The 55,164-nt window shown below is 70.9% G+C and carries 56 protein-coding genes and 2 riboswitches (2 of these 58 running past the window's edge); of the genes, 24 read left to right on the forward strand and 32 right to left on the reverse strand.

The features are described from left to right. The 7 genes from typA to QWJ90_RS02050 all read right to left on the reverse strand — a co-directional run. Nucleotides 1-356, reverse strand: the 5' end (the start) of a protein-coding gene (gene typA / locus QWJ90_RS02020) for a translational GTPase TypA (RefSeq protein WP_290105923.1). The gene continues 1,546 nt to the left of window position 1, outside the view; only the first 356 of its 1,902 coding nucleotides appear in the window; its start codon is at nucleotides 354-356; its stop codon lies off the left edge, out of view. Between the two features lie 98 nt (nucleotides 357-454). Beyond that, complete coding sequence (locus QWJ90_RS02025) at nucleotides 455-994, reverse strand: PH domain-containing protein (protein WP_290105924.1); 540 nt, start codon at nucleotides 992-994, stop codon at nucleotides 455-457. Continuing rightward, nucleotides 991-1,578 (reverse strand): PH domain-containing protein, encoded by a 588-nt coding sequence (locus tag QWJ90_RS02030; protein ID WP_290105925.1) that lies wholly within the window; start codon nucleotides 1,576-1,578, stop codon nucleotides 991-993. Before QWJ90_RS02030 ends, QWJ90_RS02025 begins: the two co-directional genes overlap by 4 nt. Beyond that, the gene (locus QWJ90_RS02035; RefSeq protein ID WP_290105926.1) at nucleotides 1,575-3,233 is read right to left on the reverse strand and encodes a dipeptide ABC transporter ATP-binding protein; all 1,659 of its coding nucleotides are present in this window, start codon (nucleotides 3,231-3,233) and stop codon (nucleotides 1,575-1,577) included. The genes QWJ90_RS02030 and QWJ90_RS02035 overlap by 4 nt, the downstream gene beginning before the upstream one ends. Before the next feature lie 20 nt (nucleotides 3,234-3,253). After that, nucleotides 3,254-4,192 (reverse strand): ABC transporter permease, encoded by a 939-nt coding sequence (locus QWJ90_RS02040; protein ID WP_290105927.1) that lies wholly within the window; start codon nucleotides 4,190-4,192, stop codon nucleotides 3,254-3,256. Beyond that, complete coding sequence (locus QWJ90_RS02045) at nucleotides 4,182-5,111, reverse strand: ABC transporter permease (RefSeq protein ID WP_290105928.1); 930 nt, start codon at nucleotides 5,109-5,111, stop codon at nucleotides 4,182-4,184. Before QWJ90_RS02045 ends, QWJ90_RS02040 begins: the two co-directional genes overlap by 11 nt. A 178-nt stretch (nucleotides 5,112-5,289) precedes the next feature. Next, nucleotides 5,290-6,924 (reverse strand): peptide ABC transporter substrate-binding protein, encoded by a 1,635-nt coding sequence (locus QWJ90_RS02050; RefSeq protein WP_290105929.1) that lies wholly within the window; start codon nucleotides 6,922-6,924, stop codon nucleotides 5,290-5,292. 235 nt (nucleotides 6,925-7,159) lie between these two features. Between QWJ90_RS02050 and QWJ90_RS02055 the strand changes: the two genes are divergently transcribed. Together QWJ90_RS02055 and QWJ90_RS02060 are read left to right on the forward strand one after the other, a co-directional pair. Further along, entirely contained in the window at nucleotides 7,160-7,936 is a 777-nt protein-coding gene (locus tag QWJ90_RS02055; RefSeq protein WP_436836674.1) for a CPBP family intramembrane glutamic endopeptidase, read from the forward strand. A 466-nt stretch (nucleotides 7,937-8,402) separates the two neighbouring features. Then, nucleotides 8,403-9,173 (forward strand): hypothetical protein, encoded by a 771-nt coding sequence (locus tag QWJ90_RS02060; protein ID WP_290105931.1) that lies wholly within the window; start codon nucleotides 8,403-8,405, stop codon nucleotides 9,171-9,173. Nucleotides 9,174-9,263: 90 nt separating this feature from the next. Here the strand turns inward: QWJ90_RS02060 and QWJ90_RS02065 are convergent, their stop codons facing one another. Both QWJ90_RS02065 and QWJ90_RS02070 read right to left on the reverse strand, forming a co-directional pair. Next, the gene (locus QWJ90_RS02065; RefSeq protein ID WP_290105932.1) at nucleotides 9,264-9,710 is read right to left on the reverse strand and encodes a GNAT family acetyltransferase; all 447 of its coding nucleotides are present in this window, start codon (nucleotides 9,708-9,710) and stop codon (nucleotides 9,264-9,266) included. Continuing rightward, a complete protein-coding gene (locus QWJ90_RS02070; RefSeq protein ID WP_290105933.1) occupies nucleotides 9,707-10,309 on the reverse strand; it encodes a GNAT family N-acetyltransferase in 603 nt (200 codons plus the stop codon). The genes QWJ90_RS02065 and QWJ90_RS02070 overlap by 4 nt, the downstream gene beginning before the upstream one ends. A 38-nt stretch (nucleotides 10,310-10,347) precedes the next feature. Between QWJ90_RS02070 and QWJ90_RS02075 the strand changes: the two genes are divergently transcribed. After that, nucleotides 10,348-10,827 (forward strand): NUDIX hydrolase, encoded by a 480-nt coding sequence (locus tag QWJ90_RS02075; RefSeq protein WP_290105934.1) that lies wholly within the window; start codon nucleotides 10,348-10,350, stop codon nucleotides 10,825-10,827. Nucleotides 10,828-10,926: 99 nt separating this feature from the next. On the opposite strand, the gene gcvP is transcribed toward QWJ90_RS02075, so the two are convergent. The 4 genes from gcvP to QWJ90_RS02095 form a co-directional block, all read right to left on the reverse strand. Next, nucleotides 10,927-13,758, reverse strand: a complete 2,832-nt coding sequence (gcvP, locus tag QWJ90_RS02080; protein WP_436836684.1) for an aminomethyl-transferring glycine dehydrogenase — start codon at nucleotides 13,756-13,758, stop codon at nucleotides 10,927-10,929. A 65-nt stretch (nucleotides 13,759-13,823) separates the two neighbouring features. Beyond that, nucleotides 13,824-14,204, reverse strand: a complete 381-nt coding sequence (gene gcvH / locus QWJ90_RS02085) for a glycine cleavage system protein GcvH (RefSeq protein WP_290105936.1) — start codon at nucleotides 14,202-14,204, stop codon at nucleotides 13,824-13,826. Next, entirely contained in the window at nucleotides 14,201-15,328 is a 1,128-nt protein-coding gene (gcvT, locus tag QWJ90_RS02090; RefSeq protein ID WP_436836675.1) for a glycine cleavage system aminomethyltransferase GcvT, read from the reverse strand. Before gcvT ends, gcvH begins: the two co-directional genes overlap by 4 nt. A gap of 10 nt (nucleotides 15,329-15,338) precedes the next feature. Beyond that, complete coding sequence (locus QWJ90_RS02095) at nucleotides 15,339-16,766, reverse strand: L-serine ammonia-lyase (RefSeq protein WP_290105937.1); 1,428 nt, start codon at nucleotides 16,764-16,766, stop codon at nucleotides 15,339-15,341. 46 nt (nucleotides 16,767-16,812) lie between these two features. Next, a riboswitch (glycine riboswitch) is annotated at nucleotides 16,813-16,905 on the reverse strand. Then, a riboswitch (glycine riboswitch) is annotated at nucleotides 16,906-16,996 on the reverse strand. Nucleotides 16,997-17,169: 173 nt separating this feature from the next. Here QWJ90_RS02095 and QWJ90_RS02100 point away from each other — a divergent pair. Together QWJ90_RS02100 and QWJ90_RS02105 are read left to right on the forward strand one after the other, a co-directional pair. Then, entirely contained in the window at nucleotides 17,170-17,865 is a 696-nt protein-coding gene (locus QWJ90_RS02100) for an NUDIX hydrolase (protein WP_290105938.1), read from the forward strand. After that, a complete protein-coding gene (locus QWJ90_RS02105) occupies nucleotides 17,862-18,737 on the forward strand; it encodes a glycosyltransferase family 2 protein (protein WP_290105939.1) in 876 nt (291 codons plus the stop codon). The genes QWJ90_RS02100 and QWJ90_RS02105 overlap by 4 nt, the downstream gene beginning before the upstream one ends. Nucleotides 18,738-18,740: 3 nt before the next feature. Here the strand turns inward: QWJ90_RS02105 and QWJ90_RS02110 are convergent, their stop codons facing one another. Next, on the reverse strand, nucleotides 18,741-20,624 hold the full coding sequence (locus QWJ90_RS02110; protein ID WP_436836676.1) for an ABC transporter ATP-binding protein: 1,884 nt from the start codon (nucleotides 20,622-20,624) through the stop codon (nucleotides 18,741-18,743). Nucleotides 20,625-20,748: 124 nt separating this feature from the next. Here QWJ90_RS02110 and QWJ90_RS02115 point away from each other — a divergent pair, with 124 nt between their 5' ends. Continuing rightward, on the forward strand, nucleotides 20,749-22,242 hold the full coding sequence (locus tag QWJ90_RS02115) for an MDR family MFS transporter (RefSeq protein ID WP_290105940.1): 1,494 nt from the start codon (nucleotides 20,749-20,751) through the stop codon (nucleotides 22,240-22,242). Between the two features lie 218 nt (nucleotides 22,243-22,460). On the opposite strand, the gene QWJ90_RS02120 is transcribed toward QWJ90_RS02115, so the two are convergent. Next, nucleotides 22,461-22,607, reverse strand: a complete 147-nt coding sequence (locus tag QWJ90_RS02120; RefSeq protein WP_290105941.1) for a MetS family NSS transporter small subunit — start codon at nucleotides 22,605-22,607, stop codon at nucleotides 22,461-22,463. After that, nucleotides 22,604-24,169 carry a sodium-dependent transporter gene (locus tag QWJ90_RS02125; protein WP_290105942.1) on the reverse strand — a complete coding sequence of 522 codons (1,566 nt, stop codon included), beginning with the start codon at nucleotides 24,167-24,169 and terminating at the stop codon, nucleotides 22,604-22,606. Before QWJ90_RS02125 ends, QWJ90_RS02120 begins: the two co-directional genes overlap by 4 nt. Before the next feature lie 107 nt (nucleotides 24,170-24,276). Here QWJ90_RS02125 and QWJ90_RS02130 point away from each other — a divergent pair, with 107 nt between their 5' ends. Beyond that, entirely contained in the window at nucleotides 24,277-25,281 is a 1,005-nt protein-coding gene (locus QWJ90_RS02130) for a bile acid:sodium symporter family protein (RefSeq protein ID WP_290105943.1), read from the forward strand. A 2-nt stretch (nucleotides 25,282-25,283) separates the two neighbouring features. Here QWJ90_RS02130 and QWJ90_RS02135 read toward each other — a convergent pair whose 3' ends face one another. Further along, a complete protein-coding gene (locus QWJ90_RS02135) occupies nucleotides 25,284-26,798 on the reverse strand; it encodes an MFS transporter (protein ID WP_290105944.1) in 1,515 nt (504 codons plus the stop codon). Between the two features lie 130 nt (nucleotides 26,799-26,928). Between QWJ90_RS02135 and QWJ90_RS02140 the strand changes: the two genes are divergently transcribed. From QWJ90_RS02140 to QWJ90_RS02150, 3 genes are all read left to right on the forward strand, one after another. Then, entirely contained in the window at nucleotides 26,929-28,821 is a 1,893-nt protein-coding gene (locus tag QWJ90_RS02140) for a penicillin-binding transpeptidase domain-containing protein (RefSeq protein ID WP_290105945.1), read from the forward strand. Between the two features lie 331 nt (nucleotides 28,822-29,152). Beyond that, entirely contained in the window at nucleotides 29,153-29,698 is a 546-nt protein-coding gene (locus QWJ90_RS02145) for a dihydrofolate reductase family protein (protein ID WP_290105946.1), read from the forward strand. A 9-nt stretch (nucleotides 29,699-29,707) separates the two neighbouring features. Further along, nucleotides 29,708-30,001 (forward strand): DUF1905 domain-containing protein, encoded by a 294-nt coding sequence (locus QWJ90_RS02150; protein WP_290105947.1) that lies wholly within the window; start codon nucleotides 29,708-29,710, stop codon nucleotides 29,999-30,001. 27 nt (nucleotides 30,002-30,028) lie between these two features. Here the strand turns inward: QWJ90_RS02150 and QWJ90_RS02155 are convergent, their stop codons facing one another. Together QWJ90_RS02155 and QWJ90_RS02160 are read right to left on the reverse strand one after the other, a co-directional pair. Further along, complete coding sequence (locus tag QWJ90_RS02155) at nucleotides 30,029-30,547, reverse strand: GNAT family N-acetyltransferase (RefSeq protein WP_290105948.1); 519 nt, start codon at nucleotides 30,545-30,547, stop codon at nucleotides 30,029-30,031. Between the two features lie 59 nt (nucleotides 30,548-30,606). Beyond that, complete coding sequence (locus QWJ90_RS02160) at nucleotides 30,607-30,777, reverse strand: hypothetical protein (RefSeq protein WP_290105949.1); 171 nt, start codon at nucleotides 30,775-30,777, stop codon at nucleotides 30,607-30,609. 262 nt (nucleotides 30,778-31,039) lie between these two features. On the opposite strand from QWJ90_RS02160, the gene QWJ90_RS02165 reads away from it, so the two are divergent. Further along, a complete protein-coding gene (locus QWJ90_RS02165) occupies nucleotides 31,040-32,140 on the forward strand; it encodes an alkene reductase (protein WP_290105950.1) in 1,101 nt (366 codons plus the stop codon). 25 nt (nucleotides 32,141-32,165) lie between these two features. On the opposite strand, the gene ychF is transcribed toward QWJ90_RS02165, so the two are convergent. Then, nucleotides 32,166-33,239, reverse strand: a complete 1,074-nt coding sequence (gene ychF, locus QWJ90_RS02170) for a redox-regulated ATPase YchF (protein ID WP_290105951.1) — start codon at nucleotides 33,237-33,239, stop codon at nucleotides 32,166-32,168. Nucleotides 33,240-33,369: 130 nt separating this feature from the next. Here ychF and QWJ90_RS02175 point away from each other — a divergent pair, with 130 nt between their 5' ends. Together QWJ90_RS02175 and QWJ90_RS02180 are read left to right on the forward strand one after the other, a co-directional pair. Next, nucleotides 33,370-34,416: an FUSC family protein gene (locus QWJ90_RS02175; RefSeq protein ID WP_290105952.1), complete on the forward strand. Its 1,047-nt coding sequence runs from the start codon at nucleotides 33,370-33,372 to the stop codon at nucleotides 34,414-34,416. Between the two features lie 51 nt (nucleotides 34,417-34,467). After that, complete coding sequence (locus tag QWJ90_RS02180) at nucleotides 34,468-35,046, forward strand: 3'-5' exonuclease (protein WP_290105953.1); 579 nt, start codon at nucleotides 34,468-34,470, stop codon at nucleotides 35,044-35,046. A gap of 9 nt (nucleotides 35,047-35,055) precedes the next feature. Here QWJ90_RS02180 and QWJ90_RS02185 read toward each other — a convergent pair whose 3' ends face one another. Beyond that, nucleotides 35,056-35,274, reverse strand: a complete 219-nt coding sequence (locus tag QWJ90_RS02185) for a UDP-N-acetylmuramyl pentapeptide phosphotransferase (protein WP_290105954.1) — start codon at nucleotides 35,272-35,274, stop codon at nucleotides 35,056-35,058. 151 nt (nucleotides 35,275-35,425) lie between these two features. Continuing rightward, nucleotides 35,426-36,430 (reverse strand): class II fructose-bisphosphatase, encoded by a 1,005-nt coding sequence (gene glpX / locus QWJ90_RS02190; protein ID WP_290105955.1) that lies wholly within the window; start codon nucleotides 36,428-36,430, stop codon nucleotides 35,426-35,428. 179 nt (nucleotides 36,431-36,609) lie between these two features. Here glpX and fbaA point away from each other — a divergent pair, with 179 nt between their 5' ends. Further along, on the forward strand, nucleotides 36,610-37,638 hold the full coding sequence (gene fbaA / locus QWJ90_RS02195) for a class II fructose-bisphosphate aldolase (protein WP_290105956.1): 1,029 nt from the start codon (nucleotides 36,610-36,612) through the stop codon (nucleotides 37,636-37,638). A 67-nt stretch (nucleotides 37,639-37,705) separates the two neighbouring features. Here the strand turns inward: fbaA and QWJ90_RS02200 are convergent, their stop codons facing one another. Together QWJ90_RS02200 and QWJ90_RS02205 are read right to left on the reverse strand one after the other, a co-directional pair. After that, nucleotides 37,706-38,227, reverse strand: coding sequence for a DUF6264 family protein (locus QWJ90_RS02200; RefSeq protein WP_290105957.1), 522 nt, complete (start codon nucleotides 38,225-38,227; stop codon nucleotides 37,706-37,708). Further along, complete coding sequence (locus QWJ90_RS02205; protein WP_290105958.1) at nucleotides 38,224-39,285, reverse strand: 4-hydroxy-3-methylbut-2-enyl diphosphate reductase; 1,062 nt, start codon at nucleotides 39,283-39,285, stop codon at nucleotides 38,224-38,226. The genes QWJ90_RS02200 and QWJ90_RS02205 overlap by 4 nt, the downstream gene beginning before the upstream one ends. A 72-nt stretch (nucleotides 39,286-39,357) precedes the next feature. Between QWJ90_RS02205 and xseA the strand changes: the two genes are divergently transcribed. The 6 genes from xseA (at nucleotide 39,358) to QWJ90_RS02235 (ending at nucleotide 46,043) form a co-directional block, all read left to right on the forward strand. After that, on the forward strand, nucleotides 39,358-40,647 hold the full coding sequence (xseA, locus tag QWJ90_RS02210) for an exodeoxyribonuclease VII large subunit (RefSeq protein WP_290105959.1): 1,290 nt from the start codon (nucleotides 39,358-39,360) through the stop codon (nucleotides 40,645-40,647). Nucleotides 40,648-40,659: 12 nt separating this feature from the next. Continuing rightward, nucleotides 40,660-40,890: an exodeoxyribonuclease VII small subunit gene (locus QWJ90_RS02215; protein WP_290105960.1), complete on the forward strand. Its 231-nt coding sequence runs from the start codon at nucleotides 40,660-40,662 to the stop codon at nucleotides 40,888-40,890. Continuing rightward, nucleotides 40,890-41,543 (forward strand): DUF4245 family protein, encoded by a 654-nt coding sequence (locus QWJ90_RS02220; RefSeq protein ID WP_290105961.1) that lies wholly within the window; start codon nucleotides 40,890-40,892, stop codon nucleotides 41,541-41,543. Before QWJ90_RS02215 ends, QWJ90_RS02220 begins: the two co-directional genes overlap by 1 nt. Then, complete coding sequence (locus QWJ90_RS02225; RefSeq protein ID WP_290105962.1) at nucleotides 41,540-42,190, forward strand: carbonic anhydrase; 651 nt, start codon at nucleotides 41,540-41,542, stop codon at nucleotides 42,188-42,190. Before QWJ90_RS02220 ends, QWJ90_RS02225 begins: the two co-directional genes overlap by 4 nt. Nucleotides 42,191-42,207: 17 nt before the next feature. Beyond that, nucleotides 42,208-43,602 carry a class II fumarate hydratase gene (locus tag QWJ90_RS02230; RefSeq protein WP_290105963.1) on the forward strand — a complete coding sequence of 465 codons (1,395 nt, stop codon included), beginning with the start codon at nucleotides 42,208-42,210 and terminating at the stop codon, nucleotides 43,600-43,602. 179 nt (nucleotides 43,603-43,781) lie between these two features. Beyond that, on the forward strand, nucleotides 43,782-46,043 hold the full coding sequence (locus tag QWJ90_RS02235) for a PhoX family protein (protein WP_290105964.1): 2,262 nt from the start codon (nucleotides 43,782-43,784) through the stop codon (nucleotides 46,041-46,043). Nucleotides 46,044-46,104: 61 nt separating this feature from the next. Here QWJ90_RS02235 and QWJ90_RS14845 read toward each other — a convergent pair whose 3' ends face one another. From QWJ90_RS14845 to QWJ90_RS02255, 5 genes are all read right to left on the reverse strand, one after another. After that, nucleotides 46,105-46,194 carry a CstA-like transporter-associated (seleno)protein gene (locus tag QWJ90_RS14845; protein WP_354670410.1) on the reverse strand — a complete coding sequence of 30 codons (90 nt, stop codon included), beginning with the start codon at nucleotides 46,192-46,194 and terminating at the stop codon, nucleotides 46,105-46,107. An 80-nt stretch (nucleotides 46,195-46,274) separates the two neighbouring features. Then, the gene (locus QWJ90_RS02240; protein WP_290105965.1) at nucleotides 46,275-46,487 is read right to left on the reverse strand and encodes a hypothetical protein; all 213 of its coding nucleotides are present in this window, start codon (nucleotides 46,485-46,487) and stop codon (nucleotides 46,275-46,277) included. A gap of 106 nt (nucleotides 46,488-46,593) precedes the next feature. Next, nucleotides 46,594-47,925, reverse strand: a complete 1,332-nt coding sequence (locus QWJ90_RS02245; RefSeq protein ID WP_290106348.1) for a PhoH family protein — start codon at nucleotides 47,923-47,925, stop codon at nucleotides 46,594-46,596. Between the two features lie 211 nt (nucleotides 47,926-48,136). Next, complete coding sequence (locus QWJ90_RS02250) at nucleotides 48,137-49,264, reverse strand: aminotransferase class V-fold PLP-dependent enzyme (protein WP_290105966.1); 1,128 nt, start codon at nucleotides 49,262-49,264, stop codon at nucleotides 48,137-48,139. 36 nt (nucleotides 49,265-49,300) lie between these two features. Beyond that, entirely contained in the window at nucleotides 49,301-50,152 is an 852-nt protein-coding gene (locus QWJ90_RS02255) for an isoprenyl transferase (protein WP_290105967.1), read from the reverse strand. On the opposite strand from QWJ90_RS02255, the gene trhA reads away from it, so the two are divergent. Continuing rightward, nucleotides 50,151-50,888 (forward strand): PAQR family membrane homeostasis protein TrhA, encoded by a 738-nt coding sequence (gene trhA / locus QWJ90_RS02260; RefSeq protein WP_290105968.1) that lies wholly within the window; start codon nucleotides 50,151-50,153, stop codon nucleotides 50,886-50,888. The two genes, QWJ90_RS02255 and trhA, sit on opposite strands and share 2 nt — an antisense overlap. Here the strand turns inward: trhA and QWJ90_RS02265 are convergent. Next, nucleotides 50,872-51,192, reverse strand: coding sequence for a hypothetical protein (locus QWJ90_RS02265; protein ID WP_290105969.1), 321 nt, complete (start codon nucleotides 51,190-51,192; stop codon nucleotides 50,872-50,874). The two genes, trhA and QWJ90_RS02265, sit on opposite strands and share 17 nt — an antisense overlap. Nucleotides 51,193-51,291: 99 nt before the next feature. Here QWJ90_RS02265 and QWJ90_RS02270 point away from each other — a divergent pair, with 99 nt between their 5' ends. Together QWJ90_RS02270 and greA are read left to right on the forward strand one after the other, a co-directional pair. Beyond that, a complete protein-coding gene (locus QWJ90_RS02270) occupies nucleotides 51,292-51,684 on the forward strand; it encodes a DUF4307 domain-containing protein (protein ID WP_290105970.1) in 393 nt (130 codons plus the stop codon). Between the two features lie 94 nt (nucleotides 51,685-51,778). Beyond that, on the forward strand, nucleotides 51,779-52,267 hold the full coding sequence (gene greA / locus QWJ90_RS02275; RefSeq protein ID WP_290105971.1) for a transcription elongation factor GreA: 489 nt from the start codon (nucleotides 51,779-51,781) through the stop codon (nucleotides 52,265-52,267). A 58-nt stretch (nucleotides 52,268-52,325) separates the two neighbouring features. Here the strand turns inward: greA and ilvA are convergent, their stop codons facing one another. Together ilvA and QWJ90_RS02285 are read right to left on the reverse strand one after the other, a co-directional pair. Continuing rightward, nucleotides 52,326-53,594: a threonine ammonia-lyase gene (gene ilvA, locus QWJ90_RS02280; RefSeq protein WP_290105972.1), complete on the reverse strand. Its 1,269-nt coding sequence runs from the start codon at nucleotides 53,592-53,594 to the stop codon at nucleotides 52,326-52,328. Then, entirely contained in the window at nucleotides 53,591-54,820 is a 1,230-nt protein-coding gene (locus QWJ90_RS02285) for an AI-2E family transporter (protein ID WP_290105973.1), read from the reverse strand. The genes ilvA and QWJ90_RS02285 overlap by 4 nt, the downstream gene beginning before the upstream one ends. Nucleotides 54,821-54,891: 71 nt before the next feature. Between QWJ90_RS02285 and QWJ90_RS02290 the strand changes: the two genes are divergently transcribed. Further along, nucleotides 54,892-55,164, forward strand: partial view of a winged helix-turn-helix domain-containing protein gene (locus tag QWJ90_RS02290; RefSeq protein ID WP_290105974.1) — the 5' portion only. It continues 990 nt past the right edge of the window; 273 of the gene's 1,263 nt are visible here — the first part of the coding sequence; the start codon lies at nucleotides 54,892-54,894; its stop codon lies off the right edge, out of view.

Genomic DNA, 55,164 nt, shown 5'->3' on the forward strand with positions numbered 1-55,164 from the left:
GTCTGCGGCAGCGGGCCCTCCGACGCGTCGACGAGGAGCACGACGCCGTCGACCATGGACAGGCCGCGCTCGACCTCGCCGCCGAAGTCGGCGTGGCCCGGGGTGTCGATGACGTTGATCGTGACCGGCACGTCGGTGTGCAGGCCGTTGTAGGTGATCGCCGTGTTCTTGGCGAGGATCGTGATGCCCTTCTCGCGCTCGAGGTCGTTCGAGTCCATCGCGCGCTCCTCGACGTGAGCGTGCTCTCCGAACGAGCCGGTCTGGCGCAGCATCGCGTCCACGAGGGTGGTCTTGCCGTGGTCGACGTGCGCGACGATCGCGACGTTGCGGAGGTCGGAACGATGGGCGAGCGCCATGAAGGGTCCTTCTGATGTGGGGATTGGCCCCGAAAGCGGGGCGCTCCATCCTATCCCCCGCTTCCGCGACAGCGCTCAGCCTGCTCGAAGGCGCGGCCTCAGAACCCGAAGAGGCCGGTGACGGCGAGCGACCAGAGCGCCCAGGCGACGATCACGGCGAGGAGGACGAGCGACGGCGCATGCCAGCCGCGCCGCACCGGCTCGTCGGACGCGGCCGCGCGCTCGCGGAAGAGCTCGAGCGTGGCCGCCTGGTCGTCGCCCGGCTGCTCGCGGCGGTTGATGTGCAGGTGCCGCGGGGCGGCGCCGAGCGCCGGCAGGACCCGCCCGTCGTCGAGGACGATCTCCAGCTGCCAGCGCATGCGGATGGCCGCGATCCGCGACCAGGGGACGTCGGCCGTGCGCAGGGTGTTGCGCACCCGCAGCCGGTCATCGACGGCCACGACGCTCGGTGCGGCGAGGAAGACGTACACGCCCCAGCAGAGCGCGAGGAGCCAGGGAGCGACGAGGACCGCGTCGAAGGCGCGCCCGCGGACCACGGCGTCACCCAGGAGGTAGAGGGAGAGGGCCGCGGCGACGGCGAACGCCACCCAGCCGGATGGCCGCCGGAACGCGACCCGGTACGCGGACGGGGTGCTCATGGCGTCACCGCCACCGCGACGGCGGCCCACACCACGAGGACGACGAGCGCGATGAGCTGCGGGGCATTCCACGAGGTGCGCACCCTGCCGACGGGTACGGTTCGGTTCGCCGACGCCGCGCCATCCGACACCGCGCCATCGTTCGACACCGCGCCATCCGCCGCCTGCTCGTGCAGCTCGCGCAGGATCTCGGTCTCGCGCTCGGACGGGTGGGGCACCCCGCGGCGGGTCGGCTTGCCCGCCGGGATGGCCCAGGCCTGGATGGCCCGCCCGCTCTCGAGCACGAAGGCCACCTGCCAGCGGAGCGCGATGCTCTCGACGGCGGTCCAGGGGATCTCGGCCGTGCGCAGGGGATTGCGCACGGTCGCGCCGCGCGGGTGGGCGACGACGCTCGGCGCGTACAGGAAGGTCCAGACGAACCACAGCGGCAGCAGGAGCCACGGCGCGATGAGCACCGCCTGCTGTGCACTGCCGCGGATGAGGACGTCGCCGAGCAGGAACGCGACGGCGACGGCCGCGAGGAGGAGCCAGACCAGGCCCGCATTGCCGCGGATGATCCGGCTCCTCTCCCGCGGGTGGGTCATCGGCTGCCGATCTCCATCGTCTGGCCGGGGATGGCCTCGAGGAGCCGACGCGTGTACTCCTGCTTCGGGTCGGCGAAGATCGTGTCCACCGCGCCCTGCTCGACCACGCGCCCCTGCTCCATGACGCAGACGAGGTCGGCGGCCACGCGCACGACCGCCAGGTCGTGCGTGATGAACAGATACGTCAGGCCCAGCTCGCCCTGGAGCTCGGCGAGGAGCTTCAGGATCTGGTCCTGCACGAGGACGTCGAGCGCGGAGACCGCCTCGTCGAGGACGACGATGTCGGGCTTGAGCGCGAGCGCGCGCGCGATCGCCACGCGCTGACGCTGGCCGCCGGACAGCTCGTTCGGGTAGCGCCAGGCCAGCTCGCGCGGGAGCGCGACCTGCTCGAGGAGCTCGAACACCCGCTCGCGGCGCGACGCGGTGTCGCCGACCTTGTGCACGTTCAGCGGCTCGGAGATGAGCGCGCCGATCGAGCGCAGCGGGTCGAGAGACCCGTAGGGGTCCTGGAAGACCGGCTGCATCCGCCCGCGCAGGTCGAACACCTCGCGCGACGACAGCGTCGTCGCGTCGGTGCCGTCGATGAGGATCTGCCCGCTCGTCGCGGGCTCCAGCTGCAGCACCATCTTCGCGACCGTGGACTTGCCGGATCCTGATTCACCCACCAGCGCGAGCGTCTTGCCCTTGGGGATCTGGAAGGAGACCCCGTCCACCGCGCGGAACGGCTCGCTGCGGAACCCGCCGCGGCGGATCTTGTACTCCTTGACGAGGTCGCGCACCTCGACGACGGGCGCCGCGGTGTGCAGCACCTCGGTCGTCGTCGCCACGCCGCGGTCCTCCGCCGTCGCCTGGATGCGCTGCGACGCCAGGCTCGGCGCCGCGGCGACGAGGCGCTGCGTGTAGGGGTGCTGCGGGTTCTGGAGGATCTCGCGGCTGGGCCCCGACTCCACGACTTCGCCCCGGCTCATCACGACGATGGTGTCGGCGCGGTCGGCGGCGAGGCCGAGGTCGTGCGTGATGAAGAGCACCGAGGTGCCCTTCTCGCGCGTGAGCGAGGCGAGGTGGTCGAGGATCACCCGCTGGACGGTGACGTCGAGCGCGCTCGTCGGCTCATCCGCGATGAGCAGCGCCGGGTCGGCCGCGAGGCCGATGCCGATGAGGGCGCGCTGGCGCATGCCGCCGGAGAACTGGTGCGGGAACTGGTGCAGACGCCGCTCGGCGTCGGCGAGGCCCGCCTGCTGCAGCACCTCGATCGCGCGCTTCTCGACCTCCTTGCGCCCGGTGGCCAGCCCGTTCGCGCGGACGGCCTCCTTCACCTGGAAGCCGATCGACCACACCGGGTTGAGGTTCGACATCGGGTCCTGCGGCACGTAGCCGATGCGGCGGCCGCGGATCGACTCCATCTCACGACGGTCCACCTGGGTGAGCTCGACGCCGTCGAGCTGGATCGACCCTGCGGTGACCTCGCCCGTGCCGGGCAGCAGGTCGATGATCGCCGTGGCGGTGGTCGACTTGCCCGAACCGGACTCGCCGACGATGGCGACGGTCTCGCCGCGGTGCACGTCGAGGTCGACGCCGTGGACGACTTCGCGCTGCTTCTTGCCGGTGCCGAACGCCACCTTCAGGCCGCGGATGCGGAGCAGGGGCTCGTTCATGGTGGTGTCCTTCGTTCCGCTCATCGCTGCGCCCTGGCCTTCGGGTCGAGGGCGTCGCGGAGGAGCTCGCCCAGCATGATGAAGGCGAGCACCGCGAGGGTGAGCGCCAGCGAGGGATAGATGAGAGCCATCGGGGCGGTGCGAATGGCCGTCTGCGCCTGGCTGATGTCGGCACCCCACGAGACGGTTCCGCCGCCGAGGCCGACGCCGAGGAACGACAGCGTCGACTCCGCGACGATCGCGCTTCCGAGGCTGATCGTGGCCACGACGATGACCGGCGCGATCGCGTTCGGCAGCACGTGGACCACGAGGGTCTTGAACCGCGAGAGGCCGAGCGAGATCGACGCCATGACGTAGTCCGACTGCTTCACGCGCAGCACCTCGGCGCGGATGATGCGCGCGGTCGAGGCCCAGGAGAAGCCGCCGATGGCGAACGCGAGCGTGAGCTCGTTCCGCTGGGTGGACAGCACCGTCATCACGACGATGGCCGCGACGATGTAGGGGATCGTGAAGAACACGTCGCCGATGCGCGAGAGCAGCGCGTCGACCCATCCGCCGTAGAAGGCCGCGATGGAGCCCATGACGACGCCGATGACCGTGCCGATGATCGTGGCCAGCAGGCCGACGATGAGCGACGTGCGCGTGCCCCAGACCAGGCGCGACCAGATGTCGCAGCCCTGGCGCGTGAAGCCGAGCGGGTGCCCGGCAGTCGGGTCGCCGTTGCTGTTCGCGAGCGTGCAGGCCCCGCCGCTCGGCGCGACGCTCGTGAAGAGCGTGGGCACGACCGCCATCACGATGAAGAGCGCGGCCAGCGCGAGGGACGCCCAGAAGAGCGGGCGACGGCGCAGGTCGCGCCATGCGTCGAGCCACAGGTTGCTCTTCTTGCCGTCGACCCGCACGGCGTCGACGACGACCTCGGACGCCTTCACGGGCGCCACGTAATGCGTACTAGCGGACATAGCGGATCCTCGGGTCGAGCAGACCGTAGAGCAGGTCGATGAGCAGGTTGATGAGCACGTAGACCACCACGAAGATCGTGACGAACGACACCACGGTGGGGGTCTCATGTCGGATGATCGCCTGGTACAGCGTGTTGCCCACGCCGGGGACGTTGAAGATGCCCTCGGTGACCGTGGCGCCGACCATGAGCACGCCGAACTGCGTGGCGGTGTCGGTGACCATCGGGATGAGCGAGTTCCGCAGCACGTGCACGGGGATGACCCGGCCGCGCGAGAGGCCCTTGCTGTAGGCCGTGCGCACCCAGTCCTGACCCAGCGTCTCGATCGTCGACGAGCGCGTCAGACGCATGCTCGTGGCGTAGATGCTGAGCGCCAGCACGATGGCCGGCAGCCACAGGTCGCCCCAGTCGTTGTTCGCGCCCACTGTCGGGCTGAACCAGCCGAGCTTCACGCCGAGGAAGAACTGCGCGATGAACGACAGCACGAAGATCGGAACGGCGACGAAGATCAGCGCCACGACCAGCATCGCGTGATCGAAGATCGTGCCCTTGAGCAGCGCCGAGCCCGCGCCGACCACGATCGCCAGGACGAACGCGATGAGGATGGCCAGCACCGCCAGGCGCAGCGTCACCGGGAACGTGCGGGCGAGGACATCGAGGACGTTCTGACCGGAGAACGTCACGCCGAAGTCGAGGCGGAAGATCCCGCCGAGGTAGTTCAGGTACTGCACGATGAACGGCTGGTCCAGCAGATACTGGGCGCGCAGGCGCTCGAGCACCGCGGGCGGGGGCTGCTTGTCGCCGAACAGCGCCGCGATGGGGTCTCCGGGCATAGCGAAGACCATGAAGTAGATCAGCAGAGTGGCACCCAGGAAAACCGGAATGACCTGCAGGATCCGTCTGAGGATGTAAGTGGCCATCCTCGACCTCCCTCCGGGGGTTCTATCGTCCGTGCGGGCACACAGCGATAAGGCGCCCGCACGACGGCGCCCCAGCCTCTTATCCTCTCCCTCTTTTTCTGGGAGAGGGGTGAACCGGCTGGGACATGGTGCGAGGCGGTGACGTGGTGACGTCACCGCCTCGCGGGGTAAGGGGTGCTTACTCGGCCTTGGTGACCTCGTAGTAGAGCGGCACCGAGTTCCAGCCGAACTCGACGTTGTCGACGGTGTCAGCCCATCCGCCGGTCACGTTCGAGTACCAGAGCGGGATGGCCGGGAGGTCCTGCAGGAGGACCGCCTGCGCCTCGGCGAACAGCTCGTTGGCGGCTTCCGCGTCGGTCTCCGAGATGCCCTCGGCCAGGAGCGAGTCGAACTCCTCGCTCGAGTAGTCGCCGTCGTTGGAGCCGGCGTTCGTGGCGTAGAGCGGGCCCAGGAAGTTGTACAGACCCGGGTAGTCCGCCTGCCATCCGGTGCGGAAGGCCGAGGTGATGGTGCGGTTGGTGACCTCGTCGCGGAGACCCGCGAAGTCGGGGTACGGCTCGCCCACCGCGTCGATGCCCAGCACGCCGGCGATCGAGTTCACGGTCGCGTCGACCCAGGCCTGGTGGCCGCCGTCGGCGTTGTAGGCGATCTTGAACTCGCCCTCCCACGGGCTGATCTCATCGGCCTGCGCCCAGAGCTCGGCCGCCATCTCGGGGTCGTACTCCAGGACCTCGCCGCCCTCGAGCGACTCGCTCCAGCCGTCGATGACGGGCGACGTGAAGTCGCTGGCCGGCGTGCGGGTGCCCTGGAAGATCACGTCGGTGATCTCCTCGCGGTTGATGGCCATCGAGATCGCCTGGCGGCGCAGCTGGCCCTCTTCGCCCTCGAAGTGCTCGAAGTACTGCGGGATCGTGAACGACTGGAAGATCGCGGCGGGCTGGTTCACCCAGTTGTCGCCGAGCTCGTCCTGGTAGGTCTCGAACGCGGAGTCCGGGATCTGGTCGAGGATGTCGAGGTTGCCCGCGAGCAGGTCCTGGTACGCGGCGTCCTGCGTCGCGTAGAAGATGATGGTCAGGCCGCCGTTGACCGCCTCGCGCGGACCGTCGTAGTCCTCGTTCTTGACGAGGTCGATCTGGACGTCGTGCTGCCACGCGCCCTCCTCGGCCAGCTTGTAGGGGCCGTTGCCGATCGGGTTCTCGCCGAACGCGTCCATGTCCTCGAACGCCACGTCCGGGAGCGGGTAGTACGCGGAGTAGCCGAGGCGCTGTGCGAAGTCCGAGGCGGGCTTGTTGAGCGTGATCGTGAACGTGTAGTCGTCGACCTGCTCGAGGCCCGTGAGCTCGGAGTCCTCGTCGTAGCTGAAGCCCTCGATGTCTTCGAAGAAGTAGCTCGAGAGCTGCTGGTTCGAGGCGAGCGCGCCGTAGTTCCACGCCTTGATGAAGTTGTCGGCGGTGACCTCTTCGCCGTTCGTGAACGTCAGGCCCTCGCGGATCTTGACCGTCAGCTGCGTCGGGGAGTCGACCGTGATGTCCTCTGCGACATCGTTGACGACGGCACCGTCGGCCTCGTACGAGATGAGCCCGGCGAAGATGCTGTCGAGGATCTTGCCGCCGCCGACCTCGTTGGTGCTGGTCGGGATGAGCGGATTCTGCGGCTCGTTGCCGTTCGTCGACACGATGGCCGTCGACGCGCCGCTGTCAGAAGCCGTGTCCTCGTCGGTCGAGCCGCCGCCGTCGCTCGCGCAGCCGGCGAGCGCGAGGCTGCCGACGCCGAGGAGCGCGAGACCCGAGAGGGCGATCTTGTTGCGCTTCACTTTGTTCCTCCGATGGAAGGGGATGGGGGTGCCGAGCAGGGGCTCAGAATCCCCTGTCAGCGATGGGTCGAATCTAGGCGGCGCGGCGGTGTGTGCCAAATCCTCTCCAAAACCGTTACAGTCCCTTTACTCAGCGCCTGTTCCGTTTGGCACAATGCATATTTCCGTCATGTTTCGCACGAGTTTCGTGGAGCTACCACAATCAGATGCTCCTTCTCAGCACGCTCCTTGTGCGATGTGCGACGCTCGGGCGGTGACCGCCGTCTGTTCCACATCTGTCGACCGCCGCCGCCTGGGTTGGGAGATCGCGATCGTGCTCGCGCTCTCCCTCGGGCAGTCGGCGCTCTACTCCGTGCTCTCGCTCCTGCGCGCGCTGCTGCGTCCGGAGGCCTTGGCCGATCAGGCGACGGCGCTGAACCCCGCTCGCGCCGAGGAGCCGGCGTGGGACGTCGTCTACCGGCTGCTCGACATCGGGTTCGACCTCTGCCTCGTTGCACTGGTGGTGTACCTCCTGTGGGAGCCGGGCCGCAGCGCGCTGCGCGGCATCGGGCTGGATCTCCGCTCCCTTCCTCGGGATCTCGGCCGTGCGGCCATCCTGCTCGTCGTCATCGGCGTGCCGGGGATCGCGCTCTACGTCGGGGCGCGGCTGCTGGGACTCAACGTGGACGTGCAGGCCTCGTCGGGGATCGACGGGTGGCTCGTGCCCGTGCTCGTGCTGTCCGCTCTGCGCGCGGGGCTCCTCGAGGAGGTGATCCTCGGCGGGTACCTCTTCGACCGGCTCGGGCGCGTCGGATGGCGGCCGTGGACGATCATCCTCGCGGTCGCAGGGCTTCGGGCTGCGTATCACGCGTACCAGGGGTTCGGCGCGATCATCGGGAACTTCGCGATGGGCGTCGTGTTCGGCTGGTGCTACCGCCGCTGGGGGCGCGTGATGCCCCTGGTGCTCGCCCACGCGCTGATCGACGTCTTCGCGTTCGTGGGCTATCCCCTGGTGGCCCCGTTCCTGCCATGAGCCGCTCGGCCGCGTTCCCCGGGCGCGGCCCGGCCCGCGGCGCGCTGCGCGCTGACCCGCGGCGCGCTGACCCGCGGCGTGCTGACCTGCGAGAATCCCGGCATGCGGCGACAATTCACCCGCCGGCCGCATTGTCGCGGTGCGTCTGGATTCTCGCGCGAATGATCGCGAGCGGCGCGGAGGTACGTCTCCTGCACATGCCCGCCGCGGTTGCTGTGGCGTCCACAGATCCGACTGCGGCACCGCACCAGGCCTTGCCTTCCTCGAAGCTGACGGGATGACCGCTGCGTCGCCGCCGATCCGCGGAATCCGCCCCGTGCCGCTTCCCCTCCTGCCCCGCGGGGCCGCCGGCGTCGACATCGACAGAGCGCTCCGGCAAGGCACCCTGGTCAGGGTCACCAGAGGCGTCTGCGCACCGTCCGATCTCTGGCGTGCCCTGAATGCTCGGGACCGGTACCTCGCGACCGTGCACGCCGTCGCGCTGACTCATCCCGGCGCCGTCTTCTGCCTGGAGTCCGCGGCGGCGCTCCTGGGACTGCCGTTGCTCGGACGTCAGCGGGAGGTTCACATCCTCGACGCTCAGGGCACTGCGGCGCGGCGCATCGGCACCGTCCGGGTGCACGTCAGCGCCGTGGCCCGCGACATCGATGACCTCGACGGCATACTCGTCACCACCCCGAGCGAGACCGTTGTCGACCTTGCTCGGCTCCGCCATCCCGCGAGTGCCCTCGCCGCCGCGGACGCGCTCGTGCAGGCATCGCGGTGGGTCGACGGAAGTCCGCTGCTGGAGCGGAATGACGCGCGAGCGGGATCTCGCGGGCGTCGCGCGGCGGTCTGGCCGTTGAAATTCGCGTCGCCGTTGAGCGGAAGCGTTCTCGAGTCGGTCAACCGCGCCTGCGTGCACTGGTTGGGGTACCCGCCGCCCGTGCTGCAAGCGCCGTTCTCGCTTCCGAGCGGCGGTTGCCGCGCCGACATGTTCTGGGAGGAGTTCGGCGTCGTGGGAGAAGCCGATGGTCGAGTGAAGTACGACGGTTCCCTCGGCGATCCCGCGGCCGCGCTCTGGAAGGAGAAGCGCCGAGAGGATGAGCTGCGCCGTCGCGTCCGGACCGTCGTCCGGTGGACCTGGGCGGACCTCAGGTCGCGCGATGTGTTCGACCGGCGCCTGCACGAAGCGGGTATCCCGCGCCTGCGCCAGGTGGAGAGCGCACGACTCGCCACGCTCGTCCGCCTTCTGTAGCCCGCACCGCATGCCGTACCCGCACCATCCGGAGGCGCTCCCCCGCGACAATGCAGCGCGACGGCGACAATGCCGTGGCCGACTGCATTGTCACCGCCGGCGTGGATTCTCGCGAGGTGGAGGGGGCGTGTCGGGGATGAGACGCTTCCCCGCGACCAGGACGCCCTCCCGCTCGTAGCCGAGCAGGTCGTAATAGCCCAGGACCCCGGCGTTGTCAGGCCGCACCATGAGCATGACCTTGGGGCAGCCCAGTGCGATGAGCCGGCGCTCCGCCTCCGCGACGAGCGCTCGTCCGACACCGGCGCGAGCGCTCGCGAGGTAGTAGAGCCACCCCCGATGACCGTCGTAGCCCGCCATCACAGAGCCGACGACCGCGCCGTCGTGCTCAGCGACCAGCAAGAGGTCGGGCCACACCGCACGGGCGCGACGGATGTCCTCGCGCGGGTCGTTCCACGCGCGGATGAGGCCGGCCTCCCGCCACAGCTCGACGACCGCGTCGACGTCCGCAGGGACCAGTGGGCGGATGTCGACGGTCACCCCGCCGCACCCCGCCGAGCCAGGCGCTCCTCGAGCCCCAGGCGCACCGCCGGCCACTCCGGCTCGATGATCGAGAACACCACGGTGTCGCGGACGTGCCCGTCGGGGAAGATCGCGTGGCTGCGGAGCACGCCGTCCTGCTTCGCGCCGAGCCGGGCGATGGCCGCGCGCGACTGGCGGTTGTGCCAGTGCGTGCACAGCTGCACGCAGATGCATCCGAGCACCTCGAACGCCCGCTCGAGGAGCAGCAGCTTGGCGGCCGGGTTGATGCCGGTCCCCTGCGCCGCGGTGCCGAGCCACGTCGATCCGATCTCCAGACGCCGGTGATCCGGCTCGATGTGCAGGTACGTCGTCATCCCGATCGCCTGGCCCGACGCGACGTCGACGACCGCCCACGGCGCCATCCGCCCTGCCTCCTGCTCGGCCAGACGGCGCTGGATCTCCTCGACCATCCGCTCGGGTGCGGGGATGCGCGTGTACCAGGTGCGCCAGAGGTCGTCGGTCGCCACGGCCGCGGCGAGGTCGTCGGAATGCGCCGGCCGCAGCGGCTCCAGCCGCACGATGTCGTTCTCGAGCACGGGGGTCGCAGCGAAGTCCACGCGTCCACGCTATCGGGGCGCGCGCATAGGATCGGGCCATGGCGACCCCCGACTTCATCCTCCGGCTGCGCGAGAAGATCGGAACGGAGCTGCTGTGGCTCACCGGCGTCACCGCGGTCGTCCTGCGCGGGGAGGGCGAGGAGCAGGAGGTCCTCCTCGTCCGCCGCACCGACAACGCGCGCCTCACCCCCGTCACCGGGATCATCGATCCGGGCGAGCAGCCGGCCGCCGCCGCCGCCCGCGAGGTGCTCGAAGAAACCGACGTCATCGCCGAGCCCGAGACCCTCGTCTGGGTGAACACGCTGCCGCCGATGGTCTATCCGAACGGCGACCGCTCGCAGTACCTCGACCTCGTCTTCCGCTTCCGGTACGTCGCCGGCGAGCCGCGCCCCGCCGACGGCGAGAACACCGAGGCGCTGTGGCGCCGCGTGGACGACCTCGACGACGTCGACCCCGAGATGCGCGAGCGCATCCGGATGGCCGTGGCCGGCTCGGACCGCGCCCGCTTCGAGCGCTGACGCCCCTCCTCCGGCGAGACCCCACCCCCGCCGCGAGACCCCACGTGGCAGTGGAGGTCTCGCGGGCGGGATGAGGTCTCGCGGGAGGAAGCGCCGGGGCTATGCGAACGCGTCGATCGGCGGGCAGGCGCAGACGAGATTGCGGTCGCCGTAGGCCTGGTCGATGCGGCGCACCGGCGGCCAGTACTTCGCTTCGCCGACGCCGGCCGGGTAGACGGCCGCCTCCCGCGAGTAGGGATGGTTCCACTCGCCGACGAGCGCGGACGCGGCGGTATGCGGCGCGTTCGCCAGCGGGTTGTCGTCGTGCGGCCACTCCCCCGCCTGCACGCGCTCCGCTTCGCGGCGGATGGCGACCATCGCGTCGACGAAGCGGTCGAGCTCGGCGAGGTCCTCCGACTCCGTCGGCTCGACCATGAGGGTCCCCGCGACGGGGAACGACATGGTCGGCGCGTGGAAGCCGTAGTCGATGAGGCGCTTGGCGACGTCGTCGACGCTCACCCCGGTCTCGGCCTTCAAGGGCCGCAGGTCGAGGATGCACTCGTGCGCGACGCGCCCCTTCTCGCCCGCGTAGAGCACCGGGTAGTGCTCGGCGAGGCGGGCGGCGACGTAGTTCGCCGCGAGGACCGCGGCGTCGGTCGCCTGCGTGAGGCCCTCGAGACCCATCATCCGCACGTACGCCCACGAGATCGGCAGGATGCCGGCTGAGCCGTACGGCGCCGCCGACACGGGGCCGATCCCCTCGGTGTCGCCCTCGCCCTGCGCGAACGCGTGCGACGGCAGGAACGCCGCGAGGTGCGCCTTCGCCGCGACCGGGCCGACGCCCGGCCCGCCGCCGCCGTGCGGAATGGCGAACGTCTTGTGCAGGTTGAGGTGCGAGACGTCGCCGCCGAGGTCGCCGAAGCGGGCGTGACCGAGGAGCGCGTTAAGATTCGCGCCGTCGATGTACACCTGACCGCCGGCCTCGTGCACGGCCGCGGTGATGTCGAGCACGTCGTGCTCGTACACCCCGTGTGTGGACGGGTAGGTGATCATGAGCGCCGACAGCGCATCGGCGTGCGCGGTGATCTTCGCGCGCAGGTCGTCGAGGTCGACGTTGCCCTGCTCGTCGCACGCCACCACGACGACGCGCATGCCGGCGAGCACCGCGGACGCGGCGTTCGTGCCGTGCGCGGACGACGGGATGAGGCACACGTCGCGGCTCTCGTCCCCGCGCGAGCGGTGGTAGCCGCGGATGGCGAGGAGCCCCGCGAGCTCGCCCTGCGAGCCGGCGTTCGGCTGCAGCGAGACCGCGTCGTACCCGGTGAGGTCGGCGAGCCATCCCTCGAGCTGGTCGATGAGCTCGAGGTAGCCGGCGATATCCTCTCGAGGTGCGAACGGATGGATGCGCCCGAACTCCGGCCACGTGATCGATGCCATCGCCGTGGCCGCGTTGAGCTTCATCGTGCAGGATCCGAGCGGGATCATGCCGCGATCGAGCGCGTAGTCCTTGTCGGCGAGCCGCTTGAGGTACCGCATCATGGCGGTCTCCGAGCGATGGCTCGAGAACACCGGGTGCGTGAGGAACGGCTCGGTGCGGCGCAGCTCCTCCGGGATCGACCCGCCAGTGCGGGCGACACGATCCACGCCGCTTTCGCGGCTCCCCCGCACTGGCGAACCGGAAGCGGCATCCGCGTCCGCCACCTCGAACGCCCGGGCGACGGCGGCGAGGTCCGCCTCCGTCGTGGCCTCGCCCACGGAGATTCCGACGGTGTCGGCGTCTGCACGGTGCAGCAGCACGCCGGCGTCGTGCGCGGCGGCGACGACCTCGGCCGCACGACCCGGCACGCGCACGCGCAGCGTGTCGAAGTGCGCACCCCCGACGACGTCCGCTCCCGCGGCCACGAGCGATTCGCGCAGCCGCGCCGTCTTCTCCCGCACGTCCGCGGCGATCGCGCGGAGGCCATCCGACCCATGATAGACGGCGTACATCGCGGCCATCACAGCCAGCAGCACCTGCGCGGTGCAGATGTTGCTCGTCGCCTTCTCACGGCGGATGTGCTGCTCGCGCGTCTGCAGCGCGAGCCGGTAGGCGAGCTGCCCGTCGGCGTCCTTCGAGACGCCGACGAGGCGCCCCGGCAGCTGCCGCTCGAGCCCCTGGCGCACGACCATGTAGCCCGCGTGCGGGCCGCCGAAGCCGAGCGGCACGCCGAAGCGCTGCGTGGAGCCCACGACGATGTCCGCGCCGAGCGAGCCGGGCGAAGCGATGAGCGTGAGCGCGAGGAGGTCCGCGGCGACGACGGCCTGCCCGCCCGCGACGTGCACGGCGTCGATGACGCCCTGCGGGTTCCACACGCGGCCCGAGGCGCCCGGGTACTGCACGAGCGCCCCGAAGACCGACTCGGGCAGCTGCGCGCCGCCGGCGAGGTCCAGCTCGACGAGCTCGACGCCCACGGCCTCCGCGCGCACACGCAGCACCGCCTTCGTCTGCGGCAGCGCGTCGGCGTCCACGACGAACACGTCGGAGCCGCCGCGCACCGCGCGGCGCGCGACGAGCATCCCCTCGACCGCGGCGGTGGCCTCGTCGAGCATGGACGCGTTCGCGACGGGGAGCCCGGCGAGGTCGGCGACCATGGTCTGGAAGTTCAGCAGCGCCTCGAGGCGCCCCTGCGAGATCTCCGGCTGGTACGGCGTGTACGCCGTGTACCAGGACGGGTTCTCCAGCACGTTCCGCTGGATGACCGACGGCGTGAGCGTGTCGCTGTAGCCGAGCCCGATCATGGGCGAGAGCACGCGGTTCCGGCCCGCGAGGTCGCGGAGCTCCGCGAGGGCGGCCGCCTCCGACACGCCCTCCTGCGGGATGGCCGTGCCCGCCGCGCCGAGACCACGGATGACCGCGGGGACGGCGGTCGACATGACGGTGTCACCGGCGCGCACGCCGACGGCGGCGGCCATCCGCTGCTGGTCGTCAGCGCTCGTCCCGATGTGGCGGGCGGCGTACTCTCCGAAGGCGCCGGTGCTCACGCCTCGGCACCCGTGAGAGCGGTGTACGCGGCGCGGTCGAGGAGACCCGCGGGGTCGCCCGAGAGGCGCACCTTCACCAGCCACGCGTCCTCGAACGGCGAGGCGTTGACGGTGTCGGGGTCCGCGTCCACGGCGTCGTTCACCTCGACGACGGTGCCGTCGACGGGCGCGTAGAGCTCCGAGACCGACTTCGTCGACTCGATCTCGCCCATGACCTGGCCGGCGGTCACGGCGGCGCCGACCTGCGGCAGGTCGACGTACACGACGTCGCCCAGCTGGTCGGCTGCGTAGTCGGTGATCCCGATCGTGGCGATGTCGTCGTCGATGCGGATCCACTCGTGCTCGGCGGTGTAGAGCAGCGTGTTGAGATCGGTCATTTCTTCCTCCGGTAGAAGGGCAGGGTGGTCGGGTGGGCGGGGATGCGCGTGCCGCGCACGTCGATGGTCAGGTCGGTCGCAGCGGCCGCGTCGTGCTCGACGTACGCCAGCGCGATCGGATGGCCGAGGGTCGGGCTCAGGGCACCGCTCGTGATCTCGCCGACGAGCGCGTCGCCGCGATAGACGCCGTAGCCCGCGCGTCCCGCGCGGCGGCCATCCATGCTGAGGCCGACGAGCAGCCGCTCGCCCGGGCGCTCGTCAAGCGTGCGAGCCCCCACGAAGTCGCCCTTGTCGGCGGCGACGACGCGGCCGAGGCCGGCCTGCGAGGGGAAGATGTCGCGCGCGAGCTCGTGCCCGTACAGCGGCATGCCCGCCTCGAGGCGCAGCGTGTCGCGGGCGGCGAGGCCGGCCGGGACGAGCCCGCGCTCGGCGCCCGCCGCGAGGAGCGCCCGCCAGAGGCCGGGAGCGTGCTGCGCGTCGACCAGCAGCTCGAAGCCGTCCTCGCCGGTGTAGCCGGTGCGCGCGACGAACAGGGGCACGCCGCTGAAGAGGGCATCGGTCCACGCGTAGTTGCGCAGCTCGTCGAGATCCGGCGCTTCGATGCCGGGGGTGCTCGAGAGGATGGCCTCGGCCACCGGTCCCTGCAGGGCGATGAGCGCGAACCGCTCCGACGCGTCCTCGAAGGTGGCGTCGAAGCCGGCGATGCGCGCGGAGATCTCGTCCGCCACGACGCGCCGGTTGCCGGCATTGGCGATGATGAGGAACTCCTCGTCGCCGAGCCGGTAGGCGACGAGGTCGTCGATGATGCCGCCGTCTTCGGCGAGGATCATGGTGTACTTCGCACGCCCCACCGCGACCGCCGACAGCCGCCCGGCGAGCGCGTAGTCGAGGAAGGCCGCCGCGCCAGCACCCCGCACGAAGATCTCGCCCATGTGCGAGATGTCGAAGAGGCCCGCCGCCTCGCGCACGGCGCGGTGCTCCGCGAGGTCGGAGGAGTACCGCACCGGCATCCACCACCCGCCGAAGTCGGTGAACGAGGCGCCCAGCGCCTCGTGCTCGGCTTGAAGCGGCGACTGCCGCAGCCCCTCCCCGGATCCAGAGGTGGTGGTGTCTTCTGCGCTCACGCGTCTCTCCTCAGCATTCGACCACGTTGACGGCCAGTCCGCCCCGCGCGGTCTCCTTGTACTTCTCGCTCATGTCACGGCCGGTCTGCCGCATGGTCTCGATGACGGCGTCCAGCGAGACGCGATGCGTCCCGTCTCCCCAGAGAGCCATCCGCGCGGCATTGACCGCCTTGCCCGATGCGATCGCGTTGCGCTCGATGCAGGGGATCTGCACCAGTCCCCGGACGGGATCGCACGTGAGGCCGAGGTTGTGCTCCATCGCGATCTCGGCGGCGTTCTCGACCTGGGCGGGCGTGCCGCCGAGGACCGCGGCGAGCGCGCCCGCCGCCATGGACGACGCCGAGCCGACCTCGCCCTGGCACCCGACCTCTGCGCCGGAGATCGACGCGCGGTTCTTGTAGATCGAGCCGATCGCGGCGGCGGTCAGCAGGAAATCGACGGCGATGTCGTCGCGGTGTCGGCCAGCGGTCGCCGCGGGCGTGTAGTGCGTGGCGTAGTGGAGGACGGCGGGAATGATCCCGGCCGCGCCGTTCGTGGGCGCCGTGACGACGCGGCCGCCCGCGGCGTTCTCCTCGTTCACCGCCAGCGCGACGAGGTTGACCCACTCCTGCGCGAAGCCGGGCCCGCGGTCGGGGTCCTCCTGCAGGAGCCGCGCGTGCCATCCCGGGGCGCGCCGATGAACCCCGAGACCGCCGGGCAGGTCCCCGGTGTGGCGGGTGCCCGCGGCCACGCACTCGTCCATGGCGTCGCGGATGCGCAGGATGCCCTCGCGCACGTCATGCGCGGAGCGCTGGGCGCACTCGTTCCGATGCGCGACCTCCGCGACGCCCACGCCCTCCGCGTCGCAGATCGCCAGCAGCTCGGCGGCGGTGCCGAACGGGTGCGGCACGAGTGCGGTCCGACTCGCCGCCTCCTCGCCGTCGCGCACGATGAAGCCGCCGCCGACCGAGTACCAGACGCCCTCCTCGATGACCTCGCCCCGGCCATCCCGCGCGGCGAAGCGCATCGCGTTGGTGTGCCGGGCGAGGATGGTGAGCGGCCTGAGCCGGATGTCGGCCGCGCGCAGCGGCACCGCGACGACGCCGCCCAGCAGGACGGTGCCGTCGCGCTCGATGCGCGCGGCGCGGGCCGCGATCTCGTCTGAGCGGACGGTGTCGGGGCGGCACCCCTCGAGCCCCACGAGCACCGCCGTGAGCGTGCCGTGGCCGGCGCCCGTGGCGGCGAGCGATCCGAACAGCTCGACGTCGACGCGGGCGACATCGGTCACCCGGTCGCCGAGGCGCGCGACGAACGCGCCGGCGGCGCGCATGGGTCCGACCGTGTGCGAGCTCGAGGGTCCGACGCCGATCGTGAAGAGGTCGAACACCCCCACGAACGGCGGACGATCGTCGAGGGCGCTCGGTGCACGGCCGACGTCGTCGTCTGTCGTGTGCGTCATCGAGGAACTCCCGTCTTTGGCACCCTCGGGCGAGAGTGCGTCGAGTTCCTCCCGCTCTGTCATAGGCCTGAGAGTTTCCACGGCGCCGGAGCGCCGCTTGCCCCGTCGGCGGGCGCACGTGCGCCGCTTTCCAGAGTGACCTGCCGCCACGGTACGTGGGCCTGAGAGATTCCGGGAGGGGTTGCTCCTACGGCAGCAGCGCGAGCGCTGCGTTCTCCCGTGACGGTGGACGGTCATGTGCAGTTGTGGAGCCGATCCTACCCGGCGGCCACCCGCTCCCGCGACCGGTCCGCCGCCGCGACCCCGCCGCTGCGACCCGCGCCGCGCGAAGAACGCGAGCTCATGACGCGAAGGAGCACAGCGGCGCGTGGGAGCGGCGTCGGCCTTCGCCTACGCTCGAGGGGTGAGCGCATCCCCGATCCGCGTCGCCGTGTCCACGGTGATCTTCTCGCTGCGATCGCGACCCGAGGCCGACACGCTGATGATCCCGCTGGTGCGCCGCACCCGCGATCCGTTCGCGGGCGCGTGGGCGCTTCCCGGCGGCTGGCTCGACGAGAGCGAGGGCCTCGACGACGCGGCATCGCGCACCCTCGCGGAGACCACCGCGCTCAGCCCCAGCTACCTCGAACAGCTGTATGCGTTCGGCGACGTCGATCGCTCCCCCACCCGCGTGGTGTCCGTCGTCTACTGGGCGCTGCTGCGCTCCGACCTCGTCGACGCGCAGCGGGCGACCGAGGACGCTCCGGAGAACGTCGAGTGGTTCGATGTCGACGACCTGCCCCCGCTCGCGTTCGACCACAACCGCATCGTGGAATACGCGCTCTGGCGCCTGCGCAACAAGGTCGGCTACAGCCGGATCGCGCACGGGCTGCTGCCCGACGAGTTCACGCTCACCGAGCTGCGGGAGGTGTACGAGGCCGTGCTCGGCCGGCGGCTCGATCCGTCGAACTTCCGCCGTCTGCTGGAGGGATCGGAGGCGCTGCTGCCGACCGAGTCGTTCCGCACCGGCAAGCACCGCCCCGCGCGCCTGTACCGGTACAACTCGGAGGTCGCGCTGGCCGACCGCGGCCCGCTCGAGCGACGCCGGTCTCTGCCGTGAGCACCCTCGTCACCGTCATCGTGCCGGGGTTCGACGTCGAGGAGTACGCCGCTGAGGCGCTGGAGTCCCTCCGCGCGCAGACCCTTCCGCGATGGCGGGCGATCCTCGTCGACGACGGGTCGGCGGATGGCACCGGCCGGGTCTTCGACGACGCCGCCCGTCGCGACGACCGCTTCCGCGTCGTGCGGCACGGCCGCCGGCGCGGGCTCGGCGCCGCGCGCAACACCGCGCTCGATCTCGTCGACACCCGCTACGTGGCCTTTCTCGACGGCGACGACGTGATGACGCCCACCGCGCTCGCGACCCTCGTCGGCTCGCTCGAGGCATCCGGCAGCGACCTCGTCGTCGGCGCGTACGTGCGCCTGCGACCGGAGGGCGCGCGGTACCTCCCCGGCCCCGTGCAGCCGTGGGTGTCGGCGGCGACGGATCCGCGCCGGATCGGCGTCGACCTCGACGCGCATCCGGAGGTGACCGCGAACGTCGTCGCATGGTCGAAGGTGTCGCGGACGGAGTTCTGGCGCGAGCACGATCTGCGCTTCCCCGAGGCGGCGCTCTACGAGGACCAGGCCGTCGCGCAGCGGATGTACGCGTCCGCGCGCGCGTTCGACGTGGTGCCCGATGTCGTCGTGCAGTGGCGCGTGCGAGCCGACGGCTCCTCGATCACGCAGCGCGAGGCGGACCCGCGGGTGCTCCGCGCGTGCCTGGCGGCCATGCGCGACGGTCTCGACGTGCTCGCCGGTCATGGCGCCGCTCGTCGTGCCCGCGCCGCGCAGATCCTGCGGATGGACGTGCCGCGCCTGGCCGCGCTCCCGCTGGGCGACGACGACCGCGCGCTGCTCGCGGCCTTCGCCGCGCACGTCGCCGCGCTCTGACGCTCACTCCTCCAGCACGCGCGTGGCCGCCAGCTGCTCGGCTGCGAGCTCCGCGTAGAGACCGCCGGCCGCGACGAGCTGACCGTGGGTGCCCGACTCCACGATCCGTCCGGCGTCCACGACGTGGATGACGTCGGCGTCGATGACGGTGGAGAGCCGGTGGGCGATCGAGATCGTGGTCCGCCCGCGGGCCGCGCTCTCGAGAGCCTCCTGCACGATGCGCTCGGAGACGGTGTCGAGCGCGCTGGTCGCCTCGTCGAGAAGCAGCACGGGCGGGTCCTTCAGCAGCACGCGCGCGATGGCGATGCGCTGCTTCTCGCCCCCGGAGAGACGGTAGCCGCGTTCGCCGACCACCGTGTCGTAGCCGTCTTCGAAGCCGGCGATGATGTGGTGGATGTTCGCCTGGCGGCAGGCGTCCTCGATCTGCTCGTCGGTGGCGTCCGGGCGCGCGTAGCGGAGGTTCTCCCGCACCGTCGCGTGGAAGAGGTACGTCTCCTGCGACACGATGCCGACGTGGTCGACGATCGACTCCTGCGTGAGGTGACGCACGTCCTCCCCCGCGAACAGCACCTGGCCATCCGACGCCTCGTAGAAGCGCGGCGTGAGATAGAGCACGGTGGTCTTGCCCGCGCCGGACGGCCCGACGAAGGCCACGTGGGAGCCGGGCTCGACCGCGAAGGAGACGCCCTGCAGCGTGGGGCGGGTGTCGTCTGCTGCGTCGGGATAGCGGAACGAGACGTCGCGGAACTCCACCCGTCCGATCGGGCCGCGCGCGGCCGCGACATCGATGGCGTCGGGGGCGTCGGCGATCGCGGGCTTCAGGTCGAGGTACTCGAAGATGCGCGCGAACAGAGCCGACGACGTCTGCACGTCGAGCGCCACGCGCATGAGGCTCGTCAGCGGCTGCAGCAGCCGAGCCTGCACGGTCGTGAACGCGACGATGGTGCCCGCCGTGAGCAGCCCGGTGTCGCCGGCGAGGAGGAAGCCCGCGACGAGGTAGATGATCGCGGGCACCGACGCCATGAGCACGTGGACGACGGCGAAGAACCCCTGCCCGGTCATGGCCTGGCGGATCTGGAGCCGGATCTGGTTGGCGTTCTCCTCGGCGTAGCGCGCGGACTCGGTGCGCTGCCGATTGAACGACTTCGACAGCATGATGCCCGAGACGCTCAGCGTCTCCTGCGTGATCGCCGTCAGCTCCGACAGCGACTGCTGCGTCTCCCCCGCGATGCGCGCCCGCACCTGCCCCACCCGTCGCTGCACGACGACGAGCACCGGCATCAGGACGACGGCGATGAGGGTGAGGCGCCAGTCGATCAGGATCATCGCGACGAGGGAGGCGATGACGGTCACGGTGTTGCCGAGGATGCTCGTCACCGTGTTCGTCAACACCGACGAGACGCCGCCGACGTCGTTCTGCAGCCGCGACTGGATGATGCCGGTCTTCGTCCGCGTGAAGAACCCCAGCTCCATCGCCTGCAGATGCTCGAACATCCGCACCCGCAGGTCGCCGGTGACGCGGTTGCCCACATTCGACGTGAACCAGGTCTGGGCGACGCCGACGACCGCGCTGGCGAGGTACAGCCCGATCATGAGCGCGACCAGGCGCACGAGCAGCGGGATGTCCACCGGCGAGCCGTCGGTGGGGAACAGCGCGCCGTCGAACACCCGCTGGATGACCAGCGGCGGAATGACGCCGAGCGCGGCGCCGACCACGACGAGCGCTGCGGTGACCCCGATCCGCGCGCGATACGGCCGGAACAACGCGACCACGCGTCGCCCCAGCCCGGGCACGCGCGGCGCCTCCGCGTTCATCCGCCGCTGCGCCTCCTCGTCGATCGGCCGACCGCCGCCGCGACCGCCGCCCATCCCTCGCCCCATACTCATGTCAAAGAGCATACATATCCTCGGGATGGCCGGCTCCGGTTCTCGGGAATACCGCGGCGAGGCCCGCCGTTAGGCTGTGACGTCTGCGCGGAGTCCCTGCGCCCCTTCTTCCTCCAGGAGCCCCATGACGTCCACCGACACCGGCGCCATCCGCGCCCGCCCCCAGTCCGGCGTCGATCCGAAGAGCATGCGCGTCATCTGGCTGCTCCTCGTCGCCGCCTTCGTCGCCATCCTCAACGAGACGACGATGGGCATCGCCATCCCCCATCTCAACGCCGACCTGGGCCTCGCGCCCGAACTCGGCCAGTGGCTGACGAGCGCCTTCATGCTCACCATGGCCGTCGTCATCCCGACGACCGGCTTCCTGCTGCAGCGCTTCACCACGCGCCAGGCGTTCCTCGCGGCCATGACCGCGTTCTCGCTGGGCACCCTCATCTGCCTCGTCGCGCCCGGCTTCGCCGTGCTGCTGCTCGGGCGCGTCGTGCAGGCCGCCGGCACCGGCATCATGATGCCGCTGCTGATGACCACCATCATGAACGTTGTTCCTCCGCGCTCCCGCGGTCGGATGATGGGCCGCGTCGGCCTCGTCATCTCCCTCGCCCCCGCCATCGGCCCGACCCTCTCTGGCGCCGTGCTCGAGACGCTCAGCTGGCGCTGGCTCTTCGGCATCGTGCTGCCGATCGCCGTCGTGTCGCTCCTCATCGGCGCGAAGTGGATGACGAACCTCGGCGAGACCAAGAAGGCCCCCATCGACGTGCCGTCCATCGTGCTCTCGGCGTTCGCCTTCGGCGGCATCGTCTACGGCCTGAGTCAGTTCGGCGGCGGCCACGGCGGCGGTGCCGCCGACTCGGGCATCTCGCCCATCGCGACGGGCGCCATCGCCCTCGGCGTCGGCCTCGTCGTGCTGGCCGTGTTCATCTGGCGTCAGATCGTGCTGCAGCGCGTCGACGACGCCCTGCTCGACCTGCGCGTGTTCCGCTCCGGCAACTTCACCGTGTCGGTCGTCATCATGTCCCTCGTCGCGCTGACGATGTTCGGCACGCTCACGCTGCTGCCGCTCTACCTGCAGAACGTGGTCGAGCTCGACGCCCTGCAATCCGGGCTCATCCTGCTCCCCGGCTCGGTGCTCATGGGCCTCCTCGGCCCGGTCACCGGTCGGATCTACGACGCGCGCGGCCCGCGAACGCTCCTCGTGCCCGGCACGATCATCGTCGCCGCGGCGATCTTCACCTACTCGACGGTGACCGAGCACACGCCGTGGTGGCTGCTCATGGCGGTGCAGACGGCGATGTCGATCGGCATGGCGATGTCCTTCACCCCGCTGTTCTCGGCCTCGCTCGGATCCCTCGAGCGCCCGCTGTACTCTCATGGCTCGGCCGTGCTGAACACCCTGCAGCAGGTGGCGGGCGCCGCCGGCGTGGCGATCCTCATCGCGACGTACTCGCGCTTCCTCCACGACGGCGAGCAGGCCGGGGTCGCGGCCGCGGTCGCGGGAGCGCCCGGTGCGCGCACGGCGTTCCTCATCGCGGCGATCATCTCGCTGGTGTCCGTCGTGCTGTCGTTCTTCGTGCGGAAGCCCGAGGAGGCGGAGGACATGCCCGCCGTGCACGGGCACTGATCCGCGCCTCCACGCAGAAGCCCCCGCGACCTTCGGGTCGCGGGGGCTTCTGCGTCAGGGGATCTCAGGAGGGCTGGACTCCCGGCCACCCGCAGACACCGTCTGCGCAGGCGGGCGCGTCGTCGGCGGCGAGCGGCAGCAACGGAGTCACCCTGATCTCCTCGTTCTGAGACATGCCGACCATGCTACGCCCGGTGACGGACACCGGCTCCGGGCGGTCACTCATCGCCGTCGAGGTCGTCCTCCGCCCCGGGCGGGTAGGCCTCGACCTGCGGCCGTGCCGACAGGAACAGGATGCTCGTCGCCAGGCCGCCCCAGATGAGGACCGCCGCGATGAGGAAGAACAGGATCGCAATGGGTGTCATCGCCGTGCTCCCTTCGTGGTGAGGGTGGCCGCGGCGGGCCACGGCTCGAACAAGTCGGGGTTGTGACGCCACCGAGCCCCGGTGAGCACGATCGCGCCGACGATCATGAGGAGGACCGAACCCCAGCCCGCGACGCCGAGGTAGGCGGCGGGATATCCGCTGTAGCCGTCGGCGAGCAGCTCGACGATCTTCGAGACGAGCATGTAGACGAGGACGACGGGCGCCACGACGGACACCAGGACCAGCCACACGCGCCCGACCTTGAAGGTCGACAGCGCGCTCAGGTGCCCCGCGAGCTCGGGGCCGGCGCGGCGCACCCAGAGGATGACGATCGACACGGCGACGGCCGAGGTGACGATGCCGATGTTGTTCGCCCAGTTGTCGACCGTGTCGAGGGCGGTGAGGCCCGAGGTGGTCGAGAACAGGAGGATCGAGACGACCGCGAGCACGCCGCCGAGGCCGTAGACGACCTGCGCGCGCGTGAGCCCGAACTTGTCGCGGACCGCGGCGATGACGACCTCGAGAATCGAGATGAGCGAGGTGAGTCCGGCGAGGACGAGCGCGCCGAAGAAGAGGGCGCCGAACCACTCGCCGCCGGGCATCTGCGACACGATCGCGGGGAAGGTCATGAACGACAGCGCCACGCCGGTGAGCCCCTCGAGCTCGCCGACGCCGATGCCCTGCTGGTGCGCGAAGAAGCCGAGCGTGGAGAAGACGCCGATGCCCGCGAGCAGCTCGAACGACGAGTTGCCGAAGGCCACCACGAGGCCGGGCGTGGTCAGGTTCACGCGACGACGGCGGTAGGACGCGTAGGTCACCATGATGCCGAAGGCGACAGACAGCGAGAAGAAGATCTGGCTGTACGCTGCGATCCACACCGACGGGTCCGCCAGCGCGGCGAAGTCGGGGGTGAAGAACGCGGTGAGGCCGTCGATCGCCCCGGGGAGGAACAGCGCGCGGATGACGAGGATGAGGAATCCGATGACGAGCAGCGGGATGAAGACGACGTTCGCGCGCTGCACGCCCTTCACCACGCCCGCGCCGAGGACGACGAGCGCGACGATCCACATGAGCACGAGTGGGATGAGCACGCTCGGCACGAAATCGAACGTGATCGGCGCCGCCGCGACCCGCAGGTAGTCGCCGGTGAAGAAGCCGGTCGGGTCGTCACCCCAGCGCAGGTCCCAGGAGAACACGAAGTAGCTCGACGCCCAGGCGAGGACCGCCGTGTAGTAGATCGCGATGAACACGCAGATCATGACCTGGAACCAGCCGACTCCCTCGCCCAGCTTCCCGGCGATGCGGCGGAAGGCCAGCGGCGCGGAGCCGCGGAACCGGTGACCGATCGCGTAGTCGAGGAAGAGGATGGGGATGCCCGCGGTGAGGAGCGCGACGAGGTACGGGATGAGGAAGGCCCCTCCGCCGTTCTCGTAGGCGACGCCGGGGAAGCGCCAGATGTTGCCGAGCCCCACGGCCGAGCCCATGGCCGCGAGGATGAATCCGATCTGGCCGGTCCACTGCTCCCGCGCGGGCACCGCTTCGGCTGCCGTCGTCCGAGACATGCTCTTCTCCTCCGCCGAGCGCTCGTCGCCCGGCTCCGCTCGGGTGAGCGTAGCAAAGTGCTCACCCGCGGTGCGGGTGGACGCCGCCGGTGTGGCAGATTGGAGAGGTGAACAGCACGACAGCGCCCCGGCCATCCGCTTCGCCCGCTCCCGACCGCACCGCCCGGCTCGCCGTCACGATCTTCCCGATCCTCGTCCTCGTCGCCGGCGTGATCGGGTACCTGTTCCCCGGCACGTCGGCCGTTCTCGGCCCCGCGGTGCCCTGGCTCCTCGGCGTGATCATGTTCTGCATGGGTCTGACGCTGACCCTGCCCGACTTCGCGCGCATCGCCAAGCGCCCGTGGATGGTGCTCATCGGCGTCGTGCTGCAGTACGTCATCATGCCGCTCACGGCGTGGGCCATCGCCTTCGCCCTCGGGCTGCCGCCGGAGCTCGCCGCGGGCGTCATCCTCGTCGGCTGCGCGCCGGGCGGCACCGCATCCAACGTCGTGACCTATCTCTCCCGCGGCGACACGGCCCTGTCGGTCACGGTGACCACCTGCTCCACGCTGCTCGCCCCCATCCTCACGCCGCTGCTCACGCTGTGGCTGGCCGGCACGTTCCTCGAGGTGCCGTTCCAGTCGATGATGGTCTCGATCCTGCAGACCGTGCTGCTGCCGGTCGTCGGAGGCCTGATCGTGCGCCTCGTGCTGCGCGGGTTCATCGACCGGATCCAGGGCGTCTTCCCGTGGCTCTCGACGATCGCCATCTCGCTCATCGTCACCGCCGTCGTGGCCGGCAGCGCCGACCGCATCGTGCAGGCCGGGCTCGTCGTCCTCGTCGCCGTCATCCTGCACAACGGCCTCGGCCTGCTGCTGGGCTACCTCGCCGCTCGAGCGCTCCGGATGACCCAGCGCGAGCGCCGCGCGATCGCGGTCGAGGTGGGCATGCAGAACTCCGGTCTCGCGGCGTCTCTCGCGGCCGCGCACTTCTCGCCGCTCGCCGCCCTGCCGGCCGCGGTCTTCTCGCTCTGGCACAACCTCTCGGGGGCCGTGTTCGCGATGATCATGGGCCGCCGTCCCGTGACGGACGAGGAGCAGCCGGCTGAGCGCACGCCCGCCGCGGCCGCCTGACCTCAGTCCTCCTCGCGCCGCTCCGGGAACAGCTCGTCGAGGTCGAGGTCGGGGTTGTCGTCCTGCGTGCGGACCAGGTCGATGGCCTCCTGCTCGGTGGCGACGGCGGGCATGGCGCCGGGCAGCGGCCGTCGTGCCGACTCCCGCAGCGCGAGGATGGCCAGGAAGCCTGCCACCGAGGTGCCGATGACGTAGAACGCGGGGGCGAGAGCCGAGCCGGTCAACTGCACGAGCGCCTCCATGATGACCGGCGCGGTGCCCGCGAAGATCGCCACCGACAGGTTGTAGGAGATGCCCATCCCGCCGTAGCGCGAGCTGGTCGGGAACAGCGCCGGCAGCGACGAGGCGAGGTTCGCGACGTAGAACGTGACCGGCACCGCGAGCAGGATGAGCCCGAGCAGCGTCGACCAGATCGCGCCGTGCATCATGAAGAGGAACGACGGGATGGCGAGCACGATCGCCGTGATCGCGCCGATGAAGAGCACCTTCCGGCGCCCGATGCGGTCTGAGAGCATGCCGGTGAACGGGATGGCCGCCGACATGGCGACGAGCACCGGAAGGGTCAGCAGCGTCCCGTGCACCTCGTCGTACCCGAGGGTGCCGGTGAGATAGGTCGGCATGTACGAGGTGAGGGCGTAGCCGACGGTGTTGGCCGCGGCGACGAGCACGAACGCCGTGAGGAGCTCCCGCCAGAAGCTGCGCAGCAGCTGGAGCACGCTCTTCGGCGCGTCGGCGGACTCGCGGGCCTCCTCCTGCGCGCGCTCGGCCGCCTCCTGCGCCTCCTGGAAGGCGGGCGTGTCCTCGATCTTCAGCCGGAAGTAGATCGCGACCGCGCCGAGGGGCAGCGCGACGAGGAACGGGATGCGCCACGCGAAGCTGTCCATGGCATCCGATGAGAGCGTCAGCTGGAGCACGGAGACGAACGCGGCGCCGATCGCGAAGCCCATGTAGGAGCCGCAGTCGAGGAGCGAGGCGTAGAAGCCCCGACGGCGATCCGGGGCGTATTCGGTGATGAACGTCGTCGCCCCGGCGTACTCGCCGCCGGTCGAGAAGCCCTGCAGGAGCTTCAGCACGATGAGCAGGATCGGAGCCCAGACGCCGATGACGGAGTAATCGGGGAGCACCCCGATGAAGAAGGTCGCCGCCGCCATCATGATGAGCGTGAACGCGAGGACCCGCTGACGTCCGAGTCGGTCTCCGAGCTGACCGAGCACCACGCCCCCGAGCGGCCGGGCGACGAAGGTCACGGCGAAGACCCCGAGCGAGAAGAGGGACTGCGCACCGGCCTCCGCGTCGGGGAGGAACATCCGCCCGATGATCACCGCGAGATAGCCGTAGATCCCGATGTCGTACCACTCCATCAGGTTGCCGACCACGGTGCCGGCGATCGCCCTCTTGAGCATGGGGCGGTCGACGACGGTGACGTCGTCGATGGTCAGGCGCCTCTCCTCGGCCTCCTTGCGACGGAGACGACCGAGCACGCGGCGCCAGGATGGGTGTGAGGGCGGAATCGACATGGATCAACTCTCGCGCGGCGCGCGCGGGAGCCGCGAGGGGCTTGACGGCCGCCGCGATCACGTGGCTGCCCTCGTGCCGACCGACATGACAGGATGACGGTGCACCGACGGCCTCCGAAAGGACCTGCTCATGCCCCTCCCCCTCAGGCGCGGCGCAAGCGCGGCCATCCTCGCCCTCCTCCTCCCCCTCGCCGCGTGCTCTCAGGCGGACGATCAGGCCGAGGCCGCCGCGGACGACCTCACCGCCGCGTTGAGTGAGCACACGCTCGAGGGCGTCGCACTCGCCGATCCCGCGGCGGCGGCCGTGTTCGAGGAGCAGGTGGCCCCGCTCGCCGACTACGACGTCGAGGTCATGGCCGACGAGGTCGAACGCGAGGGCGACGAGGGCACGGTCGCCCTGCACTGGACCTGGGATGTCGAGGGCCAGGAGTGGGCGTACGACACCACCGCCGCGCTGGCGGAGGGTGAGGACGAGTGGGTGGTGCAGTGGGACCCTTCGACGCTCGCTCCGAACCTCGCGCCCGGCGAGCGGATCGAGGTGAGCCGCGAGTTCGGCGAGCGCGCAGACATCCTCGGCGCCGGCGACGAGCCGATCGTCGCCGAGCGCCCGGTCGGCCGCTACGGGCTCGACAAGACGCGCATCTCGGCGGAGGAGGTCGGCGAGTCGGCCGAGCGCATCGCGAGCGCGGTCGGCATCGATCCGGCGGCCTTCCGCGCCTCGGCCGAGAGCGCCGGCCCGCAGGCCTTCGTCGAGGCGATCGTCGTGCGCGAGGGCGAGGAGGACCAGTACGTCGCCCCCGACTTCATGGAGATCCCGGGCGCGATCGTCGTCCCCGACACCCTGCCGCTCGCGCCCACCCGCGACTTCGCGCGCGAGCTGCTCGGCACCGTCGGCGATGCCACGGCCGAGGTCGTCGACGCATCGGATGGCGCGGTGCGCGCCGGCGATGTCGTCGGACTCTCCGGGCTGCAGCAGGCGTTCGACGCGCAGTTGCGCGGCACGCCGAGCATCGCGATCGACGCCGTGGGCGACGGCGACGAGCGGCGGACGCTGGCGGAGTTCGACGGCGAGGATGGCCGGCCGCTGTCCCTCACGCTGGATCCGGCCATCCAGTCGGCAGCCGAGGAGATCATCGCAGGGCTCGGCGAGGATGCGCCCGCCAGCGCCATCGTCGCCATCCGCCCGTCGACCGGCGAGGTGCTGGCGCTCGCGAACGGGACCGGCGGTCTCGACATCGCCTCGACCGGGCAGTACCCGCCCGGGTCGACCTTCAAGCTGGTGACCTCGCTCGCGCTGATCCGCGCCGGGGCGTCGCTCGACGATGTGCTGTCGTGCCCGGAGTCGCTCGAGGTCGACGGGTTCACCTTCAGCAACTACGACGACTACCCCGCCTCGGCGCTCGGCGACGTCACGTTCCGCACGGCGATCGCCAACTCCTGCAACACCGCCGTGATCGGCGCGCGCGACCGCATCGGCGACGGCGAGCTCGCCGCCGCGGCAGCGTCCCTCGGCCTCGCGGCCGACGCCGACCTCGGCTACCCCGCCTCGCTCGGTCAGGTGCCCGAGCCGGAGGGCGAGACCGAGCGCGCGGCCGACCTCATCGGCCAGGGGCGCATCCTCGCCACGCCGCTCGGGATGGCCACGGTCGCGGCCTCCATCGGCGCCGGGCGCACCGTCGAGCCGCACCTCATCGCCGACGACGAGGCGAGCGCATCGGCGTCGCCCGAGGCGGAGTCCGCGCAACCCCTCACCTCTGATGAGGCATCCGCGCTGCAGGAGCTCATGCGCGCCGTCGTGACGGAGGGTTCGGCGACCTTCCTCTCCGGCATCCTCGGCGAGCCGGTGGGCGCGAAGACGGGCACGGCCGAATACGGCGAGCCGGATGGCGATGGCGAGTACCCGAAGCACAGCTGGATGGTGGGCACCCATGGCGACCTCGCCGCCGCCGTCTTCGTGGAGGACGGCACCTCAGGCGCGGAGACCGCCGGCCCGCTGCTGCAGGCGCTGTTCGAGCGGTTCTGAGGACGGGGGTCGACCGTGTCTCACTCCGCGCGGGATAGCCGCGGCGATACCCGCAGCGAGTGAGACACGAGTGCCGGGTCGGAGGGGGCGTGTCTCACTCCGCGCGGGATAGCCGCGGCGATACCCGCAGCGAGTGAGACACGGGTGCCGGGTCGGAGGGGGCGTGTCTCACTCCGGGCGGACTACGCGCGGCGATACCCGCAGCGAGTGAGACACGGGTGCCGGGTCGAGATCGCGGACGAGCGTGCGCGCAGCACCCCACGACCATCTCGGATGCGCGTACCCTTCCGCCCAGACGCGGCGCACGACCGCCCTGCCGGAAGGGACGACGATGGCCACCGTGATCATTCACGCCACCGTGACGCTGGATGGGTACCTCGCCGATCCTGACGGCGGTGTGGACTGGATGTTCGATTTCCCATCCGCTCCCGAAGACGAGGATGTCGTCGCCCGCGTCTGCGAGCGCATCGGCGCGATCGTGGGCGGTGCGAACAAGACGCGGACGATCGAGGATGGCGAGGTGCCGTACGGCGGCATGCTCACGGTGCCGGTGTTCCTCATGACGCATCAGCCCGCTGACCCGATCGAGAGGGACGGCACCAGCTACACGTTCGTCGTGGACGACGTCTCCGCGGCCGTGGCGAGCGCGAAGGAGGCCGCCGGCGACGGATGGGTGAGCCTCCTCGGCGGCAGCATCTCCCGGCAGTGCCTGCAGCTCGGTCTCGTCGATGAAATTCACCTGGACGTGGTCCCGGTGCTGCTCGGCGACGGGATCTCCCTGTTTGCCGGCCTCGGCGTGCGGGTCGACCTCGAGCGCCTCGACACGTCCGCGTTCGCCAGCGAGGCGCACCTGCGCTTCCGTGTCCTCGGCCGGTGAAGGTCCACCATGGCCTGGAGGTTCGAAGCCGAGCTGATCGAATGGCGCGGTCCAGCGCCGTTCGTCTTCGCTCCCCTGCCGGTCGACGTCTCGGAGGACATCAAGGAGGCCGCGCGAGGGCTCGTGTACTGGGGTCAGGTGCCGGTGACCGCCACGATCGGCGACACGGAGTTCGACACCGCGATGTGGCCACGCGAGGGCCGATTTCTGCTGCCGGTGAGGGTCGCCGTGCAGAGCGCCGAGCGGATCGACGTCGGCGACATCGTCACCGGTGTGGTGCGGCTGCGCGGCGAGATCCTCTGAGCGTGCCCTCGCGACGGGAAGGCGACCTCAGCGCAAAGCCACCCAGTAGCGGCGCAGGAGCCTGTCCCCGTCGCTACGTCGGTCCTCCATGATGCCGCCGTTCTTCTCGATGACGCGCGCGGACGCCGCGTTGTCGTCTCGGCACACCAGGAGAACCCGGGCGTACCCCCGCTCCCGCGCCATGTCGAGCGTGCACCCGAGGGCCCACGAGGCGAGCCCCCTTCCCCGCGCGGACGGCCGCACGCCGTACCCGATATGCCCGCCGAAATCGCGCAGCCAGTCGGTGAGCTCGTGCCGGAAGGACACGGCGCCGAGGTACTCGTCTCCCTCGACGATCCATCGGTACGTGTCGGGCACGAGCCCTGGCCGGCGCGGTGTGTGCTCGGACGCAACCAGTTCCGCGACCCACCGCTCGAACCCTGCACGGGTGACGAGGTCATCGTCCTCGTGGAGTCCGGCGCCGTCCTGCACCGCACCCGCCCATTCGCGATGCGACCGGAGAAAGGACTCGTGGAATCGGACGTCGGGCACGATGAGTTCAGCCATCTCCCGAGCATGCCAGAAGGTCGACACGAGCAATCGCGAGCTGATCGCCTCGGACAGCCTCAGCTCGTGTGCTGCCCGTGGTCGTCGATATCGGGGGTGGCACGGAGTGCGTCGGCGATCTCCTCCTCGGGACGCGGCGCAACCGTCTCGTCGTCCTCGAGTTCGGGGATCTCCGGCTCATCCGGAGCGGGAACGTGTCGGTGCGAAGAGCTCTCGTCGTGATCGGTCACGGTGCTTCCTTCCGTCGGCGACATTCACAGCGTACGCCGCCCACCGCCGGCCGCCGGCGCATTGCGGAGACGACGCCCGTCGTGGCGGGCCGGCTGGCCGAGGCCGCGCAGATTGCCGTCGTCCTCGCCGACAGCAAGGGCGCGTCGCGCAGGTCGCCCTCAGCCGCGAGGGGGCGTCGCTCGAGGAATAGCGAACGATCCCTGTCGGTTCCGGCGAGACGGGGGAACGGTCCCCCTGGACGACTCGACGAACGGAAATCTCTTGCCGAACCTCTTCTCCCCGCTCATCGCCGGCGACCTCTCGCTGGCGAACCGCATCGTGATGGCGCCCCTGACTCGCACTCGAGCCAGGGCCGACGGCGTTCCCACGGATGTGATGGTGGAGCATTATGCGCAGCGTGCGAGCGTCGGCCTCATCGTCAGCGAGGGCACGTTCCCGAGTGCCGCCGGCAAGGGCTTCGAAGGCCAGCCGGGCCTTGTCACCGCCGATCAGGTGGCGGGGTGGCGGGCCGTCACCGACGCTGTGCACGACGAGGGCGGGCTGATCGTCGCCCAGGTCATGCATGCGGGGCGCGTCACCCACTCCGACATCTCCGGGCTTCCCGTGGAGGCACCGAGCGCGCTGGCCGTCGACGGCGAGACCCGCGCAGGCGGAAGGAAGGTGCGCTACCCCGTGCCGCGCGCGCTCGGCATCGACGAGCTGCCCCGTATCGTCGATGACTTCGTGCGGGGCGCGCAGAACGCCATCGACGCGGGGTTCGACGGCGTCGAGCTGCACGCCGCCAACGGCTATCTGCTGCACGAGTTCCTTGGCGCCACGTCGAACACGCGCACGGATGCCTATGGTGGATCGCCGGAGAACCGCATCCGGTTCGTCGTGGAGGTCGTCGAGGCCGTCGTCGCCCAGATCGGTGCGGGCCGAGTCGGGATCCGCATCTCCCCGGAACGGAACATCCAGGGCCTCGTCGAAGATGACCCAGAGGACGTCGAGTCGGTGTACGGGGCACTGATGGATGCGCTCGCTCCCCTCGATCTGGCGTTCGTGAGCGTTCTGCACCCTGAGCCCTGGGGCTCGATGGTGCAGGGACTTCGCTCGCGATTCGGCGGCCCGTTCCTGGTGAACACGGGATTCGCTGAGGCCACCACACGGGACGACGCCGTCGGCATGATGGCCGATGCCGTGGGCGACGCGGTCGTCGTGGGGCGCGCGATCATCGCGAACCCGGACCTCGTCAGGCGCTGGAAGGACGAGCTCGAACAGAACGAGCTCGACCTCTCGACGATCTACGCCGATGGGGCGGTCGGGTACACCGACTATCCCACGTATGGCGCGGCGCGGGAGTTGGACAACCTGCGGAGCTGATGCCGGCGGAGTTCCGCTTCACAGGTCACACGTTGAAGCGGAACTCCACCACGTCGCCGTCCTGCATGACGTAGTCCTTGCCCTCGATGCGGACGCGCCCCTTCGCCTTCGCCTCGCTCATCGAGCCGGCTTCGTCGAGGTCGGCGAACGACACGATCTCGGCCTTGATGAAGCCGCGCTCGAAGTCTGTGTGGATGACGCCGGCGGCCTGCGGGGCGGTCCACCCCTTGCGGATGGTCCACGCGCGCGCCTCCTTCGGGCCCGCCGTGAGATAGGTCTGCAGACCCAGGGTCTGGAAGCCCACGCGGGCGAGCTGGTCGAGACCGGACTCCTCCTGGCCGAGCGACTGGAGGAGTTCCAGTGCCTCGGCGGGCTCGAGGTCGATGAGCTCCGACTCCACCTTCGCGTCCAGGAAGACCGCCTTCGCGGGCGCGACGAGCGACGCGAGCTCGGCCATCCGGTCGGCGTCGGTGAGGACGCCCTCGTCGACGTTGAAGACGTAGAGGGTCGGCTTGGCGGTGAGCAGGCCGAGTTCCCGGATGGGCGCGACGTCGAAGCCGGCCTGGAAGAGGGTCTTCCCGGTGTCGAGCACGGCCTTCGCCTCCTGCGCGGCGGCGAAGACGGCGGGGTCGGTCTTCTTGCCCTTGACCTCCTTCTCGAGACGCGGCAGCGCCTTCTCGAGGGTCTGCAGGTCGGCGAGGATCAGCTCGGTGTTGATCGTCTCCATGTCGCTCGCGGGGTCGACCTTGCCGTCGACGTGCACGACGTCGGCGTCGGCGAATCCGCGGACGACCTGGGCGATCGCGTCGGCCTCGCGGATGTTCGCGAGGAACTGGTTGCCGAGCCCTTCGCCCTCGCTCGCGCCGCGGACGATGCCGGCGATGTCGACGAACGACACCGGCGCCGGCAGGATGCGCTGCGAGCCGTGGATCTCGGCGAGTCGGTCCAGCCGCGCGTCGGGCAGCTCCACCACGCCCACGTTCGGCTCGATCGTGGCGAACGGGTAGTTCGCGGCGAGAACCGTGTTCTTGGTCAGGGCGTTGAAGAGGGTGGACTTGCCGACGTTGGGCAGGCCGACGATACCGATAGTGAGAGCCACGGGCATCCATCCTACGCGGCGGCGCCTGCGAGGCGGGCGGCCGGAACCGCCCGCGCCGCGCCTCTCGCCCGCAGCGGATGGCACGGGTAGCGTCATCGAGATGACGCTCCGCTCACGGTGGGATGCGCTGATGAGGCGCGGACAGGAACTGGACGGCCCCGGCCGCGTCCTGCTGGCCGTGAAGGTCGCGCTCGCCTGCGGCCTCGCGCTCCACTTCGCGCCGTACGTGCCGTTCGCCGCGGACGAGTACTCGTACTACGCGCCGCTCGGCGCCCTGGTGAGCATGTACCCCACGCTCATGCGCTCGGTGCGGACGGGTCTGCAGACCCTCGTCGGCGTGGGCCTCGGCATCCTCCTCGGCACGGGCGGCCTCGCGCTCGTGTACGCCGGCGGTCCCGCTCTCCTCGCGCTCGCGCTCGTCGTCGGCCTCGGGGTCCTGGTCGGCGCCTTCCGCTGGCTCGGCGCCGGTCGCGACTGGATCGCGATGGCGGGAATGTTCGTGCTGCTGATCGGCGGCGGCGACCCCGACGAGTTCTCGGTGTCGTACCTCGTGACGCTCGCATTCGGCGTGATCGTGGGGGTCGCCGTCAACCTCCTCATCGTGCCGCCCCTGCACCTGACCTACGCCGGGCGGCGCCTCTCCCAGCTGCGCGACGCGGCGGCTCGCTCGCTGCACGATCTCGCCGATCTCATCGAGCGCGGAGACGGGCCGCAGGAGGAGATCGACGGCATCGTGACCTCGTTGCGCCGGACGGCATCCGCGGTGTCCGACGACGTCCTCGATGCCGATGAGAGCGCACGCGGCAACCCGCGCTCCCGCCGCCACCGCGAGGAGCGGCGCACCAATGACCGTCGTCGACGCGCGCTCGAGCGCACGGTCTTCGCCATCCGCAGTCTGAGCGACGCCCTCTTCCGCGACACTCCTTCCGAAGAGGGCGAGCCCACGGCTCCCGAACCCACGCAGCGGACGCTGGTGTCGGCCATTCGCGCCTGTGCCGATCTCGTCGCCACGCCCCTCCACGATGAGCAGACGGAGGACCTGGCAAACGCGGCGCAGGAGGCATTGGATCAGTATCTCGCCGAGGTGCGCGAGAGTGGAGCGGCCGATGCCGATGCCGTGACGGTGGGCTTCTGCCTGCGCCGCGTCATCGACAGCGCGCGCTCGGTGGACGCCTGACCGAACGCGCCGCGTTTCGCGCTCTCAGGGAGGATCGGAGAGACTGAGGGGGTGCCGCTCGATTTCACCGCCATCGACTTCGAGACGGCGAACTCCCGACCGGAGTCCGCATGCCAGGTGGGGCTGGCGAAGGTGCGAGACGGGGTGGTCGTGGATCGCGCGTCCTGGCTCATCCGGCCGCCGGTCGGGTTCGACGAGTTCTTCCCGTTCAACTCGACGATCCACGGAATCTACGCGGAGGATGTCGCAGACGCACGGGGCTGGGCTGAGCAGTTCGAGGATCTCCGCGACTTCGCCGGCGACGACACCCTCGCCGCTCACAGCGCGACGTTCGACATGGGCGTGCTGCGTCGCGCCTCCGACGCCACCGGCGTCGACTGCCCGCCGTGGCGCTCGATCTGCAGCCTGCAGCTGGCCCGGCGCACCTACCGGCTCGAGTCCTACCGCCTGCCGATCGCCGCGGCGGCGGCCGGCTTCACCGGCTTCGCCCATCACGACGCCGGCGCGGACGCCCTCGCCTGCGCGCACATCCTGATGGACGCAGCCGCGCGGTTCGGCGCGTCAGACGTGGACGCGCTCGCGGAGTCGGCGGGCGTCTCGATCACGCCCATTCTGCAGCCGGTCGCCTGAGTCCGCGGATCAACCGGGCAGCAGGCTCAGCAGCGCGACGACGGCGGCCGAGGTGAACACGAACGCGCCGATGTGCCACCAGGGGCTGAGCTCGTGGTCCGGTGCGCGACGCACGCGGAAGAGGACGTCGGGTCGCCGAGCGGGGTCCTTCGCCGCCGCGACGACGGCCTGCGCGCCCGTGCGAGGCGCCGGCTCCTGAACGACCTGCTGTGCGTGCTGCGCTGACATGATCCGGGTCCACCCTCCCCTGGCGCGCGAGGGCCGCGTGCCCCCTCCATTGTCGCCGACGTTCCTCCGAAGGCGGTCACAGACGGGTCACGAAAGGGCGCGCCACCGGGAACTGTCCGGCGGCGCGCTCCGGCCATCCGTCAGCGCGCGGTCAGAACCACTTCGACTCGAGGTGATCCGACGAGATGCGGCGCAGCGTGCCAGAGTGGCCGCGCAGCACGACGCTCTCGGTGTAGACGTAGCCGCCCTGTCGGCGGACGCCCTCCACGAGGGCCCCGTCGGTGACGCCGGTCGCGACGAAGATCGTGTTGCTGCCGGCGACGAGGTCGTCGGCCTCGTAGACGTGGTCCATCTTGAGCCCGGCGTCGATGCCCTTCTGAGCCTCGTCGTCGTCGCGCGGCCAGAGCCGGCCCTGGATGTGCCCGCCGAGCGCCTTGATCGCACACGCGGTGACGATGCCCTCGGGGCTGCCGCCCACGCCGACGCACATGTCGGTGCGCGCGTCGTGGCGCGCGGCGTTGATGCCGCCGGCGACGTCGCCGTCGCTCATGAGGCGCGTACCCGCCCCGGTCTCGCGGATGTCGGCGATGAGCTGCTCGTGACGCGGACGGTTCAGCACGGAGACGACCATTTCCTCAACCGGCTTGCCGAGCGCCTTCGCCAGGCGGCGGATGTTCTCACCGATGGGGAGGCGGATGTCGACGACGCCTACCCCCGCGGGTCCGGTGACGAGCTTGTCCATGTAGAAGACGGTCGACGCGTCCAGCATCGTGCCGCGGTCGGACAGGGCGATCACGGAGAGGGCGTTGTTGCGACCCGCCGCGGTCAGCGACGTCCCGTCGATCGGGTCCACCGCGATGTCGTACGCGCGGCCTCGGCCCGTGCCGACGTGCTCGCCGTTGAAGAGCATGGGGGCGTTGTCCTTCTCGCCCTCGCCGATGACGATGACGCCGTCGAAGTCGACGGTGGACAGGAACGCTCGCATCGCGTCGACGGCGGCGCCGTCTGCCGCCTCTTTCGCGCCGCGCCCGATGAACGGCACCGAGCGGATGGCCGCCGCCTCGGTCGCGCGCACGAGCTCGAGCGCGATGTTGCGGTCGGGGTGCAGCGGGATCAGGTCTTCGGCGCTCGTGATCTCGTGGGAGTCGGCAGTCATGCCTCAGACAGTAGCCGTCCGGGACGGCGCACATCCCGCTTCTTCTGCCGCGTTCCGCCGAAGGAATCGCGATTCTTGCGTTGACGTGAGGAACCGCCCGGAATCACGTCGTCACGTCGGAAAGAGCCGCCTTCGCTAGGCTGAGACTGCACTCACGTCGCCTCTCGAAGGAGCATGCAATGCCCGTCGCCACACCGGACCAGTACGCCGAGATGTTCGACCGCGCGAAGGCGGGTGGGTTCGCCTACCCCGCGTTCAACGTGTCGAGCTCCCAGACGATCAACGCCGTGCTCCAGGGCCTGACCGAGGCGGGTTCCGACGGCATCCTCCAGGTCACCACCGGCGGCGCCGACTACTTCGCCGGACACACCGTCAAGGGCCGCGCCACCGGCGCGATCGCCATGGCGCAGTATGTCCGCGAGGTCGCGAAGAACTACCCCATCACGGTCGGCGTGCACACCGACCACTGCCCGAAGGACGCCCTCCCCGGCTTCGTCCTGCCCCTCGTCGAGGCATCCGAGGAGCGGGTGAAGGCCGGCGGCGAGCCGCTGTTCAACTCGCACATGTGGGACGGCTCGGCCGTGCCGCTGGACGAGAACATCGAGATCGCGGCGGACCTCCTCCCCCGGATGAAGAACATCAACGCGATCCTCGAGATCGAGGTCGGCGTCGTCGGCGGCGAGGAGGACGGCGTCGCGCACGAAGGATCGAACGAGGCGCTGTACACCACGGTCGCGGACGTGACGAAGGCCGTCGAAGCGCTCGGCCTCGGCGACAAGGGCCGCTACATCGCGGCGCTCACCTTCGGCAACGTGCACGGCGTGTACAAGCCGGGCGGCGTGAAGCTGCGTCCGGAGCTTCTCGGCGAGATCCAGGAGGGCATCGCCGCCCACTTCGGCACCGGTGCGAAGCCGCTCGACCTCGTCTTCCACGGCGGCAGCGGCTCGACGGACGAGGAGATCGCGCTGGCAGTGGCCAACGGCGTCGTGAAGATGAACATCGACACCGACACGCAGTACGCCTTCACGCGCTCGATCGCCGGCTACATGTTCTCGAACTACGACGGCGTGCTGAAGATCGACGGCGAGGTCGGCAACAAGAAGCAGTACGACCCGCGCGCCTGGGGCAAGGTCGCCGAGTCGGCGATGGCCGCGCGCGTCGCGGAGTCGACGCGCCAGCTCGGCTCGTTCGGCAAGTCGCAGAGCTGACCGCTCCCGATACGCGAACGCCCGGTGCCGCGCGGCACCGGGCGTTCGCGTTCTCGAGTGCTCGCGCTCAGGAGCCGAGAGCGCCCTGCGTGCGCAGGAGGGCGTCCATCACCGCGGGATCGCCCACGAGCGGGCCGGCGACGACGAGGCTCGCGATGAGGTTGAAGACCACGGCTCCCACGATGGGGATCCAGAAGGTCATGCGGCCGCGCCGCGCCCGGCGCCACGCGAAGAGCGCCGTCGCGATCCACCCCAGGGTCAGCACGACGACCGCGAGGACGCCCCACACGCGCATGCCGGCGGGGTCGGCGAGTTCCACGTCGATGCCCATGGTCTGCAGCAGCAGGGTCGCGTCGAGCACGACGGGGATGGACTGCACGACGCTGACGATGCCGTAGACGAGCAGGGCGACGGTCGCGGCCCGGTCGATGAGGCGCCCCGGCGACAGCGCGGGCTTCGCCGGGATCTCCGGAGCGGGCGGCGACACCGGCCTGGCGGCCGGAGCCGGCTCGCCCATCCGCGCGCGCTGCTCCTCGCTCGTCGCGTACTGGCCGTAGCGGGGCTGCGGCGGGCGCGCCTCGTCGCTCATGGGCGGCCTCGGCCTCCCACGGCACGCGCGTCGCGGCGCCCGGTCGCATCCTGTCGCAGCTCCTTGGGAAGCGAGAAGAGCAGGTCCTCCTCGGCGGTGCGGACCTCCTCGACATCGCGGTAGCCCGCGGACGAGAGCGCCTCGAGCACCTCGGTCACGAGCACCTCGGGAACCGAGGCGCCGCTCGTGACGCCGACGACCTCCACGCCGTCGAGCCACTCCTGCTCGATCTCGTGCGCGTAGTCGACGCGGTACGCGGCCTTCGCGCCGTGTTGCAGGGCGACCTCGACGAGGCGCACGCTGTTGGAGGAGTTCGCGGAGCCCACCACGATGACGAGATCGGCGCCCGTGGCGACCTTCTTGATCGCGACCTGGCGGTTCTGGGTCGCGTAGCAGATGTCGTCGGACGGCGGATCGTGCAGCTCGGGGAAACGCGCGCGCAGCCGGTTCACCGTCTCCATCGTCTCGTCGACCGAGAGCGTGGTCTGCGACAGCCACACGAGCTTCGACGGGTCGTCGACCTCGACGGTGTCGGCCTCGGCCGGGGAGTTCACGATGGTGACGTTGTCAGGGGCCTCGCCGGCCGTGCCCTCGACCTCCTCGTGCCCCTCGTGCCCGACGAGGAGGATGTGGAAGTCGTCGCGTGCGAAGCGCACCGCCTCGCGGTGCACCTTCGTGACGAGGGGGCAGGTGGCGTCGATCGCCTGCAGCCCCCGGTCGGAGGCGGCGTTCATGACCGCCGGTGAGACGCCGTGGGCGCTGAAGACCACGTGCGCACCGGTGGGCACCTCGTCGACCTCCTCGACGAAGATCGCACCCTGCGCCTCGAGCTCGCGCACGACGTGGATGTTGTGCACGATCTGCTTGCGCACGTACACGGGGGCGCCGTAACGGGCGAGCGCCTTCTCCACGGTGATCACCGCCCGATCCACGCCCGCGCAGTAGCCGCGGGGCGCCGCCAGCAGCACCCGCTTCTGTCCGGCTACCGGGTTATCCTGAAGGCGTGCGCGCCTGCCCGGCACGCGCGGCACGGGCAGGTGGATGGCGGTCGAGCTCATGCTCCGATTCTACGTGCGCCCGCTGGGCACGGGCCGGGTGCCGAGGCAGCGCGAGCGCGCCGCGAGGAGACCATGACGACCTTCCAGTCCCAGCCCGCCGAGGGCGAGCAGCCGCCCGCCGACTCCGTCGCGCCGCGGGACTCCTCCTCGCAGGCGCCGACGTCGATCGAGCGGCTCAACCAGACCATCAAGGGCTTCATCGACCGCTGGGGCTCGATCTGGGTCGAGGGCGAGATCACCTCCTGGAACGTGCGCGGCGGCGCCGTGTTCGGGCGCCTGAAGGACCTGCGCTCGGACGCGCAGATCTCGATCCGTCTGTGGTCGAGCGTGCGCGCTCGCACCCCCGCCGACCTCCGCGTCGGAGATCACGTCGTCGCGTGCGTCAAGGCGGACTACTACCCCAAGGGCGGCGACTTCTCGTTCCAGGTGTCGGCCATGCGCCACGTCGGCCTCGGCGAGCAGCTCGAGCGCCTCGAGCGGCTGCGTCGGCAGCTGCGCAGCGAGGGGCTGTTCGACCCCACGCGACGGAAGCCGCTGCCGTTCCTCCCTCACGGCATCGGCCTCATCACCGGCGAGCGCTCCGACGCCGAGAAGGACGTGCTGCGCAACGCCGAGCTCCGCTGGCCGCACGTCCGCATCCGCACCCTGCACGCCGCGGTGCAGGGCGAGCGCAGCGTGCCCGAGATCCTCCAGGCGCTGCAGACACTCGACGCCGATCCCGACGTCGACGTCATCATCATCGCGCGCGGCGGCGGCGATCCGCAGACGCTCCTCGGCTTCAGCGACGAGCGCCTCGTGCGCGCGGTCGCGGCCGCCCGCACCCCGATCGTGAGCGCCATCGGGCACGAGAACGACCATCCCCTCCTCGACGACGTCGCCGACCTCCGCGCGTCGACGCCGACCGACGCGGCCAAGCGCGTCGTCCCCGACGTCGGCGAGCAGCGCGCGGTCGTGCAGCAGCTGCGCTCGCGGCTGACGATGCGCCTGCAGCAGCGCCTCCAGCACGACATCGCCCAGCTCCAGCACGTGCGCACGCGACCGGTCCTGCGCGCACCCGAGCGCATGGTGGAATCTCGCCAGCAGGACGTCTTCCTTCTCCTCGCCCGCGGTCGCGACCGCGCCGAGCGCCGCATCCACGACGGCGAGCGGCGCACCGCCGAGCTGCGCGCCTCGCTGCGCGCGCTCTCGCCGCAGTCGACGCTCGCCCGTGGCTACGCGATCGCTCACACCGCTGATGGGGCCATCCTGCGCACGGCCGACGACGCCCCCGCCGGCACCGACCTCGTCGTGACCCTCGAGCACGGCGCCGTGAGCGCCACCTCCCTCGGCCGCCGCGACGGCACGACGCGCGCGTCCTCGTAGGATGGAGACGCTATGACCGAACAGGCCCCTCCCGCGGACGTCGCGTCGCTCTCGTTCGAACAGGCGCGGGACGAGCTCGTCCGCGTCGTCTCCGAACTCGAGCAGGGCGCCCCCACCCTCGAGCAGTCGCTCGCGCTCTGGGAGCGGGGCGAGGCCCTCGCCGCCCGCTGCGAGGAGTGGCTCCTCGGCGCCAAGCGCCGATTGGACGCCGCCCGCGCGGCCTCGGCCGAGAGCGACGCCTGATGGCGCGCGAGCCGCGCATCGTCGCGCATCTGGGCCGCCCGGAGACCCCCGACGAGACGGCCGCGCGCAAGGCCGAGAGCTCCCGTATCCACCGCGGCAGCCAGAACTTCCGCAATCTCATCGCCGCCCTGCTCGCCTCGTTCGCAGTCGTCGCCGTCGTCATCTGGGGAGTTCCGCACGGCGAGGCGCCCGAGCGCCCGCCCATCGACGTCGCGGCGATCGCGGCCGACGTCGAGGAGACGACCGGTCACGACGTGCTCGTGCCGGAGGTGCCGGATGGCTGGCTCGTCAACGAGGCCCAGCTGGATTCGGGTGAGGTGGCCGCCTGGGCCATCGCCTACGTCCCCTCCGAGACCGGATTCCTCCGCCTCGCGCAGGGGTTCTCCGCCGACGAGACGTGGGCCGCGCAGATGCTGGGCGGCGCGGCGCCCCGGGACACGATGACGATCGAGGGCATCTCCTGGGATGTCTACGAGATCGCCGACCCGGATGCCAACGCGAACGTGTCGTACGCGCTCGGCACGCAGGCCGGCGCCGATCACGTCCTCGTCTACGGCTCGTCGGAGCCGGAGGTCGCCGCAGACCTCGCCGCCGATCTCACCGACCAGATCGAGGTGCTCGCACAGAGCACGGAAGAAGGGACGACGGAATGAGCGAACGGCTCACCCCCGCGCAGGCGTGGGAGAAGATGCAGGCGGGCAACTCCCGCTTCGTGGCGGGCACCCCCGCGCACCCGCATCAGGACGTGGAGCGCCGCAACGAGCTCGCGACCGGGCAGACGCCGCTCGCGACCCTGTTCGGATGCTCCGACTCGCGTCTGGCCGCGGAGATCATCTTCGACCTCGGGCTGGGCGACCTCTTCGTCGTCCGCAACGCCGGCCAGGTGCCCGGCGAGTCGATCGTCGGCTCGCTGGAGTACGCCGTCGAGATCCTCCAGGTCCCCCTCCTCGTCGTCCTCGGGCACGACTCCTGCGGCGCTGTCCGCGCGGCGATCGACAGCACCGGCGCCGAGGCGCCCGTGCTGCCCCCGCACATCTGGCGCCAGATCTCCCCCATCGTCCCCGCCGTGCACTCCGCGCTGCGCGAGACGGAGGGAGCCACGGCCGAGACCGTGGACGCCGAGCTCGTCGGGCGCCTGCACGTGCGCGACACCATCGACTGGATCCTGCAGTCGTCCGAGCTGATCTCCCGCGCGGTCAACAGCGGCCGCCTCGGCATCGTGGGAGCGAACTACCGACTGGCTGAGGGCACCGCGGTGCCCCACGTCACCATGGGCATCACGGCCGACGCGGCCGCCTGAACGGAGGGAACGAGGAAGTGACCGAGATCGAATACCGCATCGAGCACGACACCATGGGTGAGGTGCGGGTCCCCAAGACCGCCCTCTACCGCGCGCAGACCCAGCGCGCCGTGGAGAACTTCCCCATCTCCGGCAAGGGGCTGGAGTCGCGCCAGATCGCCGCGCTCGCGCGCATCAAGAAGGCCGCCGCGCTCGCGAACAAGGACCTGGGCACCCTCGACGCCGGCATCGCCGACGCCATTGCGGCCGCCGCCGACGACGTCGTGACGGGAGCGCACGACGACCAGTTCCCGGTCGACACGTATCAGACCGGGTCCGGCACGTCCTCGAACATGAACATGAACGAGGTGCTGTCGACCCTCGCGACGGAGAAGCTCGGGGCGCCCGTCCACCCGAACGACCATGTGAACGCATCGCAGTCCTCGAACGACGTCTTCCCCACGTCGGTGCACGTCGCCGTCACCGAAGCGCTCATCACCGACCTCGTGCCGGCGCTCGACCATCTCGCGCAGGCGTTCGAGGCCAAGGCCGACGCCTGGAAGGCGGTCGTGAAGTCCGGTCGCACGCACCTCATGGACGCCACGCCCGTCACGCTCGGGCAGGAGTTCGGCGGGTACGCCCGCCAGATGCGCCTCGGCATCGAGCGCGTCGAGGCGGCGCTGCCGCGCGTGGCGGAGGTCCCCCTCGGCGGCACGGCGGTCGGCACGGGCATCAACACCCCGCTCGGCTTCCCGCAGAAGGTCATCGCGCTCCTCGCGGCGGAGACGGGCCTGCCCATCACCGAGGCGCTCGACCACTTCGAGGCCCAGGCCAACCGCGACGCGCTCGTCGAGGCGTCGGGCGCGTTGCGCACCATCGCGGTGTCGCTGACGAAGATCAACAACGACCTCCGCTGGATGGGATCGGGCCCCAACACAGGTCTCGGTGAGATCCGCATCCCCGACCTGCAGCCGGGCTCCTCGATCATGCCGGGCAAGGTCAACCCCGTCGTCCCCGAGGCCACTCTCATGGTCTGCGCGCGGGTCATCGGCAACGACGCGACGATCGCGTGGGCAGGGGCCTCGGGCGCGTTCGAGCTGAACGTCGCCATCCCGGTGATGGGCACCGCGCTGCTGGAATCCATCCGTCTGCTCGCGAACGCCTCGCGGGTGCTCGCCGACAAGACCGTCTCCGGCCTCGAGGCGGATGAGGAGCGCGCGGCGGCCTTCGCCGGCATGTCGCCCTCGATCGTCACGCCGCTGAACAAGGTCATCGGCTACGAGGCGGCGGCGAAGATCGCCAAGCACTCGGTCGCGAAGGGGATCACGGTGCGCGAGGCCGTCATCGACCTCGGCTACGTCGAGCGAGGCGAGATCACGGCAGAGCAGCTCGACGAGAAGCTCGATCTGCTCTCCATGACGCACGCCGGCTGAGCGCGGCGGCGAAGGGCCCGGGAGGAGATGTCCTCCCGGGCCCTTCGCCATCCCCGGAGAGCGGAGCGCAGGCGTCAGCCGGCGTTCCGCCGCGCGTCACCTTCCGGCCATCCGCGCTCGCTGGGGTGGGACCAGGCCCTCACGGGTCACCCACCCGCGATAAGGAGACATCCGCGAACATGGTCATCAACCTCGGTCGGACGCTGCCCATGGCAGAGCGTGTGAAGGGCAAGCGGAGTGCCGTCACCTGCCACCTGAAGTGCGCGAGCGCGTGCGCGCGCGGCGTCTGCAACACCTCCGCCAACGCGTCCTTCCGCGACATCGTCGACGCGCAGCTCTCGCGCCGGGCGCTGCTCGGGCTCGGCGCGATGGGCGCCGCGGCGATCGTGCTCGCCCCGTCGCTCGGCAGCGCGCGTCCGAGCACCGCGGCGGCCGCCCCCGCCGGCGAGACCGGAGCGTTCGGCTTCACCGCCATCGACCCGGTTCCGCACACCGTCGACAGCTTCGTCGTGCCCGAGGGCTTCGACTGGACGCCCATCATCCGCTGGGGCGACCCGCTCTTCGCCGACAGCCCCGCATTCGACGCCGCGAACCAGTCGCCCGAGGCGCAGGCGCGGCAGTTCGGGTACAACGTCGACTACACCGACGTCATCCGCACCTCCGCCACCACGGCCATCCTGTTCGTGAACCACGAGTACACGAACGAGACGATCATGTTCCCGGCCGCGCAGCTCGAGGGCGACTCCCAGCGCGTGCGCGCGGTGGGCATGAAGGCGCACGGGCTCAGCGTCGTCGAGCTCACCCGCGCGAGCGAGACCGCGCCGTGGACCCCCGTGGTCGGCGGGGCGCTGAACCGGCGCTTCCTCGACGACACCGCCTACACGCTCACCGGCCCCGCCGCGGGGTCGGACCTGCTGCAGACGACCGCCGACCCCGCCGGCACGACCGTTCTCGGAACCTTCGGCAACTGCTCCGGCGGGACGACGCCGTGGGGCACGATCCTCAGCGGGGAGGAGAACTTCAACGGCTACTTCCGCTCGCCCGGCACGTCCGAGACCGACCTCCGCTACGGCCTGGCCGACGAGGAGACCGCGCGCGGGTGGGAGCACCTCGACCCTCGCTTCGACACGCGCACGCCCGGGTACGAGAACGAGGCGAACCGCTTCGGATGGGTCGTGGAGATCGACCCGACGGATCCCGCGTCGACGCCGCGCAAGCACACCTCGCTCGGGCGCCTGAAGCACGAGGGCGCGAACGTGATCCTCGCGGGGAACGGCAAGGTCGTCGCGTACACGGGCGACGACGAGCGCTTCGACTACCTGTACAAATTCGTCTCACGCGACGCCTGCGTCGAGGGCGATCGCGCGCACAACATGACCCTGCTGGAGAACGGCGATCTCTTCGTCGCCCGCTTCTCAGGAGACTCCCCCGTCGGCGAGATCGACGGCTCGGGAGCGGTGCCTGCGGACGGCGGGTTCGGCGGCACCGGCGAATGGCTGCCGCTCGTCGTCGACGGCCGCTCGGCGGTCGAGGGGATGGCCGTGGCCGAGGTGCTCGTCTACACGCGTCTGGCCGCCGACCGCGTGGGCGCCACGAAGATGGACCGCCCGGAGGACGTCCAGCCGCACCCGACCACCGGCCGGGTGTACGTGGCCTGCACGAACAACACCGACCGCGGCACGGCAGGGAAGGCCGGCCCGGACGAGGCCAACCCGCGCAGCGAGAACCGCGACGGGCACATCGTGGAGATCACCGAGGACGGCGGCGACCAGACGGCGCGCACGTTCACCTGGACACTCCTCCTCGTCGCCGGCGACCCCGCGCAGGGCGCCGCCACGTACTTCTCCGGCTTCCCCGCCGCGGAGGTCTCCCCCATCTCCTGCCCCGACAACCTCGCCTTCGACAGCGCGGGTCACCTCTGGATCTCCACCGACGGCGCCCCGAGCACGATCGGCTACAACGACGGCCTGTTCCGAGTCGCGCTCGACGGGCCCGAGCGTGGCCGGGTGGAGCAGTTCCTCTCGGTGCCGCGCGAGGCGGAGACCTGCGGTCCGGTCATCCACGACGACGAGTGGCACGTGTTCGTGTCGGTGCAGCACCCGGGCGAGGACGGCTCGTTCGCCGCGCAGAGCTCGACGTTCCCCGACGCGATGAAGCCCGCGCCGCTCGCGGGCGCCGGCGGCGGCACCTTCGCCGGGCCGCGCCCGAGCGTCGTGCAGGTGCTCCCGGTCGCATCGCCCGCGCCGACCGCGGCGCCCACGCCCGCGCCGTCCGCCGCGCCCGACCCGACGCAGGCACCCGAGGATGGCGTCGAGCTCGTTCCGACGGGAGGCGGCGTCATCGGCGGCGTTCTCGCGGGGGCGGGCGCCCTCGCCGCGGCGGGGCTGGCGCTCATCTCCCGCCGTCGCCGCGGGAACGGCGACGCATCCGACGCGTCCTGATCCGGTGCGGAAGGGGCCGGCCGGCAAGGAGATCCTCGCCGACCGGCCCCTTCCATGCGCCTCAGCAGCAGCGCGAGCCGGGTTCCGCGTCCTGAGCGCGATAGACCTCGCGCCAGAACGCGCGCTCGTCGAGCGGCACGACCGCGAGCATCGTTCACGCGATCCCGCCGACGAGCGCGATCACACGACGCGGCGGCGGGGCCAGAAGGCCCCGCCGCCGCGGGCGAATCGTTATCGGCGCTTGGCGTGCTTCTTCGCCACCTGCTTGGCGACGCGCTGGCGCACCTTCTGCACGCGCGGGTCCTTCCACACCTGACGGGCGATGGTGATGGCCGTGACGGCGCGGCCGATGGGGTGCTTCGACAGCAGGAAGCCGGCGACGCCCGCCGCGGCCAGGCCGCCCTTCTTGCTCTTGCTGTCGCTCTTGCTCTTGCTCGCGCTCATGCGATCCGCCTCTCGTGTTCGTCATCTCATCCCACCTCAGGGCGGCGGACGGAGCACGGGGATTGCCAGCCGCCGGGTCGATGTGGCAGGGGCCAGGCGGCGGCGGTCAGGACAGCTCGCCGCCCTCCAGCAGGTCGGTGACGAGCGCGGCGATCGCCGAGCGCTCGCTGCGCGTGAGCGTGACGTGTCCGAAGAGCTCATGCCCCTTCAGCGACTCGATGACGCTCGCGACGCCGTCATGCCGGCCGACGCGCAGGTTGTCGCGCTGCCCGACGTCGTGCGTGAGCACCACGCGGGAGTTCAGCCCCATGCGGCTCAGCACCGTGAGGAGGACGTTGCGCTCGAGCGACTGCGCCTCGTCCACGATCACGAAGGCGTCGTGCAGCGACCGGCCCCGGATGTGCGTGAGCGGCAGCACCTCGAGCAGCCCGCGCTCCATCACCTCGTCGAGCACGTTCTGCGACACGACGGAGCCGAGGGTGTCGAAGACCGCCTGCCCCCACGGGCTCATCTTCTCGGTCTGGTCGCCCGGCAGGTAGCCGAGCTCCTGCCCGCCGACGGCGAACAGGGGCCGGAAGACGATGATCCGCTTCTGCTGCTGGCGCTCGAGCACGGCTTCCAGGCCCGCGCACAGCGCGAGCGCCGACTTGCCGGTGCCCGCCCGGCCGCCGAGCGACACGATGCCCACGGTCGGGTCCAGCAGCAGGTCGATCGCGATCCGCTGCTCGGCCGAGCGCCCGTGCAGACCGAACACCTCGCGGTCGCCGCGCACGAGACGGAACTCCCCCTCCCCGGTCATTCGCGCGAGCGCGGACCCGCGCTCGGACTGCACCACGAGCCCGGTGTTCACCGGCAGCCCGCGCGCGTCCTCATGCACCGCGACCTCGCTCTCGTAGAGATCGGCCATGTCGTCGCCGGAGATCTGCAGTGGGACGATCCCCGGCCATCCGGAGTCGATCGCCTGCTCGGCGAGGTACTCCTCCGCCGCGAGGCCCAGCGACGCCGCCTTCACGCGCATCGGGAGGTCCTTGGAGACGATGGTGACGCTCTGCCCGCCCTGAGCGAGGTGGGCCGCGACCGCGAGGATGCGGCTGTCGTTGTCACCCAGTCGCATGCCGCTGGGCAGGATCGCCGGGTCGGTGCTGTTGAGCTCGACGCGGAGCGTGCCGCCGTCTCCCACCGGGACCGGGAAGTCCAGCCGCCCGTGCTCGACGCGGAGCTCGTCGAGGTGCCGGAGGGCGGCGCGCGCGAAGAACCCGATCTCCGGGTCGTTCCGCTTGCCCTCGAGCTCGGTGATGACCGTCACCGGGATGACGACCCCGTGCTCGGCGAAGCGGAAGTACGCGCGCGGGTCGCTGAGCAGCACGGAGGTGTCGAGCACGTAGGTGCGCAGATCCTGCGCGCTCGACGGCGATGACTCGGCGGCGCTCCTGACGATGTCGGCGTTCACGCCTGCGGTGGTGGCCACGTCACACTCCCGACCCCGGGCTCCCGCCCGGATTCGACGAGTCGACCTGGGGCCACGAGTCGCGGTCTGAACGGCCGACTCGACCGGGCGCCTTGCCCGATGATCAGAAGCTACGACCCGCATCCGACAACGTGCCACCCCGACACGCGGACGATTTGTGAAGCGCGGGTGAACTCCGCGCTCAGCCCACCCGGGTCTGCACGAAGACCGCGCAGGCGTCGTCGAGCATCCGCAGCGTCTCGTCATCGGTGCCCACGTGCGGCGACACCCGCACGAGGCCCGACCGTGTCGTGACCGTCACGCCGCCATTCGCGAGCGCGGCGCCCAGGGCGCCGACCTGCGCGGCGCCGGGGTCCAGCGCCACGATCCCCGCCCGCCGCTCCGGCTCGCGCGGCGTGACCACCTCGATCCCGTGTGCATCGGCGATCTCGATCACGCGACCGACCCGCTCGGCGACGGCGGCCTCGATGTGCGTCACGCCGACCGCTGCGACCTCGGCCACCGCGGAGGCGAGGCGCGCGGCCGCGAGGTAGTCGGGCCGTGAGACCGTGAAGGCCCGCGCGTCCGGAGCCGGCGCAGGCAGGGCGTCGAACGGCAGGTCGTCGCCCTCGGCGCCCGTCGTGCCCGAGAGCACCGGGTCCAGCGCCACCCGAGCGCGGCGCCCGTACCACGCGAACCCCGTGCCGCGCCCGGCGCGCAGCCACTTGTAGCCGTGCCCGGCCACCACGTCGGCGGCCGACCAGTCGGCCTCGACGACGCCGAACGCCTGCGTCGCGTCGACGATGAGCAGGCGGTCATCGCCGATCACCTCGCGGATGGCGGCGAGGTCGGCCCGGTAGCCGGTGCGGAAGTCGACCAGGCTCAGCACGACGGCGCTCGTCGACTCGTCGATGGTGTCGGCGACCGCGTCGGCGGTCACGAAGCGATGCTCGGGGCCGATCCACTGCGGAACCACTCGCCCGAGGGCGGCAGCCGCGCGGGCGATGGGCACCGTGACGGCGGGGAATTCGCGCGGCGACGCGACGACGCCGCCCGTCACCCCGTAGACGGCCTGCGCGATCCCGTGCGTCGTCGACGGCTGCAGCACGACCTCCGCGGCCTCGACCCCCATCAGGTCGGCGATCGTTCCGCAGGCCTCCGCGGCACGCCCTGCGACGAACTGGTGACCGCTGGCCCGCCCCGAGCCCAGCAGCTCGAGATCGGCGCCGGCCTCCTCGCGGACGGTCGGCGACAGCGGTCCGAACGCGGCCCAGTCGAGATAGCCCGGCTCCACCGTGAACGAGGCGGAGAGATCTTCGAGAGTGGTCACCGCCCCATTCTCTCAGAGGCGCTGTCCACCGGGGTCTCAGCGGCCGAAACGACGATCCCGCGACCCGAAGTCGCGAATGGCGCGGAGGAAGTCGACCTCGCGCAGATCCGGCCCGAGCGCCTCCAGGAAGTAGAACTCGCTGTGCGCGCTCTGCCAGAGGAGGAAGTCGCTCAGACGCTGCTCACCGCTGGTGCGGATCACGAGATCCGGGTCCTTCTGCCCGCCCGTGTAGAGGTGCTCGGCGATCTGCTCGGGCGTGAGATGCGCGGCGAGATCGTCGAGGGTGCCGCCGGCGGAGCCGTGCGCGCGGACAATGCTGCGCACGGCGTCGACGATCTCGTGCCGCCCGCCGTAGCCCACGGCGAGGTTCACGTGCAGCCCCCCGTTGCCCTCGGTGCGCTCCTCGGCGTCCCGCAGCGCGGACAGCAGGAAGTCCGGCAGATCGTCGGGCCTGCCCACGTGCTGCACGCGCCAGTCCCGGCGGCGGGAGAGCTGACCGGCGAGGCCCGCGATGATCTCGATGAGATCCTGCAGCTCGCGGCTGTCGCGCTTGCGCAGATTGTCATGGGAGAGCAGGTACAGCGATACCACCCGCACCCCGATGTCGTCGCACCACTCGAGGAACTCGCGCATCTTCGCCGCTCCCGCGCGGTGCCCGTGCGCGGGGGTCTCGTAGCCGAGCTGGCGCGCCCACCGCCTGTTGCCGTCGATCATCATCGCGACGTGATGCGGCACCTTCGCCTGGTCGATCTGACGACGCAGCCTCGAGATGTAGAGACGGTACAGCGGTCCGCGTCCTGCTCCCGGCTCGCTGATCACCCTCCGAGCGTACTCCGCGCCGCCGCGGGTGCCCTGTGCGGCATGCGCGACCCCGTACTGTCGGATCATGGACTCGGCCGATGAGACGCCCGCTCAGACCCCGGATGGCGTGCCGCAGCTTCCCCTGATGGATGCGGCACGCGCCGACGCACAGGAGGATCTGCCACCGACCTGGCGCGGGTGGATCCACGCCGCGACGTTCCCGGTCGCGATCGTCGGCGGCATCGTGCTCATCGGCGCGGCCCAGGGCGCAGCGGCGAAGTGGGCGTGCGCGGTCTTCGCTGCGACGTCGCTGCTGCTGTTCGGCAACTCCGCGGTCTACCACCGCTTCCGCTGGCAGCCGCGGACGAAGCTCCTCCTCAAGCGGATCGACCATGCGAACATCCTGCTGCTCATCGCCGGCACGTACACGCCGCTCGGCGTGCTCGCCCTGCCCGAGCACAAGGGCACCCTGCTCCTGACGCTCGTCTGGACCGGCGCCGTCCTCGGGATCCTGTTCCGCGTGTTCTGGACGGGAGCGCCCCGGTGGCTCTACGTCGCGCTCTACCTCGCCCTCGGCTGGGCCGCGGTGATGTACCTCGTCGATCTGTTCCACGCCGACCCGGCCATGATGGTTCTCGTGATCGTGGGCGGATTGCTGTACTCCGCCGGCGCCGTGATCTACGCGCTCAAGCGCCCGAATCCGTGGCCGGGCCACTTCGGCTTCCACGAGATCTTCCACGTGTGCACGGTGCTGGCGTTCGTGTGCCACTGGTCGGCCGCGCTCATCATCGCGACCCACCCCGCCTTCAACGGCCCGATGTAGGACCCGACCGACCGGGCTCGTCGTCGGTCCGGCCGACGGCATCCGCGTCCGCGGCGGGCCGCTCTGTCGTCTCCCGCTCCGCTGCTTCCCGCACGGCCGCCTCCTCGGCGTCCAGCACCTCGTTCGCCTCCTCGCGGTAGCGCGCACGGCGCACGCGACGCAGCATGTCGAACACCAGCAGGAACACGGCCACGACGAGGACGAGGATCGTGACGAAGCCCCAGGGCCCGGGCGTGACGAGGTCCGGGTCCACCGTCTGCTCGGGACTCGGCGTGACGGCGGCGAGCACTGCGAGAGCGGACATGAATGGACTCCTCTGTGTGCGCGACCCCGGACGGGGCGCCGGGGAAAGGCGGCTAGCCTGGAGTGACCAGCCTAGTTCGCGCTCTCTGAGAGGAACGACGTGACGATCCAGCAGCGTCTCGACGAGCGCTACGGGCGCACTCCCCACCAGGGGCGGCGGAGCGCATGGATCGTGGGCGTCATCATCGCCGCGGTCGTGGTGGCGTGGTTCGCGTGGTCGACCATGAGCCAGGCGGCCGACTCGGTCGATGTGGACGACCTCGGCTTCGAGGTGCACGACGAGCACCATGTGTCCCTCCGCTTCCAGATCACCTCGGCCGATGCGCAGCCGGTGGCGTGCGCTCTCGAGGCACTCGACGAGCAGTTCGGCTCCGTCGGCTGGCGCATCGTCGAGTACCCGCCCGCCGCCGGGGTGACCCAGTCCCACACGGAGACGATCCCGACGGTCGCGCAGGCGACCACGGGAATTGTGAAGTCCTGCTGGGTTCCGTAGGATCGGCGGACAGTCCTACGACGCCCCGGTGACCTGCCGGGGCGTCTTCACATATGCCGGCCCGTCGGCCGCGCATCCACGAAGGAGACAGACCGTGTCCGATGACACCCAGGTCCCGTTCCTGACGCAGGAGGCCTACGACCGCCTCGCCGCCGAGCTCGAGCACCTCTCGACCACGGGTCGCGAGGAGATCGCCAAGCGCATCGAGGCGGCGCGCGAGGAGGGCGACCTCCGCGAGAACGGCGGCTACCACGCGGCCAAGGACGAGCAGGGCAAGCAGGAGGCGCGCATCCGCCAGCTGCAGGCGCTGCTCAAGGACGCGAAGGTGGGCGTCGCGCCGGAGTCGAACGGCGTCGTGGAGCCGGGGACCGTCGTGACCGCCGTCGTCTTCGGCGACCAGGAGCGCTTCCTCCTCGGCAGCCGCGAGATCGCCGGAGGCACCGACCTCGACGTCTACAGCGAGCAGAGCCCGCTGGGCTCGGCCATCCTCGGCCTCAGGGAGGGCCAGAAGACGAGCTACCAGGCCCCCAACGGCAAGGAGATCCCCGTCGAGGTCGTCAAGGTCGAGACGTTCACCGGCTGATCCGCCGAGACGGGAAGAGGGCGACGGCCGTCGGCCGTCGCCCTCTTCCCGTCTGCGCTCACTCCGGCAGGATCTCCGGGCGGAAGCCGGCGTCGCGGAGGATCTGCAGCGTCAGGAGCTTGTGCTCCTCCCCGCGGGTCTCCACCGAGATCTGCAGGATGACCTCGCTGATCTGCATGCCCTGCCCGTGGCGGGTGTGCAGCACCTCGATGACGTTCGCCCCGGCCTCGGCGAGCAGCTCCGACACGCGGGCGAGCTGGCCCGGTCGGTCCGGGAGCGGGATGCGGATGCTCATGTAGCGCCCGGATGCCGCGAGACCGTGCGCGACGACCCGCTGCAGGAGGAGCGGGTCGATGTTGCCCCCCGAGAGCAGCGCGACCGTGGTTCCCTGAGCGCGGACCTTGCCCGCCAGGATCGCGGCGACCCCCACAGCGCCCGCGGGCTCGACGACGACCTTGGCGCGTTCGAGGAGCACCAGGAGCGCGCGCGCGATATCGTCCTCGCTGACGGTGACGACCTCGTCGACGAGCTCGCGGATGACCGCGAAGGGCACGTCTCCCGGCCGGGCGACGAGGATGCCGTCGGCGATCGTCGGCTTCGTCTCGATCGTCACCGGCTCCCCGGCTTCGAGGGACACCGGCATGGGCGCGGCGTTCTCGGCCTGCACGCCGATGATCCGCACCGAGCGCCCCGCTGCTGCGGCCTTCGCCTTCGCCGCCGCGGCGACTCCCGCGATGAGACCGCCGCCGCCGATCCCCATGATGATCGTGTCGACATCCGCCACGTCGTCGAGGATCTCGATCCCGAGCGTGCCCTGACCGACGATGACGTCGCGGTGGTCGAACGGATGGATGAGCACCGCGCCGGTGCGCGCGGCGTGCTCGGCGGCGTGGCGCAGGCCGACGTCGACCGTGGCGCCGTCCAGCACGACCTCGGCCCCGTAGCCCTTGGTCGCGAGCAGCTTCGGGACCGGGACCCCGAGCGGCATGTAGATCGTCGCGGGGATGCCCAGGCGCTGCGCGGCGAGCGCGACGCCCTGCGCGTGGTTTCCGGCGGAGGCGGCGACGACCCCGTGGCGCCGCTCCTCCTCGGTCAGGCGCGAGAGCCGGTACGTGGCGCCGCGCACCTTGAACGAGCCGGTGCGCTGCAGGTTCTCGAGCTTCAGGTGCACGGGCGCGCCCAGCACCTCGCTGAGGTGCAGCGAGTACTCGATCGGCGTGTGCTCGACGACGCCCTCGAGGAAGCGCGCGGCGGTCTCGAACTCGGCGAGCGTCGGGATGGCCGAGGTCGCGGGTGCGGCCTCCGGGTGCGTCTCTGCGGGTGTCATTCGAGTTCCTCTCTGCGCTGCAGGCTCTCACCGCGGCGGAGGTTCTTGGGCACCGTGCTCCAGATGAGGTCGCCCTGCACGAGCGTGCCGGTGCGCCACGATCCCGAGCTGAGGGTGACGGCGACGACGTTCACGAACGCCGCGACGGGGACGGCGAACAGGGCGCCCGGGATCCCGCCGGCCATCGACCCGCCCGCCACGACGAGCACCACGGCGAGGGGATGCACCTTCACGGCCGACCCCATGAGGAGCGGCTGGAGGATGTGACTCTCGATCTGCTGCACGAGCAGCACGACGACGAGCATCGCCACGCCGATCCAGAGCCCGTTGTAGACCAGCGCGATGACGACGGCGAGCGCACCGGTAACGATGGCGCCCACGAACGGCACGAACGCGCCGAGGAACACGAGCACGGCGATGGGGATGGCCAGGGGCACGCCGAGGAAGAAGGCGCCCAGGCCGATGCCGACCGCGTCGATCGTCGCGACGATGATCTGCGTGCGGGCGTAGTTGATGAGCGTGGCCCAGCCGTTGCGCGCGGCCGCGTCGGCCGCCGGCCGAGCGGCGCGCGGGAAGAGGCGCACGGTCCAGCGCCAGATGCCCGCGCCGTCGAAGAGGAAGCACAGCAGGACGAACAGCGCCACGAGGAACCCCGTCGCGAAGTGCCCGAGGGTGGACCCGACCGCCAGCGCCCCGTTGAGGAGGAGGTCGGCCTGCTCCTGCACGAGGTCGATGGTGCCCGTGAGCATCCCGTCGAGCTGCGTCGGCGTGACGAGCTGGGACTCGACGAGGAAGCCGCGCAGCCCGGCGATCGACTCCGCGGCGCGGGCGCGCACCTCCGCCGCCTGCTCGCCGATCTGCCAGACGACGAGCCACACGAGGCCGACGACCACCGCGATCGTCCCGAGCACGCTGACGACCACGGCGAGGGTCCGCGGGACCCGGTGCCGGACCATCCAGGAGAAGAAGGGGTACACGAGCGCGGTGAGGAGCGTCGCGACGAAGATCGGGATGACGAGGAGCTTGAACTCGATGACGAGCCAGACGATCACCCCGACGACGCCCGCGAGGATGAGGAAGCGCCATCCGTACGCGGTGGCGACGCGCAGTCCGATCGGCACCTCGACGGGATCGGGCCCGAGAGGCTGCGCGGGCGGGCGCGGCGGCTCCGGGACACGTCGGCCGAACAGGCCAGGGCGACCGTTGCGGGGCGGGACGTCGCTCATCCTCGTCATCCTAATCCCCCGTCTGCGGCGCCACGGGCCCGATGTCGGGGGCCGCCGGTAGCGTGAGCTGCGTGAAGGATGCGCTGTCCGCGGCCGAGGCGCGCCGCATGGCCCTCGCCGCGCAGGGACTGGCCAGAGCCAGGCCTGCCGCCCCGGCCATCCGCCACGTGCGACGCGAGCTCGCCCGCATGCACGTGCTGCAGATCGATTCCGTGAACGTGTTCGCACGCTCGCACTACGTTCCGCTGCTGTCGCGGCTCGGGCCCTACGACACGAGCCTCCTGGACCGCCTCGTCCTGACGCCTTCGACCCGCGGACCGGAGTTCGTCGAGTACCTCGCACAT

This window comes from Microbacterium oryzae (genome assembly GCF_030406385.1).
In the GTDB taxonomy this organism is placed as follows: Bacteria; Actinomycetota; Actinomycetes; order Actinomycetales; family Microbacteriaceae; genus Microbacterium; species Microbacterium oryzae_A.

Excerpts from the sequence above, each read along its gene's own strand:
- QWJ90_RS02125 (WP_290105942.1), bottom strand. The coding sequence starts at position 24,169 with ATGTCTCGGACGACGGCAGCCGAAGCGGTGCCCGCGCGGGAGCAGTGG.
- QWJ90_RS02255 (WP_290105967.1), bottom strand. The coding sequence starts at position 50,152 with ATGATCCGACAGTACGGGGTCGCGCATGCCGCACAGGGCACCCGCGGC.
- QWJ90_RS02265 (WP_290105969.1), bottom strand. The coding sequence starts at position 51,192 with ATGTCCGCTCTCGCAGTGCTCGCCGCCGTCACGCCGAGTCCCGAGCAG.
- QWJ90_RS02115 (WP_290105940.1), top strand. The coding sequence starts at position 20,749 with ATGACGTCCACCGACACCGGCGCCATCCGCGCCCGCCCCCAGTCCGGC.
- trhA (WP_290105968.1), top strand. The coding sequence starts at position 50,151 with ATGGACTCGGCCGATGAGACGCCCGCTCAGACCCCGGATGGCGTGCCG.
- QWJ90_RS02040 (WP_290105927.1), bottom strand. The coding sequence starts at position 4,192 with ATGTCCGCTAGTACGCATTACGTGGCGCCCGTGAAGGCGTCCGAGGTC.
- QWJ90_RS02205 (WP_290105958.1), bottom strand. The coding sequence starts at position 39,285 with ATGAGCTCGACCGCCATCCACCTGCCCGTGCCGCGCGTGCCGGGCAGG.
- QWJ90_RS02150 (WP_290105947.1), top strand. The coding sequence starts at position 29,708 with ATGGCCTGGAGGTTCGAAGCCGAGCTGATCGAATGGCGCGGTCCAGCG.
- gcvH (WP_290105936.1), bottom strand. The coding sequence starts at position 14,204 with ATGACCGATCTCAACACGCTGCTCTACACCGCCGAGCACGAGTGGATC.
- QWJ90_RS02175 (WP_290105952.1), top strand. The coding sequence starts at position 33,370 with ATGAGGCGCGGACAGGAACTGGACGGCCCCGGCCGCGTCCTGCTGGCC.
- QWJ90_RS02035 (WP_290105926.1), bottom strand. The coding sequence starts at position 3,233 with ATGAACGAGCCCCTGCTCCGCATCCGCGGCCTGAAGGTGGCGTTCGGC.
- QWJ90_RS02155 (WP_290105948.1), bottom strand. The coding sequence starts at position 30,547 with ATGGCTGAACTCATCGTGCCCGACGTCCGATTCCACGAGTCCTTTCTC.
- QWJ90_RS02030 (WP_290105925.1), bottom strand. The coding sequence starts at position 1,578 with ATGACCCACCCGCGGGAGAGGAGCCGGATCATCCGCGGCAATGCGGGC.
- xseA (WP_290105959.1), top strand. The coding sequence starts at position 39,358 with ATGACGACCTTCCAGTCCCAGCCCGCCGAGGGCGAGCAGCCGCCCGCC.
- QWJ90_RS02140 (WP_290105945.1), top strand. The coding sequence starts at position 26,929 with ATGCCCCTCCCCCTCAGGCGCGGCGCAAGCGCGGCCATCCTCGCCCTC.
- QWJ90_RS14845 (WP_354670410.1), bottom strand. The coding sequence starts at position 46,194 with ATGCTCGCGGTCGTGCCGCTCGACGAGCGCGCGTTCTGGCGCGAGGTC.
- QWJ90_RS02285 (WP_290105973.1), bottom strand. The coding sequence starts at position 54,820 with ATGAGCGACGTCCCGCCCCGCAACGGTCGCCCTGGCCTGTTCGGCCGA.
- gcvP (WP_436836684.1), bottom strand. The coding sequence starts at position 13,758 with ATGGCCGCCGCCGTCGGCGTGCGCGCCGGTGACACCGTCATGTCGACC.
- fbaA (WP_290105956.1), top strand. The coding sequence starts at position 36,610 with ATGCCCGTCGCCACACCGGACCAGTACGCCGAGATGTTCGACCGCGCG.
- QWJ90_RS02075 (WP_290105934.1), top strand. The coding sequence starts at position 10,348 with ATGGCGACCCCCGACTTCATCCTCCGGCTGCGCGAGAAGATCGGAACG.
- glpX (WP_290105955.1), bottom strand. The coding sequence starts at position 36,430 with ATGACTGCCGACTCCCACGAGATCACGAGCGCCGAAGACCTGATCCCG.
- QWJ90_RS02120 (WP_290105941.1), bottom strand. The coding sequence starts at position 22,607 with ATGACACCCATTGCGATCCTGTTCTTCCTCATCGCGGCGGTCCTCATC.
- QWJ90_RS02200 (WP_290105957.1), bottom strand. The coding sequence starts at position 38,227 with ATGAGCGACGAGGCGCGCCCGCCGCAGCCCCGCTACGGCCAGTACGCG.
- QWJ90_RS02215 (WP_290105960.1), top strand. The coding sequence starts at position 40,660 with ATGACCGAACAGGCCCCTCCCGCGGACGTCGCGTCGCTCTCGTTCGAA.
- QWJ90_RS02220 (WP_290105961.1), top strand. The coding sequence starts at position 40,890 with ATGGCGCGCGAGCCGCGCATCGTCGCGCATCTGGGCCGCCCGGAGACC.
- QWJ90_RS02225 (WP_290105962.1), top strand. The coding sequence starts at position 41,540 with ATGAGCGAACGGCTCACCCCCGCGCAGGCGTGGGAGAAGATGCAGGCG.
- QWJ90_RS02095 (WP_290105937.1), bottom strand. The coding sequence starts at position 16,766 with ATGACGCACACGACAGACGACGACGTCGGCCGTGCACCGAGCGCCCTC.
- ilvA (WP_290105972.1), bottom strand. The coding sequence starts at position 53,594 with ATGACACCCGCAGAGACGCACCCGGAGGCCGCACCCGCGACCTCGGCC.
- QWJ90_RS02135 (WP_290105944.1), bottom strand. The coding sequence starts at position 26,798 with ATGTCGATTCCGCCCTCACACCCATCCTGGCGCCGCGTGCTCGGTCGT.
- QWJ90_RS02185 (WP_290105954.1), bottom strand. The coding sequence starts at position 35,274 with ATGTCAGCGCAGCACGCACAGCAGGTCGTTCAGGAGCCGGCGCCTCGC.
- QWJ90_RS02025 (WP_290105924.1), bottom strand. The coding sequence starts at position 994 with ATGAGCACCCCGTCCGCGTACCGGGTCGCGTTCCGGCGGCCATCCGGC.
- QWJ90_RS02240 (WP_290105965.1), bottom strand. The coding sequence starts at position 46,487 with ATGAGCGCGAGCAAGAGCAAGAGCGACAGCAAGAGCAAGAAGGGCGGC.
- QWJ90_RS02045 (WP_290105928.1), bottom strand. The coding sequence starts at position 5,111 with ATGGCCACTTACATCCTCAGACGGATCCTGCAGGTCATTCCGGTTTTC.
- QWJ90_RS02055 (WP_436836674.1), top strand. The coding sequence starts at position 7,160 with ATGTGCGACGCTCGGGCGGTGACCGCCGTCTGTTCCACATCTGTCGAC.
- QWJ90_RS02145 (WP_290105946.1), top strand. The coding sequence starts at position 29,153 with ATGGCCACCGTGATCATTCACGCCACCGTGACGCTGGATGGGTACCTC.
- QWJ90_RS02235 (WP_290105964.1), top strand. The coding sequence starts at position 43,782 with ATGGTCATCAACCTCGGTCGGACGCTGCCCATGGCAGAGCGTGTGAAG.
- QWJ90_RS02110 (WP_436836676.1), bottom strand. The coding sequence starts at position 20,624 with ATGAGTATGGGGCGAGGGATGGGCGGCGGTCGCGGCGGCGGTCGGCCG.